This is a genomic window from Streptomyces sp. XD-27 (genome assembly GCF_030553055.1).
Lineage (GTDB): Bacteria > Actinomycetota > Actinomycetes > Streptomycetales > Streptomycetaceae > Streptomyces.
Genome location: NZ_CP130713.1, coordinates 3,488,981 through 3,544,706, shown reverse-complemented (window position 1 = coordinate 3,544,706; position 55,726 = coordinate 3,488,981). Strand labels below are relative to the sequence as shown.

Sequence of the window (55,726 nt, the reverse complement as noted above, 5' to 3'; positions counted from 1 at the left end):
CGAGCACGGCGGCGCCGTCGGCCGCCTCCTGGGCGAGTGCGTCGGCGAAGGCGGTGTTGTACGTCTCGTACGCCGCCCAGTGGGCCCGGAACCGTTCGTCGAAGACGGGGGTGAACGGGGTCTGGTAGAGGAGGTGGTGGACGAACCACAGCACCGAGTTCGCGACGTCGTTGTACGCGGCCGCGAAGACGTCGGGCGCGATGTCCAGCATCCGCACCCGCCGGCCGCCGGTGTCGGCGGGGTCCAGATGCCCGCCGTGCGCCTGCCGTACGGCCTGCCGGTCGCCGTCGCCGAGGGCCGCGCAGACCCATACGGCATCGGCGTCGGGGCCGATGGCGCTGAGCCCGGAGACCAGCCCACCACCGCCGCGCCGGGCGGCGAGCGAACCGTCCTCGCGAGGAGCGTAGGAGACCGGGCCGCGGTTGGACGCGACGAGGACCTGGGCGCCTGAGCGGTCGGGGGCCATGTCGCGAGCCTAGCCCTACGCTGTCGCGCGCAAACGTGAGCCGGATCTCTTGCCCCCGCCGGCGGTATCCCGACCGAGCGCTCCGGCCGCGGCCGCCCCGGCGAACGGACGACGGGCCGGCGGACAGGACCCCCGGGGGCAGGCGGGAGCCATGCCGGCGAACCCCGCCCCGGCGAGGGGACCGGCTACGCCGCGCGGCGGCTCGCGTACTCCGGGATGTCGCGCATCGGCGGCCGCTCCTCCGTGTCCACCGCCGACGTACGCGGCACGAATCCGCCCTCCCCCCGGTCGAACTGCGTCAGCCGCGCCCGCATCAGGGGCCCGCGCGCCATGTGGCCGCGGGTCAGGCGCAGTTGCGCCGTGCGGTAGATCGCCGCCGCCATCCGGCCCAGGGCCTGGCTGTCCTGGTGGCGGTGCTTGCGGACGCCCACGTCCACCTGGGCCAGCGCGTCCAGCCCCACCGTGTGCAGCGCGTCGACCAGGAGGCCCAGCTCGACCCCGTACCCGACCGGGAAGGGCAGCCGCTCCAGGAGGGAGCGGCGGGCCGCGTACTCCCCGCCGAGCGGCTGGACGAAGCCCGCCAGCTGCGGCCAGTGCAGATTCAGCAGCGGCCGGGCCACGAGCTCGGTGACCCTGCCGCCCTGGCCGGGCGCCGTCCGACCGGATGCGGTCCCGTCGGACGCCGCGCTCCCGTCGGGCGCCACGGTCCCGTCGGGCGCGGCGCTCCCGTCGGACAGCGTCAGGGGGCGCTCGTACATCGCCTTGACGAAGTCCACGTCCGGCTCCGTGAGCAGCGGGCCGACGATCCCCGAGACGAAGTCCGCCGAGAAGTCCTTGAGGTCGGCGTCGATGAAGCAGACGATGTCGCCCTCGGTGGCGAACAGCCCCCGCCACAGCACCTCGCCCTTGCCGGGCAGTGCCGGTATCCGGGGGAGTATCGCGTCCCGGTGGATCACCCGCGCCCCGGCGGCCGCCGCGACCTGCGACGTACGGTCGGTGGAGCCGGAGTCGACCACGACCAGCTCGTCGACCAGCGGCACCGCCTCGGACATCAGCTCGCCGCGGATGGCGCGGACGATCGCGCCGACCGTCGCCTCCTCGTTGAGCGCGGGCAGCACGACGCTGACCGTGCCGCCGCCGGCGCGTTTGGCGGCCAGGAGCTGGTCGAGCGGTCGGTCGGCCGCGGTCCAGGACCGCCGGGCCAGCCAGCGCTCCACCTCTTCCAGCACGTGAACGACTCCCTGTCCTGTCCGGCCCTGCTGCCGCGGGCCCGGCTGCCTCGTTGATCCATCTCGCGCTTCGGACGACCATCTCAAGCGTCCGAGGCTTCGGTTACAGTCTTGAACAACGTGGACGGCCCTCGCATGCCGGGGTCGGTCCGCCGACAAACGCCTGGGTCAACCCAGCGCCATACCGCTCATCCAGAGGGGCAGAGGGATACGGCCCGTTGAAGCCCCGGCAACCCTCCAGCCGGTCTCGCACATCCGTGGCGAGGCTCCCGGCTAGGGAAGGTGCCAATTCCGTCTCGTGGCGAAACTCGCCCCGAGGAAGATGAGGAGAAAGGGCCTCGCCTCCATGGCTGTGCAATCCGTCGAAACCTCCACCGCCTCGACCGCCACCCCTGTCTCGCTCGGCCCCGCCGTCGCCCTGTCCTGCCGCGAGTGCGGAGAGCGCTTCGCGCTCGGGCCGATCTTCGCCTGCGAGGTGTGTTTCGGGCCGCTCGAAGTCGCCTACGACCTGCCGAGCGGCGGGCCCAGTCAAGCGGAAGACCTGCGGAAGCGGATCGAGGCCGGGCCGAACAGCATCTGGCGGTACGCCCCGCTGCTGCCGGTCCCCGCGGACGTCGCGGACAAGCCGAACCTGAACCCCGGCTTCACCAAGCTGGTCAAGGCCGACAACCTCGCCCGCGAGCTCGGCATCACCGGAGCCCTGCACATCAAGGACGACTCCGGCAACCCGACCCACTCCTTCAAGGACCGGGTCGTGGCCATCGCCGTCGAGGCCGCCCGCGCCTTCGGCTTCACCACCCTGTCCTGCTCCTCCACCGGCAACCTGGCCGGCGCCGTCGGCGCCGCCGCCGCCCGCGCCGGGTTCCGCTCCTGCGTGTTCATCCCGCACGACCTGGAGGCGGGCAAGGTCGTCATGGCCGCCGTCTACGGCGGTGACCTGGTCGGCATCGAGGGCACGTACGACGACGTGAACCGCTTCTGCTCGGAGCTGATCGGCGACCCGCTCGGCGAGGGCTGGGGCTTCGTCAACGTCAACCTGCGCCCGTACTACGGCGAGGGCTCCAAGACCCTGGCCTACGAGATCTGCGAGCAGCTCGGCTGGGAGCTGCCCGACCAGATCGTCATCCCGATCGCCTCCGGCTCCCAGCTCACCAAGATCGACAAGGGCCTCAAGGAGCTGATCCAGCTCGGGCTGGTCGCCGACAAGCCGTACAAGATCTTCGGCGCCCAGGCCGAGGGCTGCTCCCCGGTCTCGCGCGCCTTCAAGGACGGCCATGACGTCGTACGGCCGGTCAAGCCCGCCACGATCGCCAAGTCGCTGGCCATCGGCAACCCGGCGGACGGCCCGTACGTGCTGGACATCGCGCGCCGTACCGGCGGCGCGGTGGAGGACGTGACCGACGAGCAGATCGTCGACGCCATCAAGCTGCTGGCCCGCACGGAGGGCATCTTCGCGGAGACCGCGGGCGGGGTGACCGTCGGCGTGACGCGCAAGCTCATCGAGACCGGTCAGCTCGACCCGGCGCTGACCACCGTGGTCCTGAACACCGGCGACGGCCTCAAGACGCTGGACGCCGTGGCCCCGACCACCGGCCCGACGGCGACGATCCGCCCGAGCCTGGACGCGTTCCGCGCCGCCGGCCTGGCCTGACGTCCGCCCGGCCCGAAGTCCGCCGCCAACCCGTTCTCACCGAAGGTGCCCCGCATGAGTGTCAACGTCCGCATCCCCACCATCCTCCGCACGTACACCGGAGGGCAGGCCGAGGTGACCGCCGAGGGCGCGAACCTGGCCGAGGTCATCGCGTCGCTGGAGGAGAGCCACCCGGGCATCGCCGCCCGCGTCCTGGACGACCAGGGCAGGCTGCGCCGCTTCGTCAACGTCTACGTGAACGACGACGACGTGCGCTTCGAGGGCGGCCTGGAGGCGCCCACGCCGGACGGCGCCGGGGTCTCCATCATCCCGGCCGTCGCCGGAGGCTGACGACCGTTCGCCGCGTCTCTTAACAGCACACATACGGAATCACCCCGTCCTGATAAAAGCGGACGGGGTGATTCCGCGTTCTGAACCGCGATACGCTGTGCGCGAATCCTCGTCCGGCACCGTGCCGATCGCATATGAGAACTCGTCAAGTTGTGCGCGAATGGTGAGCGCGAATTGCCGGGTTGGTGCGTCATGTCCGGCCCGACTTGCCCTGGATCTCCCGGAATTCTCCACATATCAACGTTCGCCCGCGTCCTGAATTCTCGTCCGATTGACCTGTTGCGCTGGGCATTGGGACAGATACATTCAGCGGCGGTCGACGCGTTCCGGCGCACACCTCCCACTGACCGTGGGGGTGAGGTCTGACCCGGGTCCGCGGAGTGCGGTCCTGTGCAAGGGCCAGTAATAGGGGAGTTAGGAATGGCTCAGGGCACCGTCAAGTGGTTCAACGCGGAGAAGGGGTACGGCTTCATCGCGGTCGACGGTGGTGCGGATGTGTTCGTCCACTACAGCGCGATCCAGATGGACGGCTACCGCACCCTTGAGGAGGGCCAGCGAGTTGAGTTCGAGATCTCGCAGGGCCAGAAGGGGCCGCAGGCGGACATGGTCCGGTTGTCGGCCTGAACGCCGAGACGCAGACCGCTGACGTCAGCGTACGGAAGGGCCCGCGCTTCCAGGGGAGCGCGGGCCCTTCCGCGTTCCCGGAGCGGGTCGCCCGGGCGGGGCGTCCGCCCCCGATTGGCTTGCACTCTCGGGGGGCGAGTGCTAATCATTGGCGTTAGCACTCTGGCAGTGAGAGTGACAACTATGGACCGGGTCGGTGAGGCCCGCAGGCCCGGCGGGGCAAGGAACCGCAGGGGCAGGCAGGCCGTCCGTCGCGGGCGCCAGCGCGGTCCGGAGCAATCCACCCCAGTCCTGGGAGGACCACTTCTATGGCCAAGATCATCGCGTTCGACGAGGAGGCGCGGCGAGGCCTCGAGCGCGGCATGAACCAGCTCGCGGACGCCGTCAAGGTGACCCTCGGCCCCAAGGGCCGCAACGTCGTCCTCGAGAAGAAGTGGGGCGCCCCCACGATCACCAACGATGGTGTCTCCATCGCCAAGGAGATCGAGCTCGAGGACCCGTACGAGAAGATCGGCGCCGAGCTGGTCAAGGAGGTCGCGAAGAAGACGGACGACGTCGCCGGTGACGGCACGACGACCGCGACCGTCCTCGCCCAGGCGCTGGTCAAGGAGGGCCTCCGCAACGTCGCCGCGGGCGCCAACCCGATGGCCCTCAAGCGCGGTATCGAGAAGGCCGTCGAGGCCGTCTCCGCCGCCCTGCTGGAGCAGGCCAAGGACGTGGAGACCAAGGAGCAGATCGCCTCCACCGCCTCCATCTCCGCCGCCGACACCCAGATCGGCGAGCTCATCGCCGAGGCCATGGACAAGGTCGGCAAGGAAGGCGTCATCACCGTCGAGGAGTCGCAGACCTTCGGTCTCGAGCTGGAGCTCACCGAGGGCATGCGCTTCGACAAGGGCTACATCTCCCCGTACTTCGCGACGGACATGGAGCGTATGGAGGCGTCCCTGGACGACCCGTACATCCTGATCGTCAACTCCAAGATCTCCAGCGTGAAGGACCTCCTGCCGCTGCTGGAGAAGGTCATGCAGTCCGGCAAGCCGCTGCTGATCATCGCCGAGGACATCGAGGGCGAGGCCCTGGCGACCCTGGTCGTCAACAAGATCCGCGGCACCTTCAAGTCCGTCGCCGTCAAGGCCCCGGGCTTCGGCGACCGCCGCAAGGCCATGCTCGGCGACATCGCCATCCTCACCGGTGGCACCGTGATCTCCGAGGAGGTCGGCCTCAAGCTGGAGAGCGCCGGCATCGACCTGCTCGGCCGCGCCCGCAAGGTCACCGTCACCAAGGACGAGACCACCATCGTGGACGGCGCCGGTGACGCCGACCAGGTGCAGGGCCGCGTGAACCAGATCCGCGCCGAGATCGAGAACTCCGACTCGGACTACGACCGCGAGAAGCTCCAGGAGCGCCTCGCGAAGCTGGCCGGCGGCGTGGCCGTCATCAAGGCCGGCGCCGCCACCGAGGTGGAGCTCAAGGAGCGCAAGCACCGCATCGAGGACGCGGTGCGCAACGCCAAGGCCGCCGTCGAGGAGGGCATCGTCGCCGGTGGTGGCGTGGCCCTGCTCCAGGCGTCCCAGGTCTTCGAGAAGCTGGAGCTGGACGGCGACGAGGCCACCGGTGCCAACGCCGTGAAGCTGGCCCTGGAGGCCCCGCTGAAGCAGATCGCCGTCAACGGTGGTCTCGAGGGCGGCGTCGTCGTGGAGAAGGTCCGCAACCTCGCTGTCGGCCACGGCCTGAACGCCGCGACCGGTGAGTACGTGGACATGATCGCCGAGGGCATCATCGACCCGGCCAAGGTGACCCGCTCCGCGCTGCAGAACGCCGCGTCGATCGCCGCGCTGTTCCTCACCACCGAGGCCGTCATCGCCGACAAGCCGGAGAAGGCCGCCGCGGCCGCTCCGGGCGGCATGCCGGGCGGTGACATGGACTTCTGATCGACATCTGTCGGTCTACGTCCTGAGCAAGCCCTGGGGCGGCATCCTCGTGGAGGATGCCGCCCCAGTGGCGTTTCTGCGACCTGGGATGCTTCCGTGGTCCGGGGGTCCAGCGGCCTGGGACGCTTCCGTGGTCCAGTACTCCAGCTGACGTTCGAGATTTGTCATTCGGCGACGGCGAGCAGGTGCGCGATCTCTCGTCCAGGTGCAGGTACGCCCACTGATACCAGCGCGGTCCCTTGGCACCGGCCCCGGCGCTGCGGGTCTGCCAGCAGTACTCGGGCAGGCCGGCCGCGGCGCACCGGGCCGGGTCGTCCGCCCAGGACCGCGGAACGTACAGCTCGCGGTCCACGAACGCCGCCCCGCACGTCGTCCCGGACCCCGTCGTGATCCCACGCGCCGCGCGACAAGAGCCGGCCGGCCACCCGCCCGCTGGACTACCAGGGGCCGGTGAGCCTGTCACCAGGGCACTGTTCCACCGTCGTCGAAGAATCCGCCGGTCGGTCCGTCGTCGGGCAGGGTCGCGAGGTGAATCGCGATCGCCGCGCCCTGGTGGGGAGTGCGGACGCCCTGGAAGCCGTTGAGGTCGGTGGCGGTGAAGCCGGGACAGCCGGAGTTGATCAGGATGTTGGTGTCGCTCAGTTCCTTGGCATATTGGACGGTGACGGCGTTGAGGAAGGTCTTGGACGCCAAGTACGCAGCGGGAATCGGGCCCATGTCGATGGCGGGCGTGGTCTGCAGGATGAGCGAGCCGACGCTGCTGGACATGTTCACGATCCGCGGCGATGCCGAGCCGCGCAGCATGGGCAGCATCGCGTTGGTGACGCGGATGACCCCGATCACGTTGGTTTCCACGACGACTCGTACGGTCGCGGGATCGACCGTGGTGGGCGTCTGCGGCATACCGCCGGTGATCGCGGCGTTGTTGACCAGGACGTCGAGCCCTCCGGCGCGGTCGGCAATCAGCTCGGCCGCGGCGGCCACACTTGCGTCGTCTGTCACGTCGAGCGGAACGCCGAACGCGTCGGTCCCGGCTGCGCGCAGCTTCTCCACCGCGGTGTCGCGGCGCTGTTGATCCCGCGCGCCCACGCCGATTCGCCAGCCGAGGGAGCCCAGGCCCGCCGCGATCTCGTATCCGATTCCCTTGTTCGCACCGGTCACCAGCGCGATCGTCTGTTCACTCACGTCATCAAGCGTGGTGCGGACTCGGGTGGGACGTCCAAGACCGACTGGGTGGGCGGTGATACCGCACGGATATCGGTCGTGGTGAGCGCCGGATACGATGACGCGGTGGAGACGCGGGAGCTACGATACTTCGTCGCCGTCGCGGAGGAGTTGCACTTCGGGCGGGCGGCGCAGCGGCTCGCCATGGCGCAACCACCGCTGTCGCGGGCGATCCAGCAGCTCGAGCGGCGGCTCGGAGTGGTTCTGCTGCACCGCACTGCTCGCGCAGTCGCCTTGACCGAGGCCGGGTCGGTGCTTCTGCGGGAGGCCCGGGCCGCACTCGACGCGGTCGAAGCCGCCGAGCGCCGCACCCGCCGCGCAGCTGCCGAACCGCCCGGTGTGGTGCTGGCCACGAAAGCCGGAGCGTCCAGCGAACTGTTGTCGAAGCTGCTGGACGCCTACGCCGCCGAGCCCGGCGCGGTCGCCGTCGAGGTGATGCTGTGCGGGCCCGGCGAGCAGGAAAGGCTGCTGCGCGACGGGCGTGCCGACGTTGCTCTGCTCCAGCGGCCCTTCGACACGACGGCCGGACTCGACACCGAGGACCTGCACACCGAACAGCAGGTCGTGGTCCTGCCCGCGGGGCACCCCTTGGCCAACCGACCCCATATGTCGATAGCCGAGGTCACCACCCTGACGGACCTGCCCCTGCCACGCTGGCCTCGACGGGGCGGGGGCTATCCGGACGGACCTGGCCCGCAGGTGCGCGACCACACCCAGCTGTTCCAGCTGATCGCGCTCGGACGGGCCTGCGCGGTCGTGCCCGAGTCCCTCCGAGCCCACCTGCGCGACGATCATGCGACGGTGCCGGTGCCGGACGCACCGGCTGTCACGACCGTCATCGCCTGGCCACCACACAGCAGATCCAAAGCCGTCGCCGACCTCGTCCGCACCGCGACACGCCTCTAGCCAACGGCAAGAGCGGGTAGCCGGAGGATCGGTGTCAAACGTGGGTGCCAAAGATCCCCTACCGTGATCGATATGGGGGTAGGGGGGCAGCGGCCTGGGGTGTTCAGCGGTCCGCGGCCGTCCCCGCCGCCCCGGCCGCCGCCAGCGCCGCACGCAGATGGCCCTGGGAGTCGGCCAGCAGGCGGTTCGCCGTCGCGGCGTCCACGTCCGCGAGGATCGTGAGGATGGCCGGTTTGACCTCGCCGTCGGTGGCGGTGAGGGCGCCCTCGATGATCTTGTCGTCCGCGCCCGTGGCGAGGCGGACGATCCGCCGGGAGCGGGCCCGCAGCTTGTCGTTGGAGGCCCGTACGTCGACCATCAGGTTCCCGTAGGTCTTGCCCAGCCGGATCATGGTGATGGTCGAGAGCATGTTGAGGACGAGCTTCTGGGCCGTGCCGGCCTTGAGCCGGGTGGAGCCGGTGAGCAGCTCGGGCCCGACGACGATCTCGATGCCGTGGTCGGCGGCCGCGGCCAGCGCCGAGCCCGCGTTGCAGGACAGCCCGATGGTCAGCGCGCCCCGGCGCCGGGCGTGCTCGACCGCGCCGACGGCGTACGGCGTGCGGCCGGAGGCGGAGACCCCGACGACGGTGTCGCGCGCGGTGACGGCCACGGCGTCGAGGTCGGCGGCGGCCAGCTTCTTGCTGTCCTCCGCGCCCTCGACCGAGGTGACCATGGCCTCGGGGCCGCCCGCGATGAGCCCCTGGACCTGGCCGGGGGTGGTGTTGAAGGTGGGCGGGCACTCGCTCGCGTCGAGGACGCCGAGCCGCCCCGCGGTGCCCGCGCCCGCGTAGAGCAGCCGTCCGCCGTCCGCCATCCGGGCGGCGGTGCCGTCGATGGCGGCGGCGATCCGCGGCAGCTGGGCGGCGACGGCGGCGGGCACGCCCGCGTCCTCGGCGTTCATGATGCGGGCGATCTCGACCGTCTCCAGGCGGTCGATGTCGGCCAGTTCGGGTCGGAACGCCTCGGTGGTCAGGGCGTCGAGCTGGGTGCGCAGGTCGTGGTGGTCGGGGGTGGGGGTGGGGGTGGCAGGCATGACGCGGCGGCTCTCTCCGGTGCTGTTGAAGGTGTCAGCGGCGGTACGGGTCCGGTGCGGTCTGTCGTTCCGGTGCTGTCTGTCGGGGGTCAGCGGCGGGTACGGGGGACGTGCCGGTGGGCCAGCGCCTCGTAGGAGGCGGACAGGGCGGGGGCCGCGGACTCGTACGTCCGTTGCGCGACCCCGATGAACAGGCAGTCCACCACCAGCAGCTGGCTGGTCCGGCTGGACATGGCGGCCGGGCGCAGCTCGCTCTCGCGGGCGGTGGAGGTGGTCAGGACGTGGTCCGCGTAGGCGGCCACCTCGCCGTCCGGGCGCCCGGTGATCGCCACCGTCGTGGCGCCGTGCTCGAAGGCGACGCGCAGCGGTTCGATGACGTCGGTGGTGCGGCCGGAGTGGGTGATGGCGACGGCCACGTCCCCGGCGCGCAGCTGGACGGCGTTGGTGACCGCCAGGTGCGGGTCGCCGGGCGCGTGCGCGATCAACCCGATGCGCAGCAGCTTCTGTACGAGGTCCTGGCCGACGAGGTGGGAGGCGCCGATGCCGTACACGTCGATCCGGCGAGCGGCGGCGAGTGCGGTGACGGCGGCTTCGAGCTGGCCGGTGTCGAGGACGGCGGCGGTGTCGGCGAGGCACTGCCGTTCTTCCTCGGCGAGCTTGGCGACCACGTCGGCGATCGGGTCGTCGACCGCGATGTCGGCGGTGACGGCGGGGGCCCGCCCGGCCGCCTGCTGGGCGGCGAGGGCGGCCAGCGCCAGGCGCAGGTCGCGGTAGCCGGGGTAGCCCAGCAGCCGGGCGGTGCGGACCACCGTGGCCTCGCTGGTGCCGGTGCGCGCGGCCAGGCCGGTGACGGTGAGTGCGGCGCACCCGGCCGGATCGCCGGCCACGGCTTCGGCGACGCGCTGCATGGAGCGGGTCATGGAGGGGGCGAGGGTGCGGACTTTGGCGGCGAGCGCGGCGGGTGGCGTGGGGGGAGCGGCGGCAGCGGGGGTCGCGGCGGCAGTGCGGGTCGCGGCGGAGGCAGCGGGCGGGGCGGCACCCGCCTGAGGGAAAGTTTCCTTCAGAGGACTGGCCATCTATGAAAAGTATTTTCGGACTTCGGGGGGCGTCAACCCGCCGAGCCGCGTGACAATGATCTGTATGGAGCTGGAACAGGCACTGCACGCGGCGCGGGCCCTGGTGCTCGCCGACCTCGCGGCGGGCCAGGTCGCCCAGGCCGACATCGTCTCGCTGGTCGAGGACGCGATAGCGCACCGCCGGTGGTGGGTCGAGCAGTGGCCTGAGGGCGCCGCGTATGTGGCGGGCCTGGTGGCCCAGGACGTTCAGGACGCCCTGCTGGAGCGGTACGGGCGCTGGCCGCTGTGCCCGGTGTGTGTGGAAGGCGGCGACCCGCACGCGCTGGACGTCGAACCGGAGCTGGGGCCCGACCCGCACTGGGTGTGCGGGAAAACGGCGGTCGCGGTGGCCCGGGTCGGCTCGCTGGGCGCCGCACCCGGGATGGTGAACAGCTGATGGTCTGCTACATCGACCCTCCCGTCTGGCCGGGCCACGGCCGGATGTGGTCGCACCTGGTCAGCGACGTCTCGTACGAGGAACTGCACGCCTTCGCCGACCGCATCGGGGCCCCGCGCCGGGGCTTCGAGCGGGACCACTACGACGTACCGAGCGAGCTGTACGGGGAAGCGGTGCGCGCGGGGGCGGTGGAGGTCGAGAGCAGGGAGCTGGTCCGGAAGCTGGTCTCGGCGGGCCTGCGGCGGCCGCGCTACCAGCGGCCGAACGGCGAGTCTCCGGAGGAGCCGGGGCACGGCTGAGCCGCGGCCGCGTAGGTGACCGTAACCGCGTACGTCACGGTGACGGTGTGCCTTACCGCGGCCGCGTACGTCACCGCACGGGGACCGCCGCCGGCGCCGGGGAAGCGGCCGCCGGTGCCTGGGAGGTGGCCGTCGGCGCCTGGGAGGTGGTGGCTGCCTCCGTGCGCCGGTGCAGCCGGGAGGCGAGGGCGGTCGTGCCGATCGCGGCCGCGGCGAGCGCGGCGGACGTCCAGGCCACCGCCGGGTAACCCCAGCCCGCCCCGATGACCAGGCCGCCGAGCCACGGCCCGAGCGTGTTGCCGATGTTGAAGGCGGAGGTGGTGGTCGCACCGGCGAGGGTGGGCGCGGCACCGGCGACGTTGAACATCCGGGCGTTGAGCGCGGGCGCCGTGGTGAACGCGGCGACCCCGAGCAGCAGCGACAGGCCCACCGCCGGCACGGCGTGGCGCGCGGCCAGGGCGAGGAGGGCCAGCACGGCGGCGGTGGCCGCGATGCCCCCGTACATCGTGCCGAAGGGACGGGCGTCGGCGATCCGCCCGCCCAGTGCCGTACCGATCAGCGCGCCGACGCCGAAGAGCGCGAGCACGGTCGGCACCCAGCTCTCGGCCAGCCCGGCGACATCGGTCAGCAGTGGCGCGAGGTAGGAGAAGAGCGAGAAGACGGCCGCGGCGTTGAGCGCGGTGGTGGCCAGCGCGAGCCACACCTGCGGGTCGCGGTAGATCCGCAGCTCGGCCCGGAGCCGCGGCCGGTCCTCGCCGGTGGGTACCTCCGTACGGGGGACGAGCGCCGCCACACCGACGAGGCCGAGCACGGACAGCGCGGCCACCGCCCAGAACGCGGCCCGCCACCCCGCGTGCTGCCCGAGCAGCGCGCCCGCGGGCACCCCCGCGATGTTCGCGATGCTCAGCCCGCCGACCATCACCGCCATGGCCCGCGCCCGCGAGGTCGGCGGCACCAGCGACACGGCGACCGCCGCGCCGACGGCCCAGAACCCGGCACACGCGAGCGCGCTGACGACCCGCGACGCGAACAGCACCGCGTACGTCGGGGCCAGCGCCCCGGCCACCTGCCCGAGCCCGAAGACGCCGAGCAGCGCGATGAGCGTCGTGCGGCGGGGCAGCCGGAGCGTCGCGGCGGCGAGCAGCGGGGCGCCCACCACCATGCCGATGGCGAACGCGGAGACCAGCAGCCCGGCCTGCGGGATGGAGACCCCCATGTCCCGGGCGAGCGGCTGGAGCAGCCCGGAGAGCATGAACTCGGAGGTGCCGAGGGCGAAGACGGACAGACCAAGGACGTACACGGCGACGGGCATGTCAGGTGCCAACGCGGGATGTGGTGCCGGCATTCCGCGTGATGGTGTGAGTCAGGTCTTGAGGGCCGTCGGAGAACGAGAACCGGACGAGAACTGAACGGGAACTGTCAGATCGTCAGCAGCTCCAGCTCGGTGGTGATGTTGTAGCGGGCGGTGCGCTCCCAGTGCTGCCGCCCGTACGGGGTGCGGAAGATCCGGGGCAGGGCGAGGAGCTGTCGCAGCACCGCCGAGCGGCCCTCGCGGAAGGCGTCGTGCGGTACGAAGCCGTACTCCTGGCGGACGGCGGCCGCGTACGTGGCGTACTGCTGCGGGGAGCCGGCCAGTACCGCCAGATCCGCGTCGCACAGGGCCTCGCCGTTGGTGTCGCCCGGGTCCGGGTCGTGGCTGAGGGTGAGGAGGACCAGGCGGCTCACCTCGCGGACGCGCGGCTCGGGGAGCGCGGCCTCGGTGAGGGCGCGCTCGGCGAGGCGGGCGCTGCGCTCCTCGTTGGTGGAGCGTTCGGGGAGGTAGACGGCGTCGTGGAACCAGGCGGCGAGGCGGACGGTGTCGGGTTCGGCGGCGTGCGCGGACAGGATGTCGATGCGGTCGAGGACGGCCAGCAGGTGCGTGGTGGTGTGGTAGTGCCGCTGGGGTTCGGCCCAGCGGGTGAGCAGGTCCTCGCCGTACGGGCGGGGGTCCGGGCCCGGCTCGCCGTCGCGGGCGCTGTTCAGCAGGTCGGTCCAGCGGGCGAGGAGCGCCTCGTGGGCGGGGTGGCGGGGGTGGGGCGTGGCCATGAAGTCATTGTTCCGCTGCCGGGGGCCCGCCGGTGCGGCTTTGCGGGCTCGTTGTGCGGTGCGGGCTTGTTGTGCGGCCTCGGCCGTTCGGGTGTTCGCCGAGGTGGGGCTGTTGTTCGCCGAGGTGGGGCTGTGTTCCCGTGCGCGTGCGAGTATGGCAGGCTGTGGTACATGTCTAGACCAATTCTCGAGGTGATCGCGCTCGACGCGGAGGACGCCGTCGCGGCGCAGGCCGGTGGGGCGGACCGCCTCGAACTGGTCACCGACATGGCCGCCGACGGCCTCACCCCGCGCCGCGAGACCTTCGCGGCGATCCGTGCCGCCGTGGACCTCCCGCTGCGCGTCATGCTGCGCGCCACCGACGGCTTCGCGGCGGGTGGCGCCGCGGCCCTCGACGCGCTGTGCGGGGCGGCGCGGGAGCTGCGCGAGGAGGGGGCGGACGAGTTCGTCCTCGGCTTCCTGACCCTCGACGGGCAGCCGGATCTGGCGGCGCTCACGGCGCTGACCGAGGCCATCGGAGCCGGCGCGCACGGCGGCGACAGCCGGTGGACGTTCCACCGCGCCATCGACCGCGCCGCGGCCCGCGACGCGCTGCGCAAGCAGGTCGCGGACCTGCCGGGCCTGGACACGTACCTCACGGCGGGCTCGGCGGCCGGTGTGGACGACGGGATGCCGACCCTCCTGGCGGAGGCGGCGCGGGGCGCGGAGCGGCCGGAGCCGGAGCCCGGCTACGCGCCCCGGATCATGGCGGGCGGCGGCCTCCGCCTGGACCACCTGCCCGCGCTGCGCGCGGCCGGGGTCGACGCCTTCCACATCGGCGGAGCGAGCCGCCCGGCGGGCTGGTCGGGCCCGGTCGACGCGGCGGCGGTACGGGAGTGGCGCGAGGCGTTGGACGCACCCGTCCCGGCCGAGGGGTGGGGCTAGCTCCACCCCGGATCGGCGGGCTGGCCGGATGGGCACGGCCCGCGGGGCGGAGGATCGTTGGGGCCATGACCGAGATGACACCGCCGCTCATGGCGCCGCGCGCCTACGAGCCGACCGCACACGGGGCCGGTGACGTCGGCCGCGTCGGCCGTTTCGGCCGCCAACTGGGCTATCTGCTGGCCGGGTTGCCGGTGGGCATAGCCGCGTTCGTGATCGCGGTGACCGGCTTCACGGCCGGAGCGGCGAGCTTCGCCGTCGTGCTCGGGCTGCCGATCCTGGTCGCGGCCCTGGCCGCCGCGCGCGCCTTCGCCCGAGTGGAGCGCAGACAGGTCGAGGCGGCCACGGGCCGCGCGCTGCCGGCGCACTCCTACCGGCCGCGGGACGGCGGCGCGGGGCCCGCGGCGTGGCTGCGCGCGCTGCGCGATCCGCAGTCCTGGCGCGATCTGGCCCACATGCTGGTGGCCTTCCCGCTTCGGGTCGCGTCCTTCTGCATAGCGCTCACGTGGACGGTCGGCGGCCTCGGTGAGCTGCTCTACGGCGCGTGGTCGTGGTCGATACCGCGCGACGATGACGAGGCGGGGCTGCTGGACCTGATGTTCGGCGTCGATTCCCGGCTGGCCGACATCGCGTTCAACACCGGCATAGGCGTGGTGCTGCTGGCGACGGCGGTTCCGGTCGTGCGCGGCCTCGTGGCGATTCAGGCGGCGCTGGCGCGCGGCCTGCTGACGAACCCGACTGCGGCGCGGACGCGTTGACCATCGCCGCGGCCCTTGCCGCGCCTCCCACCTGGCCCGCTGCATGGCATTCGTCATGACCGCCGCCACCGGGCGGAAATCCGGTACCGGTGGCCGGTTCGCCCGGCTTAGCATCCCGGCCATGCCCCGACCCCATGGATTCACCTACACGCAGCGCGCCGACGGCACCGTTGCCATCACCCATCACAGCCGTGCCGCCGGGACGCTGCGCGGCGCTCGCGCGGAGCAGTTCCTCGCGGAGGCGGCAGCAGGCGATCCGCAGCTGGTGATGGCCCGCTGGACCGGCGCGTACAAGCACGGCAACGAGCGCACGGCGCGGAACCATCCGCGCAATCGCCGCTGACGGCTCTCACGCCGGTACGCGGGGCGGCTGGGGGCGGTCGTGAATTCCGGACGCCTCCGCGCCGGGGGCCGATGCCCCGGCGCGGCGCGTGCGCGTCGTCACCGCGGCCATCCCCGCCGCCGCCAGCGCCAGGACTCCCGCCGCCAGTGGGAACCAGCGGTCGCCGAGCAGGGCGATGGAGGCGCTGCCCGCGGCGCCGCCCGCGGCCATGCCGAGGTACAGGGCGCTGCTGTTGAGGGAGAGGAGGAGTGGGGCGTTGGCCGGGGCCAGGGAGGCCAGGCGGTGGGGGAGGGCGATGGAGACCGACCAGCCCGCGATGGGGGCCAGTACCGCGTACACCAGCGCGCCCGGCATCGACTGCGCGGCCCACGGCAGGGAGGTGAAGGCCGCCGCCGCTACGGCGCTTCCGGTCAGTAGGACGGTCCGTACGCCGAGGCGGTCCACCGCACGCCCGCCGATCCACGTGCCCGCCACCGACGCGATGCCCGACGCCAGCAGGATCAGGCTCAGTCGGCCCGAGTCTCCGCCGGTCGCCGGACGCATGGCCGTGGCCAGGTAGATGTAGACGGAGTTGAAGGCGAGGAAGTACACGAACGTCGTGGCGGCGGCGCCCAGGACGCGGCGGTCGCGCAGCGGGGTCAGCCTCTCGCGCAGGCTGGGCGCGGCAGCGGGCGCGGGCAGCTCGCGCAGGAGCAGGGCGAGGCCGGCGAAGGCAACCGCGCCGAGCACGACCACCAGCCACATGGTCAGCCGCCAGTCGCCGCGCCCGAGCCAGGTGCCCAGCGGGACGCCGAGCGCGGTGGCCACCGTCATGCCGCCGAGGATGGTCGCGAGTGCCCGGCCGCGGCGTTCGGGCGGGACGATCGCCGTGGCGACGGCGCTGGCGGTCGGGGTGTAGAGCGCCGCCCCGGCCGCGGCCAGGACCCGTGTCGCCAGGAGGAGTTCATACGTGGGCGCGAGCGCGCTCAGCGCGTTGCCCGCCGTGAAGACCGTGAGCGCGGTGAGCAGCAGGCGGCGGCGCGGCCAGCGGGAGGTCAGGGCCGCGAGTACGGGCGCCAGAAGCGCGTAGGACAGGGCGAAGACCGTCACCATCTGGCCGGCGGCCGGGACGGAGACGTCCAGGTCGCGGGCGACCAGGCCGAGGATCCCGGCCGTGACCATCGTGTCGGTGCCGACGGCGAACGTGCCGAGGGCGAGCAGGAGCAGGCGGAGACGCACGGGTTCCCTTCCCGAGGCAGCGCAAATCTGTTGGACGCTCGTCAAACAATAGAGATTGGTGGATGATTGTCAAACAGTTCGTCAAACAGTTCCCCGGCAGGGCAGTGGCGCGGACACGGGCAGGGACAGAGGAGGACGCCGTGGTGGATGAGCGGTTGCCGCAGCCGGACACCGGCGACATCGAGCTGGTCAAGGTGCTGCACGCCCTCGGCGACCCCGTACGCCTCCAGCTCCTCGCCGTCTACGCCGACGGCGCGGAACACAGCTGCGACACCTGCGAACTCGGCCTCGAACGGCTCCACAAGTCGACCGTCTCGCACCACATGCGTGTCATGCGCGAGGCCGGGATCACCTCGACGCGGGTCGCCGGCCGCAACCGCTACGTGCGGCTGCGCCGCGCCGACCTCGACGCCCGGTTCCCCGGCCTCCTCGACGCCCTGCTGACGCCCCTCGGCGGCGCCGCCTCCTAGGCGAGCCGCTCCGGCAGCGGTGCCGCGTGCACCACCGCCAGCCCCGACACCGCCCGCGTCAGCGCCACGTACAGCCGCCGCAGCCCGGTCCGTTCGTCCGGTTCGCCGTCGACCACGGCCGCGGGCTCGTCCAGCACCACGTAGTCGTACTCAAGCCCCTTCGCCAGCGTCGCCGGGACCAGCGTCAGCCGCGAGTCGGCCGTCGTCTCCTCGCCCGGGGCCAGATACGGCAGCCCCGCCTCCGCCAGCGCCTCCGCCAGGGCCGGAATCCGCGCGTCCGCCGCGATCAGACCGATCGAGCCCTCGTGCGCCAGAGCCCGGCGGCACGCCGCCACCACCTCCGCGTCCAGCGCCGCCACGGCCACCGCCCGGACCGAGAAGTCGCCCGCCGCCTCGCGGATCGACGTCGCCTCCCGCAGGCCCGGCGCGATGGCGGGCAGCAGCCGCGACGCGTACGCGATCACCTCGCGCGGCACCCGGAAGCCCTGGGTCAGCTCCTCGACCAGGCCCTCCGGCTTGCCCAGATGGGACAGCGCCTGCTCCCAACTGTCCGTGGCCCACGGCGTGGTGCCCTGCGCCAGGTCGCCGAGGATCGTCGCCGAACCCGTCGTACAGCGGCGGCCCACCGCCCGGTACTGCATCGGCGACAGATCCTGCGCCTCGTCCAGCACCACATGGCCCAGCGACGGCGTGCGCTGGACCAGGTCGGCGGCCTCGTCGATCAGAACCGCGTCGGCCGCCGACCACTTCGCCGACTTCACGCTCCGGGCGGGCTTGGCCCAGACGATCGCCTTCTGCTCGTCGGCGGACAGCAGGCCCTCCGCGTGCTCCGCCAGGAAGTCCGCGTCCGACAGCAGCCGTAGCACCAGCTTGGCCGGATCGACCTGCGGCCAGATCTCCTTGACCGCGGCCTTCACCGCCGCGTTGCGCGCCACGGCGTCCTGCACCCGGTCGTCGGGTGCCTCGCCCGCCTGCTCCATCCGCGACAGCACGGCGTGCGCGATCCGCTGCGGCAGCGCCTCACGGGCCGCTCCGTACCGGATGTCGCGGGCGAGCAGCTCGCCGACCATCTCCTCCAACTCGTACGCCGGAACCCGCCAGCGGCGTGAGCCGCGCACCACGACCACCGGTTCCACCGGCATCGCCACATGCGACCGCACCGCCCGCCGCAGCACCTCCGCCATCCGCGCGTCGCCCTTGATCCGGGCCGCCTCGGCGTCGTCCGCGCCGCGCACCGTGACGCCCTCGCGCGCCACCAGGTCGTCGACCGTGGCCTGCTTGACCTGCAACTCGCCCAGGGCGGGCAGCACCTGCTCGATGTACTGGAGGAAGGACCGGTTCGGCCCGATCACCAGCGTGCCGGTGCGGGCCAGCCGCTCCCGGTGCGCGTACAGCAGATACGCGATCCGGTGCAGGCCCACCGCGGTCTTCCCGGTACCCGGCGCCCCCTGGACACACACCGTGCCGCCGACCCCGGCCCGCACGATCTCGTCCTGCTCCGGCTGGATCGTCGCCACGATGTCCCGCATCGGGCCGACGCGCGGGCGCTCGATCTCCGACTGGAGCAGCCTGCTGGTCCGCTCGCCCTCGCCCGGGTCGGTGAGGTGCTCGTCCTCGTACGCCGTCAACTCCCCGCCCGTGTAGCCGAACCGGCGGCGCAGCGCGATGTCCATCGGCTGCTTCTTGGACGCCTGGTAGAAGGGCTGGGAGACCGGCGCGCGCCAGTCGATCACCATCGGGTCGCCGCCGGCGTCGTGCACGTGCCGCCGCCCGATATAGAACTGCTCCCCCTCCGCCCCCTCCGCCTGATCCGCGCCCGGGGCGTGCAGATAGTCCAGGCGCCCGAAGAACAACGGGGTGTGCGCGAGATCGGCGAGCGCCTTGATCCGCTCGTCGATCTGGCGCTGGAGGACCTCCGCGTTGACCCAGTTCGCGGTGACATCGGTGATGTCGAGTGCCTCGACGTCCGCGCGCATGGCGCGCAGCGCGGCGCGGGAGGCGGCGAGGTGGGCGCGCTCGCGCGCCAGGGCGTCGGACGCCGCGCGCTGGTCGGACTGATCGTGCTGATCTTGCTGGTCAGGGGCGTGCGAGGGCACGGCGGGGCCTCCGGCGGGTCCACGGGACGAAGGTGCTGAGACGAGCCGACCGGTTTCCGTCCGGTCGGTGGCTCTCCCCGGGCAGGACTGACCGAGCCAGGTGGGAGGCGGGCAAGAGCGGCGATTCTAGCCAGCGGGTGGCGGGCGGGCGAACGAATTTCGGCGGGGGATCCGGCGGGGGATCCGGCGGGGATCCGACGGGGGATCCGGGGGCGCGCACCGGACCCCGGCCCGTCTCGGGGTCCCCGTCAGCCTCCCGTAGGGGATGGCATGACTCTTTAGTCGTACGGACGCTTACCCGCGATTACACCGGCAGGCCGATGTGCTCCGAACGGGTGAGATCCATCCTTGAAGACATGAGCGCAGCAACCATTTCCCCCACCCCGGCCCACGGCGCCACGGCCTTCCGTTCCGACGCCGAGGCCCATCCCCGCCATTTCCTCGGCAACGCCATACGCGCGGTGAAGGTGTTCGCGTCGACGGCGGTCAGCGTGGTCCTGCTCGGCGAGTACGGCGACGAGGTCCGGCGCGCGAAGTGAGTAGCCGTACGGGTACGGACTGAGTACGGAGCCCGTTTCGTACCGGGTCCGCGCCGGGCTTGACTGCGGTCATGAATGGTCCGCAGCCCCCACCTCGGCACCAGCACCCCTCCTGGCACTCCGGCTATCCGAGCGGGTGGCCGCACCACGGGGCGTGGCAGCCGCCTCCGCCGCAGGGCCCGAAGCGGCTGGACTCCTCCGCCTGGGTGGCCCCGCTGCTCGGGACGATCATGGCGGGGTCACTGGGCCTGCTCGCCCTCTTCTTCATCGGGCTCTACTGGCTGAAAGCCCATGGGTGCCCTCAGGACGGCTGCATGGCGAAGCCGATGGAGCAGTTCCACAGCCTGCGGAACATGCTTGGTGTCTGCGCGCTGCTCTCCTTCGCCCCGCTGGTCGTGAGCTGGGCGCTGCCGTGGAAGGTGAAGTACCGCGCGGCGCGCATCGTCGTCAGTCAGCTCATCTGGCTGCCGATGCTTGTGCCGCTCTACAACGCCATGGGGTAGGGCCGAGGGTCAGACGTCCTCATCCGCCGCGAGCAGCGCGCTCGCGTCCACGATCCGGTACGCGTACCCCTGCTCGGCCAGGAACCGCTGCCGATGCGCCGCGAAGTCCTGGTCGATCGTGTCCCGCGCGACCACCGAATAGAAGATCGCCGGGTGTCCGTCCGCCTTCGGGCGCAGCACGCGGCCCAGCCGCTGTGCCTCCTCCTGGCGGGAGCCGAACGTCCCCGAGACCTGGATGGCCACGGTGGCCTCGGGCAGGTCGATGGAGAAGTTGGCGACCTTCGACACCACCAGGACCGAGATCTCGCCCTGCCGGAACGCGTCGAACAGCTTCTCGCGCTGCGCGTTCGTCGTCTCGCCCTTGATGACAGGAGCGTCCAGATGCTCACCCAGCTCGTCCAGCTGGTCGATGTACTGACCGATGACCAGCGTCTGCTGCCCCCGGTGCTTGGCCACCAGCGCCTCGGTGACCTCGCGCTTGGAGGCCGTCGTGGCGCAGAAGCGGTACTTCTCCTCCGTCTCCGCCGTCGCGTACGCCAGCCGCTCGGAGCCGGTCAGGTTGACGCGGACCTCCACGCAGTCGGCGGGCGCGATATAGCCCTGCGCCTCGATCTCCTTCCACGGCGCGTCGAACCGCTTCGGCCCGATCAGCGAGAACACGTCCGACTCGCGCCCGTCCTCCCGGACCAGGGTCGCGGTCAGGCCCAGGCGGCGCCGCGCCTGGAGGTCGGCGGTGAACTTGAAGACCGGCGCGGGCAGCAGGTGCACCTCGTCGTAGACGATCAGGCCCCAGTCGCGGGAGTCGAACAGCTCCAGGTGCGGGTAGACGCCCTTCCGCTTCGTCGTGAGCACCTGGTACGTGGCGATGGTGACCGGGCGGATCTCCTTGCGCGTACCGCTGTACTCACCGATCTCGTCCTCGGTCAGCGAGGTCCGCCTGACCAGCTCGTGCTTCCACTGCCGGGCGGAGACGGTGTTGGTGACCAGGATCAGCGTGGTCGACTTGGCGGTCGCCATCGCGCCCGCGCCGACCAGCGTCTTGCCCGCGCCACAGGGCAGCACGACGACACCGGAGCCGCCGTGCCAGAAACCCTCGACGGCGTGCTTCTGGTACGGGCGCAGCGCCCAGCCGTCCTCGCGCAGCTCGATGGGGTGCGCCTCCCCGTCCACGTAACCGGCCAGGTCCTCCGCGGGCCAGCCCAGCTTCAGCAGCACCTGCTTGATCTGCCCGCGCTCGGACGGGTGGACGACGACGGTGTCCGGATCGATCCGGGCCCCGACCAGCGGCTGTATCCGCTTGGACCGCAGGATCTCCTCCAGCACAGGCCGGTCGGTGGTCTCCAGCACCAGCCCGTGGGTGGGGTGCTTGAGCAGCCGCAGCCGCCCGTACCGGTCCATCGTCTCGGCGATGTCGACGAGCAGCGCGTGCGGCACGGGATACCGGGAGTGGGAGACCAGCGCGTCCACGACCTGCTCGGCGTCATGCCCGGCGGCCCGCGCGTTCCACAGCCCCAGAGGGGTCACCCGGTAGGTGTGGATGTGCTCGGGCGCCCGCTCCAGCTCCGCGAACGGCGCGATGGCGCGGCGGCATGCGTCGGCCTGCTCGTGGTCGACTTCCAGGAGCAGCGTCTTGTCGCTCTGGACGATGAGGGGGCCATTCACACGTGGCTGCCTTTCTGGATGCTCGGCACACGGCCTGGCACGGCCGGCCAAATATCCAGTGTGCCCTATGCGCCGGGGGTGGGGGCGGAGTGTGTGCCACATCCCCGTGGCACCCCGTTCGACTCGAAGGTCATGGTCCGGGCGTTCTCCGTCACGTCACGTATCCAGGTGGTCGACGAAGATTCCGACGAGAATGCACCCGCCCAGCCGCTGCTCAGGCAGTGTGAAGTGCACGCGGTTCCGTGCCGGGTGCTGCTTTGCGTGCCACTCGCAGCGGTAAGTCTCTCCGTCGTGCTCCACATCTCGCTGCCGCATCACCTTTTCCTTGGCCCGGGTGTTTGGGCTCTCGGGCGACAGGTCGATTCCGAAGCGGCCCAGTTCGGCCTGGACATGACCAGGCAGTCCGGCGTGCCGCTCCAATGCGTCCGCGAAGTGATCGTTCAGCACGGCCAGGACCTTGGCCACCCAGCCACGCAACTCCCGGTAGGTGCCGTCGAACTTCCGGAAAGACAGTGTGTCCGCGAGGACAAGACCTGGGAAGGCATCCGCCGCCAGCACGGGGAAGAGGTGCTCTGGAACATCCTCGCGTTCGTACAAGCCACGCCAGAAGGCGGTGAGCTCGTAGGCTGTATGCAGGAAGTACAGCTCGGCCTCGATATCGCCTGTCGGAAGGCTGACCGGTTGCCATCCGCTCATGACGGGATTGTCGGCCGGAAAGACGAGGCAGGCCATCGTACGGCCGTCCAGCGTGCGTCGTAGTGCATAGCCCAGCGTCCAGGCGAGCTCTCGTACCTGTCCGGCCAAGTGCACCGTATCCGGGACATCCGCGGTCTCGTCCGTGTCCCACGTGCGGCAGCGGTCCATGAGGAGGGCGGTTCGGCGGCGCACGTCCGGAGAGACCGTGTCGCCTGGGCCTCCCCGCACGTAGAGGAACTCGGACAGCTCGCAGCCGTCCAAGCATGCGTGTTCGTGCCACCACTCCGCTGCGGCCACTGGCCGTTCGCGGAGGATCTCCCCGAGCGTGTCGTTGAAGATGTCCAGTAAACGGGTCAGCTGGTCCGGCTCTAGCTCGCGGAAGTCGAAGCTGGTCTCGTCGACAACCAACCGGTACGACGGGGCCCGGTATGGTTCACCTTCGACGTCGGGCACGTGCCAGCCTCCCAAGGTCGTCCTCGATCTGGTCGAAGAAGCCGCTTGGCCAGGTGGTCAGTTCGCCGCGCGCGGTCAGCTCGATGGGGACGGTCTCCTCCTGGCCGAAGTAGTGCACGATCGCCTCTTGCGATGACAGCGGCCCCTTTTCGGCGACGCCGAGTCGGGCGCCGTTGAGAACGTGGTCGCTGTGGGTTTCCACGATCACCTGGGCCCCGCTGCCAGCGACCTGCGCCAGAAAGCGGCCCAGACGGGACTGCCCGGCGGGATGGAGATGTGCCTCGGGGTTCTCCACGATCAGGATGTCGCCGGGTTCGGTCATCAGCCCCGCGACGATGACGGGCAGGGCGTAGGAGACGCCGAAGCCGGTGTTGGCCGGGCGGATCACCTCGCCGTACGGACCCGCCTCCCTGAAACGGATGGTGCTCGCGGCGATCCCTGGTGCCCACTGTGCCGTGATCTGGATGGGGCGGATGATGTGCGAGGCCCATGCTTCGGACTGGCTGCGCAGAAGCGGCACTTCGGAGTCCGGATGCCGCAGCGGCTCGCGTACCGTCAGCCGTCGCGTGGTCAGCCTTTCCTGGCGCAGCGCCAGTACCTGTGCCGTGTGCTCCCCCCGTACGCCGACCCCGAGCTCGTCGGGTGGCTCGGCAGACACGGACAGCAGGTCGCGGGGGCCGAGGCGTTCCGCGCAGAGATAGGTGAAGCCACTTCCCGGCTGGTCCAAGGCGGGCGGGGGCTGGCTGGGTGACGCTTCGACCGTGAGGTGCAGGGAGCGCTCGCTGGGGATGCCGAAGCGGTAGCTCCAGTCGGCGTCCGTTCCGTCAGTTCGCAGCCGTACGCCGAACTCGGGCTGCCGTGCTGCTGGGTGCAGCAGTTCCTGCGCCTCGCCCAGAGCCAGCCCGTACGGACCGTTGAGCTGAATCATTCTGCTGCTGGGCGAATGGGCCGCTTGACGGGCGAGCAGCAGAGCTTGGACAACGGTGCTCTTGCCCGACCCGTTGAGCCCGGTCAGCACGGTCAGCGGGCGCAGATCGAACTTGGCGTCCGAGAAGCACTTGAAGTTGCGGATGCCCAGTGCGGTGATCACGCGCCTGCCTTCGCGTCCTCGGCCGCTGCCCAGAAACGGTACTCGACACGGCGTCGGTCGCTGGTGGACGAGGTGATGGCGTCGAGATAGGGGATGTCGTTGGTCATCCTGTCCCGGGCAGCCGACACGATGGCCGTCCGTCGGTGTTCCAGGTCCGTCGGATCGTATGGGGCGAGCGCGATCGACCAGGTCTCGAAGAGCGCCCGGTTGATGGGGTTGCGCCACATCACGCCTTCCGGCCATTTGCGGAAGGTGTATTCCTCAAACACCAAATGGGCGTTGGACATGGCCGCACGGAATGCCTCATACAGATCGATCACGCGCGCATCGGGCAACGCCTTCGGGTTGTCCAGCAACTCCGTCGCACGCTCCAGGAACAGATCCATCGCAGGCCGTTCCATGTACGCATCCATCCCGAGCAGCCAGAAGGCGGCGAAGCGGAGTGCCATCTCACGGTCGTTCATACGGATATGGCCGCCCATGCCGTTCGTCGCCGTGTTGAACTCATCCATGGACGTCATGGTCTTGAGGATGTCGCGGCTCCGTGCCCGGCTCATGCAGTGCCGGATCTCCTGCGCATTGAGCGGGGTGCCGCCGGTGTTGATGCGCTTGAAAATGTCGTACATGACGTCCGACGGTGTCGTCGGATCGATGACGTTCACCACGAGCTGGGTGTTGTAGATGCGGCGCTGCCATTGCACGGGGAGATCCGTGAAGCTCTTGTCGTTCTCGCCGAGATACTCAAGCCCCTTGAGCCGGAAGGCCTGCCCGTTTCCCCGCACAAAAGCGTGCAGGGTTGACAGTCGTTGCAGTCCGTCGACGACCCGGAACGCGCCGTCACGGTCCTCGGCGAAATAAAACGCGGGTAGCGGGATCTGTAGCAGCACCGACTCGACGAGACGTGACTTCTGCTCGATCTTCCATACCTGGCCGCGCTGGAAGTCGGGGGCCAGTTCCAGCGAGCCCTCGTCGATCATGTCCAGGATGTTGCGGAGCGAGAACTGGTTGGTGGACACCCGGATCAGCGCGGGATCCCATGGCTTGACGATCGCCACGTCAGCCCCGCCGTCCCTCTCGACCTCGACCCCTGTTGCCAGGCCATCGAAGACGTCTTCGATCACCTCAGGTTCTTCCTGCGCATGCGCCGTCGTCATGCTCGTGATCCTATCGGCGGGGCACCCTGGCCGGTTCCGTCGCTGAAGAGGCAGTGGGGCTGGTCGGAGCCCCGACCAGCCCGCCCCCCAGACCAGGGCTGGCATGCATATCAGACCTGATCGCTTGGACGATGAGGGGTCCGTTCACGCGCGTGTGCCCTTTCCGTTCCGTCGTCGGGAGGCCGGGAGGCCGGGAGGCCGGGGTGCGGGGAGGCCGGGTGTCGGGGTGGCCAAATCACCAGTGTCCACCATCGGCGCGGCGAACGGGGGCGCGGCGGGGATGGGTCAGGTCGCCTCGTCGGCGAGTTCGGCGGCGCCGGTGACGCGGTGCAGTGGGTAGGTGCGGACCTCGTCGGCCGTGTGGTCGTACGCCGTCACGAAGCCGCCCTCGACCCGGATCGGGGCGATCACGCGCTGGCTGGCCGCGCCGTCCGCGTTGACGTAGCCGATCCATACGGCGGTGCCGGTGAGGGCCGCGGCCTGCATGGTGGCGAGGGTGTCGGCGGCGCTGGTGCGCGGCAGGTCGCCGGAGGTCGGGGCGGGCCCGGTGCGGGCCGGGGCGGTGGCGGGCGACGGGGTGGGGACCGGTTTGTGCGGGGCCGTCGCGGCCAGGTCGCCGGCGCGGATGGCGCGCACCGCCGCTCCCAGGAGCGTGTCGTCGGGCACCGGCGGCCCGTCGGGGACGGGGATGGGTGCCGTACGCGGCGGGGTGCGGTGGGCGTCGGCGCGCGCGATCAGCACGTCGCCCTCGGCGGACTCGGCCGCGGGCGCGTATCCCATCGCCCGCAGCATCTCCAGCAGGGCGTCGGGGGCCGCTTGGGCGGCCAGGACGGTCGGCGCGAGGCGGCGCAGCCGCAGGGGTGCGGAGCGGCGGTCGGCGAGGATCTCGGCCAGCAGCGCGTCGTCGTCGCAGCGGAGGTAGGCGGAGGCGGCGCCGATCCGCAGGTGGCCGTGGCGCCTGGCCACGTCGTCGATGAGGTAGCTGAGGGGCTGCGGGACCGGCGTACGGGAGTGCTCGGCGAGGAAGGCGTGCAGGTCGGCGGCCGACCGGCCGGCGTCGAGCGCGCGGCGTACGGAGCCGGGCGTGAAGCGGTAGACCGTCGCGCCGCCCTTGGACTCGACCTCGGCCAGCACGCCGAGGGCTTCGGCCAGCGGCCGCTGGAGCGGGCCGGGGGCGACGGCGGTCAGGTCGGCCTGGAGGAGGACGTGATCGAGCGGCTCGGGGAGGAGCGGCGCCAGCAGCCGCGCGGCGTGCGCCGCCGCCGTGGCGGCCTCGGCGGGGGACATGCCGGTCGCCGCCGCCATCGCGTGGACGGCTGCCTCGGCGGCCGCCGTTATGGCTTGGGCCTCGGAGCCCGCGTCGGCTCGGGCATCGGCGCGCCGCGCGAGGCTGGGGCGCGCGCCTCGGCCGGTGGTGGCGGGGGCCGGTTCGTGCGGGTACGCGTACGGGGCGTCCCGCAGCGGGCCCAGCAGGGCGCGACCGTGGGACGACAGGGCTCCCCGGCCCGTGACGCCCAGCAGTTCCGCCTCGGTCAGCGCCCAGCGGGCGAGGCGGGAGCGCAGATCCTCGGGCTCGGGGGATCCGGCCCGCTCGACGGTGGCCGTGGCCGTGGCGGCGGCGGTGGCGGTGGCCGTGGCGGTGGCGGTGGCGGTGGCGGTGGCGGCGGTCGTGGTGGGTCCCGCGGCGCTGGGTCCGGTGCGGTCGGTACGGCTGCCCGTCGCCGTACGCGCGCCGACCGGCCCGCGCAGCGGCCGTTCCCAGCGCAGCCGGGCCAGCAGCGCGTCCGGGGTGGCTGCGGCGCCCGGCGGCAGGGCGGCCAGGAGCTCCAGGGCGCGGCGCCGGACCTCGGGGGCCGGGGAACGATCGAGGTCGGGGCCGAGCGCGGACAGCGTGCGGCCCTTCGCGTCGCGGTGGCCGACCAGCCCCGCCGTGCGGGTCGCCGCCAGCCAGGCCGTGGCCAGCGCCGTCCAGCGCTCCTGGACGGGCAGGCGCAGCCAGTCGTCGTACTCGGGGGTGGGCGCGAAGCGCTCGTCCGCGTCGCCGTCGGACGCCAGCAGCCCGGCCGCGTAGGCCAGTTCGGTCCAGAACGCGGCCTCCGGCTCCGTCACGTCCAGGGCGGTGGCGGTCCGCTTCAGGTCGCGGACGCTCAGCCCGCCCGCGCGCAGTACCAGCGGCCCGCCGCTCTCCCAGCGCTTCAGCAGTTCCTCGACCGTGGCCAGCGCCGTGTGCGCCTGACCGGCCGCCGCCGCGTCCACAGCCTGTGGACGGTGTTCGGTCGACGGCGTGATCGACGGCGGGAGCGGCTCCGGCGCACGGTGCGCGCGCCCGGCGCGCAGATGCAGCGCCGCCTCGCGCGGCAGCACCACATGGCGGGGGCCGGACGGCAGCAGCAGGCCGCGCGCCATGAGCCACTCCACGGGCGGGGTGGGGGAGCTGACGGACACCTCCCCGTACGGCGGCCCCCAGGTCAGGCGGGCCAGCACGGCCAACGCCCCAGGGGGCGCCTCGGCGAGCAACGCCGCCATCCGCGTCCGGTTCTCGAAGAGCGAGGTGAGCGCCGCGACCGCGGTCACCGGATCATGGGTCGCCGGGAGCCCGGCGGCGGCCAGTGTCTCCTGGAGCCGCCCGGGCGACATGCCCGCCGTCGCTTCGGCCAGGGTCGGACCGAGGCCGGTCGGGGACGGCGATCCGGCGCTCGGGGCGAGCAGTTCGCGTGCCGTACGGATCAGCCGCAGCCGGTCGTCACCGCCCCAGACCAGGGCCTGGGCGCGCAGGATCGCGACCGCGCGCGGCAACTCGGCGGCGATCGCGGAGACGGTGGCGGCGGGCAGCGGGGCGGTCGCCGCCTCCCCCACGTCGTCCGCGTTCCTCACGTCGTCCGCGTCCCCCGTCATCAGCGCGAGGAGCGTCGCGTACGGACACGGATCGGGGGAGACCGCCAGCGCCTCTGCCGCCTGCAGAGTGAAACGGTCGAGGCGTTCGACGGCCCGGATGACGGAGGCGCGGGTACCGGCCCGGGTGGCCAGCTGCGTCAGATCGTTCGGGACGGGCGAGAGCAGGTCGGGCCGGGCGCGCAGGAGGGCCGCCAGGGCGCCGTCCGGGCGGGTGCGCAGTTCCTCGGCGAGCGTGCGCGGCGCGCTGCCGCCGGCGCGCTCGGGGCTTCGGCCGCCGCCCCGGCCGTTTCCGTTCCCCGGCGTCCGTGGCGTTCCCGAGGTCCGCGAGGTGGTCATTCGACCCACAGTAGCGGGTGGCCGGGTCGCGCGGCCGGGGTCGCGTACACGCGCGGCCGGGGCCGCGTGCGGCCGTGGGAAGCGGCGGGCGCGGTACGGTCGGAGCGGTTCCGGAACGGCGGGACACCAATGGCGCGCGTCCGCAGGGGTATTGGTGGGGATCGAGAGCGATCGGCTCGTATACGACTATCTGAGCAGGGTCGGCGACCTGGCCCAGCAGCAGGGGTTGCCGTCCCGCGACCGCATGCGGCTCGTCGCCACGCTGCGCGCCGAGATCGACCAGCGGCGGGCCGGGGCCGGTGCGGGCGGGCAGAGCGAGGCGGGGGTCAAGCGGATCCTCGGAAAGCTGGGCACCCCGACGGAGGTCGTGGCGAAGGCGGGCGACGCCGTGCGGGCCGACCCGGCGCCGGACGACGCCCGGGGCGGCGGCGTGCCCGATAGCGGTGGATACGGTGACGACGCGCTGGGTGGCGGTGCGTACGTCACGGATCGACCCAAACGCGCGTTCTCCGCAGGCGGCTCCGGCGGTACGTCCGCCGTGAGCGGCCCGGGACGGGGCCACGGCGACCGCGATGGCCAGGGCGGCGCGTCGTCCGCCGACCGTACGGCTCCGTCGCCCGGGTTCGCGGCCACCACCCCCGGCGTCCCCGCCCAGCCGGAATCGGTTCAGCCGGAGTCGGTTCGGCCGGAGTCGGTCTGGCCCGGATCGGCCCGGCCGGAGTCGGTTCGGCCCGGATCGGCCCAGCCGGAATCGACCTGGCCGGAGCCCGGCCCGTCCGTCAAGCCTCGCCGCAAACCCGCCCGTACCGCGCGCGAGCGCCTCGCCGGGTTCGCCGAGCGCAGCGGTCTGACCGGCAAGGCGGTGCCGGGCCCGCGGGCGGGCGATGCCACGCCGTCCGTACCGGAGGCCGACCGCTCGCGCGCCGCCTCGTCGCCGCACCTCGCGGGGGAGGACGAGCTGAGCTCCCGCGAGTCGGACCCCGACTGGTGGCGGACGGACCCGGGACCGTTCGCGGCGCGGCGCGAGGCGCCGTTCGGGGCCGTCGAGGGGTTCACCGGCGGCATCGAGATCCCGGAACTGCTCGCTCCGCCACCCGGTGAGGACGACGGCACCGACCGCCGCGACCACGACGCCGACGAGGACGAGGAGATCGCCGGAGCCGCCGGAGCCGTCGGGGCCGCCGACAGCGCTGATGGCGTCGAACAGGAGTCGGACGGGGCGTACGGCGACGCTGCGGCCGACGCCGGTGCCCGCAGGCCGGGGCCCGGACTGCTGCGCCGCGCCCTGCGCCGCCGCCGCGGGGGCGGGCAGCAGGCCGCGGAAGGGACGGCGGAGCCCGCGGGCGCGGCGCTTGGGGGACCTCCCAGCGGCCGCGCTGGGGGAGGGGTAGGGCCGCTGCTGCTGGTGGCGATCGCTCTGCTCCTCGCCGGCGCCGTCATCGGCAACGTGATCGTCCTGGCCTGCGGCTGGCTCATCGCCTACACCGGCGGTCGGCTGAGCCGCCAGGAGGCGAAGCTGGCGGTCATGGGCATCCCCGGGTTCGTCGCGTCGTGCGGCGTCGTCTGGCTGTGGGGGCGGATGGACGGACGGTGGGGTGATCCGATTCCGGAGGACGGGCTCGGGGACGCGATGCGCGACGTGTGGCCGGTGGTCGTCCGTACGGCGGCCATCGCCTCGGCGCTGTTCCTGGTGTGGCGGTCCCGGCGGCGCCCGCGCGGCTGACGAACCGTTCCGCCCCCACAGCCGGACGACGCCGCACGACGGGCGGACCGTATCGAAGGGTGGACGCTGCCGAAGAATGGCTGATCTTCGCTCCCGCACCAGGCGAGAGGAGGCCGACGGGCGCCGTGCGGCTCCACGGCCCCACGGCAGAATGGCCCGCATGGCTGCGCTTCCCCTGACGGTCGGCTTCGACCTCGACATGACCCTTATCGACTCACGTCCCGGCATCAAGGCGGCGTACGAGGAGCTCTCGGCGCGGACGGGCACGTTCATCGACGCGGATCTGGCCGTCACCCGGCTCGGCCCGCCGTTGGAGCAGGAGCTCGCGTACTGGTTCCCGGAGGAGCGGATCGAGGAGACGGGCGAGCTGTACCGGTCGCTGTACCCGCGCTACGCCATCGACCCCACCCCCGCCATGCCCGGCGCCCGCGAAGCCGTTGCCGCGGTCCAGGCGATAGGCGGGCGGGCGATCGTCGTCACGGCCAAGCACGAGCCGAACGCCAAGCTGCACCTGGCGCACCTGGGCATGGAGCCGGACGCCGTCATCGGGTGGCTGTGGGCGGAGGCCAAGGCGGAGGCGCTGCGGGAGCACGAGGCGGCGGTGTACGTCGGCGATCACACCGGGGACGTGCGCGGGGCGCGCACGGCGGGCGCGCTGTCGGTGGCGCTGCCGACCGGGCCGTGCGGTGCCGAGGAACTTCGGGCGGCCGGGGCCGACGTGGTGCTGCCCGATCTGACGGCGTTCCCGGGATGGCTGGAACAGTACGTCGCCCAGCGGACATGCTGACGGCATATCGCGGAACGAACGCGCTGACGGCATATCGCGGAACGGACGCGCTGACGGCACGTCGCGGGGCGGATGCGCGGACGACCGCTACGCGGGGTGCTCCTGCGACGCCCGTGCCTGGCGGCGCTGCGCGGCCACGGACCGCAGCACCCCCGCGCCCGCCAGCGCGAACCCGACGCCCATGAGCATGCTGACGAGGTAGGCCGCCGTGGGCAGCGGATCCGCGCCGAGCAGCAGCGGTGCGACGGTGGCCAGGGTGGCCACGGCGCCGACGATGAACACGATGGCGCCGGTGCGCACGAGCCCGTCGCCCGGCGCGCGCTCCTGGGATCGATGTGTGTCACTCACCGGACCAGGGTAGTTCGGCTTTGAAAGCGCGCAGGAACCACCCGGGTACGTCTTGTCACCAGGCTCGGGACCATTAGCCTTGGTGGTGGCGGGTCCTGGACCCGCTCTAGTGCTATCCAGAGCTGTTTTTCCGTGATTCCGACGAGTGACGAGGACGAGGACAAGACGTGCCTACCGGCAAGGTCAAGTGGTTCAACAGCGAGAAGGGCTTCGGCTTTCTCTCCCGCGACGACGGCGGCGACGTTTTCGTGCACTCGTCGGTGCTTCCGGACGGCGTCGACTCGCTGAAGCCGGGGCAGCGCGTCGAGTTCGGTGTCGTCGCCGGCCAACGCGGTGACCAGGCGCTTTCTGTCAACCTTCTCGACCCGGCCCCGTCGGTGGCGGCGGCCCAGCGGCGCAAGCCGGACGAGCTGGCGTCGATCGTGCAGGACCTCACCACGCTGCTGGAGAACGTGACGCAGCAACTGGAGCGCGGCCGGTACCCGGACAAGGCGCACGGCCACAAGATCGCGGGCATGCTGCGGGCGGTGGCGGACCAGCTGGACGTCTGAGGGCCCGACGAAGACGCCTCTGAACGCCGGACGAAGACATCTCCGAGGCCGGACGCCGGACGAAGACGTCTCCGACGACGTCTCCGAAGGCTGGACGGAGACGTCCGGGGGCTAGGCGAAGTCGAGCGCGTGCGGGCCGAGGGGCGGCACCAGCCCCTCGGCCGCGGCACGGGTCAGCAGCCCGCGCACCGCGGCGTAGCCGTCCTCGCCGAGACCGGCAGTGAACTCGTTGACGTACAGCCCGATGTGCTGGTCGGCGACGGCCGGGTCCATCTCCTGCGCGTGCGCCAGCACGTAGGCACGTGACGCCTGCGGGTCGTCCCACGCCATGCGCACCGACGTACGGGCCGCCTCCGCCAGGGCGCGCAGCCGCTGCTCGCCCAGCGCGCGCTTGGCGATGATCGCGCCGAGCGGGATCGGCAGCCCGGTGGTGTTCTCCCAGTGCTCGCCCATGTCGGCGAGGCAGTGCAGGCCGTACTCCTGATAGGTGAACCGCGCCTCGTGGATGACGAGCCCGGCGTCCACCTTCCCGTCCCGCACGGCGGGCATGATCTCGTGGAACGGCAGGACGACGACCTCGCCGACACCTCCCCCGGCGCGGCCGCTGGGAGATGCCCCCGGCACCTGGTCCGCCGCCCACAGCCGGAACAGCAGGTAAGCGGTCGAGCGCTCGCTGGGGACGGCGACGGTCTTCCCGGCGAGCCCGGCCGCGTCCCCCGGCTCGCGGGTGAGGACCAGCGGCCCGCAGCCCCGCCCGAGGGCGCCGCCGCAGGGCAGCAGCGCGTACTCGTCGAGCACCCAGGGCAGCACGGCGTAGGAAACCTTGAGGACGTCGAACTCACCGCGTTCGGCCATGCCGTTGGTGACGTCGATGTCGGCGAAGGTGACGTCCAGCGCCGGGGCGCCGGGGACCTGGCCGTGCGCCCAGGCGTGGAAGACGAAGGTGTCGTTGGGGCACGGCGAATACGCGATCTTGAGCGGCGGCTCACCCATGGCTTCCGGCCTCCTGGGTCTGGGCTGGTGACGTCGCGGGCTGCGGTGGGGTCCCATCCTCCGGAGCGGGTCGCGGAGGGGGCTGCGGAGCGGTCCCCGGCGGGGCGGCCCCGTCCTCCGGGGCGGTCCGCGGAGGGGGCTGTGGACCGGTCCGCGGTGAGGCCTCGTCCTCCAGGGCGGACTCCAGGGTGGACGCGGGCGGCAGGGACGCCAGCCGCTCGAAGGCCAGGCGCAGGGCGTCCAGCGCCTCGCCGATCCGCCAGGCGGCGCGGTCGCGCGGGCCGACGGGGTTGGAGACGGCGCGGATCTCCAGTACGGGCACGCCGTGCGCGGCGGCGGCCTCGGCCACGCCGAAGCCCTCCATGGCCTCGGCGGCGGCGCCGGGGTGGCGGTCCCGCAGCGCGGCCGCCCGCGCGGCGCTGCCGGTCACCGTGGAGACGGTCAGTACCGCGCCGCGTACGGCGCCGGTGGTCCTGGCGACGGCCCGTACCAGCGCGGCGGGCGGCTGGTGGGCCACGGTCCCGAAGCCCAGCTCGGTCACGGGGGCGAACCCGTCGGGCGTCTCGGCGCCCAGGTCGGCGGCGACGATGGCGTCGGCGACGACGAGCCCTCCGACCCGCGCCCCGGTCCCGTCACCCTCGGGGCGGAACCCGCCGCCGATCCCGGCCGACACGACGACGTCGTACGGCTCCTCCCGAACGGCGGCGACGGCCAACGCGGCCCCGGCCGCGGCCCCGGCGGCCGCGGGCCCGACCCCGGCAACCAGCACGTCGACCCGCACGCCGCGGAAACGTGCGGCAGCGGGGTCGGCGGGTGCCGGTGCGGCAGCGGGGTCAGCAGGTGCCGGTGCGGCAGCGGGATCGGCGGGTGCCAGCAGGCCGGCGACCGGTGCGGCGGGTGCCGGCGGGGCGGGTGCCAGCAGGTCGGTGGCCGGCGCGGCGGGTGCCGGTGCCAGCAGGGCCGGGGCCGGTGCAGCAGGGACCGGTGCAGCGGGTGCCGGTGCGGCAGCGGGATCAGTGGGCGCCGGTGCGGCGGCGCGGCTCGTGGCGGAAGTGAACGCGACCCGGACCAGCCCGTCCGGCCCGTACCCGGGCAGCGGGACGCCGCCCGTCGAGGTGGCTTCGGGCGGCCGCGCGCCGACCAGACCACGGACGACCGCGTCGCGCTCCGCGGCGACGGCGGTGACGACGAGTACCCGCGTGACGGCCCGCATCACCAACCCCTGCCGCTCCATGCGCTGTCGGCACCGTTCCCGCGGGTGCCGCGTACCCCGCAGGGACGACGCGGTCGCCGACCGCGCTGCCCCGGACGACCGTCCGTCAGGACTCCCGCTTGAGCGTGAAGTGCCACATGTTCTTCACGCCCTGGTTCCTGCCCTTGCCCTTGCCGAGTTCCACGATCGCGATCGTGACCTCGTCCTTCGGCGGCATGGGCTGGCCCATCTCGTTCTTCTGCGCGAAGAGCTCTTCGCCGTCGAACGTGCGGTACGTGCTCTTCGCCGGCTCGTTCATCACCGGGCCCGCCGCGATGACCACCCAGCCCGAGTCGGCGACCTCCGGGTCCACGCCGATGCGGACCTTCTGGCCCGGCTCCACCGAGATCTTCTCGCCGGACTCCTTGTTCAGGCAGGTCTGGATGTCCTTCTGGGACAGTTCCTTGCTGTCTCCGCGGCAGCCCTTCGTCGCCTCGGAGCTCTCGGAGTGAGAGCCGACCGTTACCGTCGTGATCGGGGTCGGCTTGTCACAGGCGGTGAGGCCGAGGAGCCCCAGGGTCACGGCACCGGCGGCGATAGCGGCACGGCGGCCCTTGCCCCGGGAAATCAACGCAGCGGTCATGCGGGCAGGCTATCGGGCCTGTCCCGTCACGCCACGCGGGGGTGCGGCGAGCCGCGCCGCGCGGCCGAGAGCAGCCCCCGTACGGTGGCCACGGTGCCCAGCGCGATCAGCCCGGCGGCGACGGCCATGCCCACGACGCCGTTGAGCGGCAGCATGATGCCGATCGCGCCACCGGCCACCCACGCCAGCTGGAGGGTGGTCTCGGAGCGGGAGAACGCCGACGTACGGACCACCTCGGGCATGTCCCGCTGGATCAGCGCGTCCAGCGACAGCTTGCCCAGCGCCTGCGAGATGCCGGCCGTCGCGGCGACCGCGGCCACCAGCACCGTGGAGTACAGGACGGCGGCCGACACCAGCACGGCCAGCGCCGCGGTCAGCACGACGACGATGATGCGCTCCGGGCCGCGCGCCTTGAGCCCCGCTCCGATGGCCGTACCCAGCGCGTTGCCGACGCCGGCCGCCACCACGACCACGCCCAGGGACACCTCGGGACTCAGCCCCGCCAGCGGATGCTCGCGGAGCAGGAAGGCGAGGAAGAGGGTGAGGAAGCCGGACAGCGCTTTCAGGGACGCGCACGCCTGGAGCGCGTGCAGCACGGACGGGCCGACCGTCCGCAGCCCGGGGCGCTTGGGCTTGGGCGGGGCCGTCTCGCTGCTGGTCTCCTTGCCCGTACCGGACGCGGACCGGTGCACCGGGTGCGGCAGGTGCAGATGGTGCTCGCCGGAGGTCAGCTGGACCCGCGCCTCGCCCTTCGCGGAGTCGACCTTGTGGGGGAGCGTGAAGGACAGGAACGTTCCGGCGGCGAACACCGCGCACGCCCCGTACAGCGGCCACTCCGGCCCGATCTGGTGCAGCCCCGCGCCCACCGGCGCGGCGATGCCGGTGGCCAGCAGACCGGCCAGCGTCACCCGCGAGTTGGCCCTGACCAGGGAGAAGCGGGGCGGCAGCAGCCGGGGGACGACCGCCGACCGCACGACCCCGTACGCCTTGGAGGCCACCAGGACGCCGAGCGCCGCCGGATACAGCTCAAGGCCGCCGCCCGCCACGGCCGTCGACATGCCGAGCGCCAGCACCGCCCGGCTGAGCATCGCGGTGGCCATCGCCGCGCGGCGGCCGTGCGGCAGCCGGTCCAGGAGCGGGCCGACGACCGGCGCCAGCAGCGCGAACGGCGCCATGGTGATGGCGAGGTAGAGCGCGACCCGGCCGCGCGCCTCGTCGGTCGGCACGGAGAAGAAGACCGTCGAGGCGAGCGCGATGGTGACCATCATGTCGCCCGCCGAGTTCACCGCGTGCAACTCGATGAGCTTGCCCAGGCCGGACTCGCCCGCGCCGTGCGCGTGCGTGGCGCGGCGGATGCCGCGGCCGGTCGCGGCGAACGGGTGCCGCAGGGCGCGGCCGGTCCGGCGGATCCAGCCGGTGCGGCCCCGGTCCGTGGACGCCGTGCGGCCCCGGTCCGAGGACGCCGTGCGGCTCCGCTCCGGGGACGGCGTGCGGCCGCCGTCCGGGGACGGCGCGGCGCCACCGGAGCCGGCGCCCTCGCTCCGGCCCGCGGCCTGGCCCGTCGTCCGGCCGGTCCCCTGGCCCATCTTCTGGCTTGCCCTCCGGCCCATCGGCCGTCCTATCGTTCGGCTGGTCCAGCCCTGTGTCCGGTCCTTCGTCCGATCCTCTGCCCGAATCCGACTCACCCGACTCATCTGACCATGGTGCCGCTTGGGCGGCACCGACGTGAGCCGGTCCGCGGCAGTCCGGGGGAGTTTCGTGATCCGGATTCGTGAACCCGGGTTTGTGATCCCGGTTCGCTGATCCGGGTTCGTGACGCGAATTCGTGATCCGAGGCGGATTCGTGATCGTGGTGGGTAGGGACGGGGGTAGGGGCACCTGGGCTGACAAGGTAGCGTGCCTAACGCGCCACTGGCGGTCGTTCTTGGCCACGCGCCGAGTCACTGTCCCGCAGAATGGGAAGTACAAGGTGCGCGCCCGAGGCCGATCAGGCGCGGACGTCGACGCGGTCCTGTGGTCCGCTCCGTCCGCCCTCCCGCCGCTCGGTTGGCGCACTCGTGAGACGGCGTAGGAGAGAATCGATTCTTGTGAGTGCTGCGATGCGAAGCCGTACCCCGGACCGCCTGTGCGCCGAGGCCGTCGATCTCGCCCGCGAGGCGGCCGAGGAAGCCGCACTCCCCGGGACGGTCGGCGAGCACGTCGCCGCCGTCGCCGACGCCGACCGTGTCGTCACACACCTGTTCGAGTGCGAGGAGCCCGGCTACCGCGGCTGGCGCTGGGCCGTGACCGTCGCCCGCGCCTCCCGCGCCAAGGTCGTCACCCTCGACGAGACCGTGCTGCTGCCCGGCCCGGACGCGCTGCTCGCGCCGGAGTGGGTGCCCTGGAGCGAGCGGCTGCGCCCCGGCGACCTGGGCCCGGGTGACCTGCTGCCCACCGAGGCCGAGGACCTGCGCCTGGAGCCGGGCTACACGGGAGCGGAGGTCGCGCCGCCCAACGCCGTGGTCTCCGAGGAGATGGCGCAGATCGCGGACGTCGCGGACGTCGAGGACGCGGAGATGACGGCCGGTCCGCCGTCCGCCCAGCCGACCGCGCCCGCGCGCGGCAGCATCGCGGCCATCGCCGAGGAGCTGGGCATGCGGCGCGCGCGGGTGCTGTCCCGCTACGGGCTGCACACGGCCGCCGACCGCTGGGACGACGCGTACGGCGCCAAGACCCCGATGGCACAGGCCGCCCCCGCCTCCTGCGTGTCCTGCGGCTTCCTGATGCCGCTCAGCGGCTCGCTGAAGCAGGCGTTCGGCGTGTGCGCGAACGAGTTCAGCCCGGCGGACGGCCGGGTGGTGTCGTTGACGTACGGCTGCGGGGCGCACTCGGAGGCGGCGGTCATGCCGAAGCCGCCGCGGCCGGCGCCGCCGGTGATCGACGAGACGGTCGTGGAGCCGATGGCGCTGCATCCGGACCGGACGGGGGGTTCGGTCGAGCCGGACGCCCCGGCGGAGGAACTCGGCCACTCCTAGCGTCTGGGCCGCACCAGGCTTCTGGCCCGCACCAGGCTTCTGGGCAGCTCCTTAGGCCCCTCGGCCCCTTCCGGTCTCGCCGGTCGTCCCTTCCCCGCGGCCGGTCGACGACGCCTCCCGCCGGCCGGGTGGAGACCCGGGGCCGGGCAGGGGCACGATCGGGTTGACGGTACGTTCGCAACAAGCAGTGTGCGCGGACGGTCCGCGCGGGGAACCCGGAGGCGAACGTGAGCAGCACGGCGATGGTGCGAGGCGCGACCGAGGGCGCGGACCCGTTCGGCACCGCCCGGCTTCGGCGCGGCGTACTGGACGCCTGGGCCGCGTCGCCCGCCCGCTTCCGGGAGGACGCCAACGCCGAGGAGGACCTGGCGCTCGGCGGCTACCGCGACCGGCTCGTGGTCGAGCTGGCCCAGAACGCCTCCGACGCCGCCGCCCGCGCCGGGGTCCCCGGCCGGCTGCGGCTCACCCTGCACCCCGCCGACGGCACCGCCCCCGCCGTGCTCGCCGCCGCCAACACCGGTGCCCCGCTGGACGCCCACGGCGTCGAGTCGCTGTCCACCCTCCGCGCCTCCGCCAAGCGCGACGAGGAGCAGGCGGGCGGCCACGCCGTCGGCCGCTTCGGCGTCGGCTTCGCGGCCGTACTGGCCGTCAGCGACGAGCCCGCCGTCGTCGGCCGTACCGGAGGCGTGCGCTGGTCCCTCGCCGAGGCGCGCGAGTTGGCCGGTACCGCCGCCGCGGCCGCCGGCCCCGGCCTCGCCGACGAGCTGCGCCGCCGGGACGGTCACGTGCCGCTGCTGCGACTGCCGCTGCCCGCCGAGGGCGCCGCTCCCGAGGGGTACGACACCGTCGTCGTCCTGCCGCTGCGGGACGGCGCGGCCGAGGACGTCGCCGTGCGGCTGCTGGCCGGGATCGACGACGCGCTGCTGCTGACCCTCCCCGGCCTGACGGAGGTCGTGGTCGACACGCCCGACGGCGTACGGACCCTGCGGCGGCGCGAGGACGGCCCGTACGTCGTCGTCGAGGACACCGCGGACGCGCGCGGCGCCACCCGCTGGCGCACCGAGCAGGCGGGCGGCCGACTGGACGCCGAACTGCTCAGGGACCGCCCGGTGGAGGAGCGGCTGCGTCCGGCGTGGTCGGTGACCTGGGCGGTGCCGGTGGACGACGCGGGTGCGCCGGTACGCCCCGGCACGGCGCCCGTGGTCCACGCGCCGACCCCCACCGACGAGCCGCTGGGCTTGCCCGCCCTGCTCATCGCGTCCTTCCCGCTGGAGCCGACCCGCCGCCACGCGGCGCCCGGCCCGCTCACGGACTTCCTGCTGGAGCGCGCGGCCGAGGCGTACGCGGCGCTGCTGCGCGGCTGGCACCCCGTCGGCGCCGGGACGATCGACCTCGTACCCGGCCCGCTGGGCCGGGGCGAACTGGACGCGCGGCTGCGCGGCCGCGTCCTGGAGCTGCTGCCGCGGGTGCCCTTCCTGCCGAGCGCGGCGGCGCCCGACAAGGCAGCGGAGGAGGCGTCGGAGGAGACCTCCGCGGAGGAGACGTCCGCGGAGGCGCCCGCCCGGGCGTGGGACGCCTCCCGCCTTGACGTCGTGGACCTCGACTCCGTGGACCTGGACTCCGTCGCGTTCGGTGGCGGCGGCCCCGGCGGCGAGCCGTACGCGCTGCGGCCGATGGACGCGGAGATCGTGGAGGGCGCGGGGGCCGAGACCGTGCGGGTGCTGGCCGAGCTGTTCCCGGGACTGCTGCCCGCCGGGCTCGAACGCCGCGCGGAGCTGCGGGCGCTGGACGTGGCGCGGGTGCCGCTCGGCGAGCTGATCGACCGGCTCGCGGGGGTGGACCGCTCGCCCGCGTGGTGGTGGCGGCTGTACGACTCGCTGGCGGGCACGGACCCGGACCGGCTCAGCGGCCTGCCGGTGCCGCTCGCCGACGGGCGTACGACGATCGGGCCGCGGCAGGTGCTGCTGCCGCTGCCCGGCGAGAGCGGCGAGCTGATGAGTGCCGGTCAGGTGGCCCCGTACGGAAGGGACGCCGCGTACGAGGACACCCCGTACGAAGGCACCCCGTACGCGAAGCCCGCGGACGGCGCGCCCGCCCACGGAGCCCCCGGCAGCGCCACCACCGCCGACGACACGCCCCCCGGCGGCGACATCGCGGCCCGCCATCGCACCCTCGCCCGCCTCGGCCTCAAAGTCGCGCACCCCGATGCCGCGCACCCGCTGCTGGAGAAGCTCGGCGCCACCCCGGCGACCCCGCGCGCGGTGTTGACCACCCCCCAGGTCCGGGCGGCGGTCGCGGCCTCCCTCGACGAGGACGAGCACTGGTACGACGGCGCCGACGGGGACGACGACACGGCGGGCCTGGACACCTACGAACTGGCCGAGACGGTCCTCGGCCTGGCGCGGGACGCGCGCCTGGCCCCCGGCGACGAGCCGTGGCTGGCGGCACTGGCGCTCCCCGACGAGGACGGCGAGCCGACCCCGGCGGGCGAGCTCGTCTTCCCCGGCAGCGACTTCGAGGCCGTGATCCACGAGGGCGAACTCCCCTCCTGCGACCCGGAGCTGGCCGAGCGGTGGGGCGAGCAGCCGCTGACGGCGGTGGGCGTGCTGGCCGACTTCACTCTCGTCCGGGCCACGGACGTCGTCCTCGACCCGGACGAACTGGAGCCCCGCGAGAGCGACTTCGCCGAGCCCGACGACGCGGGCCTGCTGGACGCGGTGGACGTGTGGTGCGAGGACGTCCTCGACCGGCTGCCGGAGAGCCCCGTACCCCCCGTGGCCACGGAGATCGTCGCCGTCCGCGACCTGGAGCTGGTCGCGGACGACGCCTGGCCGCGGGCCCTGGCGATGCTCGCCAAGCCCCCGCTGCGCGACGCCCTGACCACGCCGGTGCGGATCCTGCTGCCGGACGGCACGGCGGAGACGGTGCGGCCGTACACCGCGTGGTGGCTGCGCGGCCATCCGGTGCTGGACGGCCGCCGCCCGGCGGGCCTGCGCGCGGCGGGCGGCGACCCGCTGCTGGAGGGGCTGTACGAGGAGGCGGACGCCGGCGGCTTTGAGGACGAGCAGGTGCTGCGCGCGCTCGGCGTCCGGACCTCGGCCGCGGCGCTGCTGGCCGAACCGGGCGGCGCGGCCGAACTCCTGGCCCGGCTGGCCGACCCGGACCGCGAGGTCACGGCCGCCCAACTGCACGCCCTCTACGGCCTGCTGGCGGACCTCGACCCGGAGCAGGTCACGCTGCCGGACGAGCTCCGAGCGGTTGTCGACGGCGAGGTGCGGGTCGTCGACGCGACCGAGGCCGTCGTCGCGGACACCCCGGACCTGATCCCGCTGGCGGCGGGCCGCGCCCTGCTGCCCGTACGGCCCACGCGCGCGGCGGACCTGGCGGACCTGTTCCAGGTGCGGCGCCTGAGCGAGCTGTACGCGGCCTCCGAGGTGCCGGCCGACGGCGAACCGCGCCAGGTCCCGGACGCGGTGCGGATCCTGCTGCCGGGCGCCCCCGAGACGTACGTGGAGCACGACGAGCTGGTCGTCGAGGGCGTGGAACTGGACTGGCGCCGCACCCCGGACGGGGCCCTGCACGCGGCCACCCTGGAGGGCGTCGCGGCGGGCCTGGCCTGGGCGGCGGGCCAGTGGCACCGCCGCTTCGAGGCGGCGGCACTGCTGGAGGACCTGACCCGCACGGAGGAACTGGCGCAGGCCCGCTGGTTCGACTGACGCGTATCCACGGCCCGGCGCCGGGAGGCCCGGAGCCCGGGAGGCGTTACGGCTTGCGGGCCACGCCCACGTACAGCGACACCTTCGTGCGGGCCAGCTCGGCCGGGTCGGTGTCCGGGGCCGGGCGCCAGCGGTGGGCCATCTCCACGCCCGGCTCGATCAGTTCGAGGCCGTCGAAAAAGCGGGCCACCTGGTTCTTCGTGCGGCCCACGACCGTCATGCCGCTCCTGCGGTACAGCTCGGTGACGGTGTCCCGGACCTGCGAGTCGGGGTCCGGGACGCCGTGGCTGAGGGCGAGGTAGCTGCCGGGGGCGAGGGCGTCGAGGAGGTGCTGGACGATGCCGTACGGGTTGGCCTCGTCGGGGAAGAAGTGCATCAGCGCGTTGAGGGAGAGCCCGACCGGCTCGGTCAGGTCGAGGGTGTCCCGGAGTACCGCGGAGTCGAGGATGGACTCCGGCTGCGCGACGTCGGCGCGGAGGAACACCGTGCGGCCCTCGGGGGTGCTGTTCAGCAGCGCGTCCGCGTAGGTGAGCACGATCGGGTCGTGGTCGACATAGACGATCCGCGCGTCAGGGACCACGCCCTGCGCGATCTGGTGCAGGTTCGGCTCGGTGGGGATGCCGGTGCCGAGGTCGAGGAACTGGCGGATCCCGGCCTCGGCGGCGAGCCACCGCGTGGCGCGGTGCATGAACGCCCGGTTGGTGCGGGCCCATTGCTGCACACCCGGCCACGCGGCCATCACGCTCTCGGCGGCCTGCGCGTCGATCTCGTAGTGGGTCTTGCCCCCGAGGTAGTAGTCGTACATCCGGGCCGAGTGCGGCCTGCTGGTGTCGATCTCGTCCGCGCGGAAGCTGTAACCGGTCATGCGTTCAGGTTACTTGGCGGTTCGGCGGCCGCGAGAGGAGGTCAACTCCCTTGGGCACAAGGCGCAGGCGACTGCGGCCCTCAGGGCGCTGGGTCGTCCCACGCGGCGATCCAGCGCCACACCACCTCCAGCAGCGCCGCCGCGGCCGCCGCGACGCCCACCGCGGTCCAGGGCATCTCGGTCCCCACCAGCCGCAGCGCGAAGACGTCCCGGAGCCACGGCGTGGCGAGGACGGCCGCGAAGCCCAGCGCCATGCTCAGCACCAGGCCCACCCGCCACCAGGTGTACGGCCGCGCGATGATCGCCAGCACCCACATCGAGATCAGGAACAGGGTCAGCGTCGCGGCGCTGGTCTCCGCGTCCAGAGCGCCCTCGCCCCGGTAGTGGCCCCGTGCCGTCAGGTACACGGCGTACGTGGCCAGCCCGGCGATCAGCCCGGCCGGGACCGAGTACCGCGTCACCCGCCGCACGAACCGCGGCCGGGCGCGCTCCTTGTTGGGCGCCAGCGCCAGGAAGAACGCCGGGACGCCGATGGTCAGCGTGGACAGCAGCGTCAGATGCCGGGGCAGGAACGGGTACGGCACCTGCGAGCACACCACCAGCAGCGCCAGCAGCACCGAATAGACCGTCTTGACCAGGAAGAGGTTGGCCACCCGCTCGATGTTGCCGATGACGCGGCGGCCCTCCGCGACCACCGACGGCAGCGTCGCGAAGCTGTTGTTCAGCAGCACGATCTGCGCCACCGCGCGGGTCGCCTCGCTGCCCGTCCCCATCGCGACCCCGATGTCCGCGTCCTTGAGCGCCAGTACGTCGTTGACCCCGTCGCCGGTCATCGCGACGTGATGCCCGTGCGACTGGAGCGCGCCGACCATGTCCCGCTTCTGCTGCGGGGTGACCCGGCCGAAGACCGCCGCGCCCTCCAGCGCCGTGGCCATGGCGTCCCGCTCGGCGGGCAGCCGGCGCGCGTCGACCGGGCGGTCCGCGCCGGGCAGGCCCAGCTTCCCGGCCACCGCGCCCACCGACACCGCGTTGTCACCGGAGATCACCTTCGCGGCGACGTCCTGGTCGGCGAAGTACCGCAGCGTGTCGGAGGCGTCCGGGCGCAGCCGCTGCTCCAGCACCACCAGCGCGACCGCCCGCGCGTCGTCGGCGACCCGGGGATCGTCCAGCGACCGCTCCGTACGTGCCAGCAGCAGCACCCGCAGCCCCTGGGCGTTCAGCTCCTCGATCCCGGCCAGCACCGGGTCGCCCTCGGGCAGCAGCACGTCCGGCGCGCCCAGCAGCCAGGTGGCGGACCGGGGGTCCGGCTGCCGGCCGCCCGGCGCGCGCAGCGTGGCGCCGCTGTACTTCCGGGCCGATGAGAACGGCAGCGTGCCGGTGCTGCGCCAGCCTTCGTGCCCGCCGAGGTGCGCGTCGTCGCGCCTGCCGTCATCACGCTCATCATCGCGCCCGCCGGCATCGTGTCCGTCGTCGTGCGCGCCGTCGTTCCCGTCCGGATAGGCGTCGATGATGGCCTGGAGGCTGGCGTTGGGCCGCGGATCGGACGAGCCCAGGGCGCCCAGCACCTGCCCCAACTGCTCGTCCCGCAGCTCGTCGTCGAGCGGCCGTAGCTCGGTCACGTCCATGCCGCCCTCGGTGAGCGTGCCCGTCTTGTCCAGGCAGACGACGTCGACCCGTGCGAGCCCCTCGATGGCGGGCAGCTCCTGCACCAGGCACCGCTTGCGGCCCAGCCGGATGACCCCGATCGCGAACGCCATGGAGGTGAGCAGCACCAGCCCCTCGGGGACCATCGGCACGATCCCGCCGACCATCCGCCGCACCGCCTCGCGCCAGTCGTCCTCCTCGACGATGAGCTGGCTGATGACCAGGCCGGTCGCGGCCGGGACCATCAGCCACGTCACGTACTTGAGGATCCGGTTGATGCCGCTGCGCAGCTCGGAGTGGACCAGGGTGAACCGGGACGCCTCCTCGGCCAGCTGCGCCGCATACGCCTCACGGCCGACCTTGGTGGCGGTGAACGCGCCGCCGCCCGCGACCACGAAGCTGCCGGACATCACCGGGTCGCCGGGCTGCTTGAGGACGGGGTCGGCCTCGCCGGTCAGCAGCGACTCGTCGATCTCCAGCCCGTCCGCCTCGACCACCCGGCCGTCGACCACGGCCTTGTCCCCGGGGCCGAGCTCGACCAGGTCGCCCAGGACGATGGCGGCCGTGGGGACCTCGGTCGCGACGCCGTCGCGGCGGACGGTCGGCCTGGCCTCGCCGATGACGGCCAGGCTGTCGAGGGTCTTCTTGGCGCGCAGCTCCTGCACGATGCCGATCGCGGTGTTGGCGACGATGACGAACCCGAAGAGCCCGTCCTGGATCGGTCCGACGACGAGGATGATCAGGAAGAGGGCGCCGATGATCGCGTTGAAGCGGGTGAGGACGTTGGCGCGGATGATCTCGGCGAGGGAGCGGGAGGAGCGGACGGGTACGTCGTTGACCTCGCCGCGGGCGACGCGGGCCGCCACCTCGGCGGCGGTGAGGCCGGGGTGCGTACCGGGTGCGGCCTCGCGGGCCGTTGCGGCCATGTCTTCGACGGTACGGGGAGACGGCCGTCCCTACCCCCGGAACCGGCGCCCCTGCCCCGGAGCGGGCCGTGCCTACCCTCGGGGCCGGCCGTCCCTGTCCCGGAAACGGCCGTGCCTACCCGGAAACCGGCCGTCCCTACCCGTCGGCGGCCTGCGCGCGGCGGATGGCCGCGTCCCGCTTGCGTACGTACCAGATGCCGATCAGCCCCAGCCCGCCGCCGGCCAGGCAGGTCCACAGCCACCACAGGTGGTCGTGGTCGTCGAACCAGCCGTAGAAGGGGAGCTGGACGAGGAAGAGGACGAACCACACGATCGTGCCGCCGGTGATGGTGGCGACGACATTGCCCTCCAGGGGCTCCGGCGCCTCGTGCCGGGGAGTCCACTTCGTCATGGGCACAGCTTAAGGGGCACGGGCTTCTACGCGCGGAGATAGCGATCTTTGCCTTATGCATTCATACTGAACCGGCCCGGGTCCGACTGGATGGTTTCGTATGAACATCCACAAGGGCCCTTTTATTTGTGTACGCGCACCACTGAGGTCATCCCATGCCCCCCTCGGCCCCGGCTCCGGTCGACGCCCAGCAGCCGCCACCGGCACCGTCCACCAACGGTCTGGACCGGTTCTTCCAGATCTCCGCGCGGGGGTCCTCGGTGGCCCGGGAGATCCGCGGCGGCCTGGCCACGTTCTTCGCGATGGCCTACATCATCGTGCTCAACCCGATCATCCTGGGCGCCGGTGAGGACAAGTACGGTCACCAGCTGGACAACGGCCAACTCGTCACCGCCACCGCCCTGATGGCGGGCCTGACGACGATCCTCATGGGCGTCATCGGCAACGTTCCGATCGCGCTCGCCGCCGGGCTCGGCATCAACGCCGTCGTCGCCCTCCAGCTCGCCCCCAAGATGAGCTGGCCGGACGCGATGGGCATGGTGGTCCTCGCGGGCCTGGTGCTGATGATCCTGGTCGCCTCCGGCCTGCGGCAGCGCGTGATGGACGCGATCCCCGGCGGGCTGCGGCGCGCCATCGCGATCGGCATCGGCCTGTTCATCGCCCTCATCGGCCTGGTCGACTCCGGCTTCGTGACCCGCAATCCGGACAAGGCGCACACCACCGTGCCCATGGGCATGGGGATCGAGGGCCGGCTCCAGGGCTGGCCGGTGCTGATCTTCGTACTCGGACTGGCGCTCACGTTCATCCTGGTGGTCCGCAAGACGCGCGGCGCGATCCTCATCGGCATCACCGTGACCGCCTTCACCGCGATCATCGTCAACACGATCGCCACGATCCCGGACGCGGACTGGGGGCTGAGCGTGCCGCGGGTGCCGGACAAGGTCGTGGACACCCCGGACTTCGGGCTGATCGGCGACATCAGCCTGTTCGGCGGCTTCGACGAGGTCGGCGTCCTCACCGGCTGCCTGTTCGTGTTCACCGTGCTGCTGTCCGGCTTCTTCGACGCGATGGGCACCATCATCGGCGTCGGCGAGGAGGCCGGACTGATGGACGACGAGAAGGGTCAGATGCCCGGCATGGGGCGGATCCTGATGGTCGACGGCATCGCGGTCGCGGGCGGCGGGCTCGGCTCGGCGTCCGCCAACACCTGCTTCGTGGAGTCCACGGCGGGCGTCGGCGAAGGCGCCCGCACGGGGCTCGCGAACCTGGTGACCGGTGGGCTCTTCCTGCTCGCGCTGGTCTTCACGCCGCTGGCCAGGGTGGTCCCGTCGCAGGCCGCGACCCCGGCGCTGATCGTCGTGGGCTTCCTGATCATGGCGGCGAACGTCACCGAGATCGACTGGCGCGACTCCACGATCGCGGTCCCGGCGTTCCTGACGCTGGTCTCCATGCCGTTCACCTACAGCATCACCAACGGCATCGGCATCGGCGTGCTGTCGTTCATCATGCTGCGCGTCGCGACCAGGCGGACGCGGGAGATCCCGTGGCTGCTGGGCGCCGTGGGGCTGTGCTTCCTCGTCTACTTCCTCCTCGACCCGATCGAGCAGGTGCTCGGCGTCAGCTGAGGGACTGAGGGGTCGAGGGGCCGAAGGGCTGAGGGGCTACCTGTCCTCGCCGTAGAACCGCTCGGTCTCGTCGACGGACGTCTGGAAGCGCTCGTCGAAGTCATCGCGGATGAGCGTCCGGACCACGTAGTCCTGGACGCTCATTCCGCGTTTCGCGGCGTGTCGCCGGATCCGGTCCAGCAGCTCGGTGTCTATCCGCAGGCTGAGCACCGTCGATTCCGTACCGGCCTTCGATCCCATACGTCCAGGGTCGCGGGGCTTCCTGGGCCATCGCGTTACTTTCCGGAGGGTCCTCACTCGTATGGGTGATTCTGGGTACGGGTGATCCCGCGTACGGGTGGTTCCGGCGCGCGGGCGGCGCGGCATCGCGCTCCTATGCGGCATCGCGCTCTTATAGGGACGCGCTTTCATTAGACCGGGTAATGAGTTACTCTAAAGACTATGCCGGAACTGTCCCGCCCCCTGCCCCCGGCCGGGGAACTGAGCGACACCACCCCCACCGTGGCCGCCGACGACACGGCCGCCGTGGACCTGCTGCGCTCCGCCGTGATGCGGCTGGGGCGGCGGCTCAAGCACCAGCGCGTCGACGAGTCGCTGAGCCCCACCGAGATGTCCGTCCTGGGCACCCTCGCCCGCTGCGGCTCGGCCACCCCCGGTGAGCTGGCCCGCAAGGAGCACGTGCAGCCGCCCTCGATGACCCGCATCGTCGCGCTGCTGGAGGCCAAGGAGCTGGTCCGGCTGGAGCCGCACCCGCAGGACCGCCGCCAGAAGGTCGTCTCGCAGACCGAACGGGCCGAGGCCATGCTGGAAGAGAGCCGCCGCAAGCGGAACGCGTGGCTGGCCGAGCAGGCCGCGAAACTCACCGACGACGAACGAGCGGTGCTCCGCGCCGCCGCGCCCGTGCTGGAGAAGCTGGCACACCTGTAACCGACCACGCCGCGAGGAGGCGAACCCCTTTGAGTCCGGGACCCGGAGCAGACTCCGCACCCGCACCGAATCCACTCCACCGCAACCACGCCGACGAAGCGGTCGACGCGGCCGACTCCCGCGAATCCCGCGAAGCCGCCGACACCACTGACAGCACCGACGCCACTGGCAGCACCGACGCCACTGGCAGCGCCGACGCCTCTGACATAGCCGACGCCTCTGACATAGGCGACTCGGCCGCCGACTCCTCCGACATACGGGGCTCGGCCGCCGACTCCACCGGGTCCTCGGACACCGCCCGGCGCGGAATGTTCAGTTCACTCAGGATCCGCAACTACCGGCTCTTCGCGACCGGCGCCGTCGTGTCCAACACCGGCACCTGGATGTCCCGGATCACCCAGGACTGGCTGGTCCTCAGCCTCACGGGCTCCTCCACCGCCGTCGGCATCACCACAGCCCTGCAGTTCCTGCCGATGCTGCTGTTCGGCCTGTACGGCGGAGTCATCGCCGACCGCTACCCCAAGCGCCGCCTCCTGCTGATCACCCAGACCGCGCTGGGCGCCTGCGGACTGGCGCTGGCCGCCCTCACCCTCAGCGGGCAGATCCAGGTCTGGCACGTCTACCTCATCGCCTTCCTCCTCGGCATGGTCACGGTCGTGGACAACCCGGCCCGCCAGGCGTTCGTCGTCGAGATGGTCGGACCGCGCGACCTGCGCAACGCCGTCAGTCTCAACTCGGCGAACTTCCAGTCCGCCAAGCTCGTCGGCCCCGCCGTCGCCGGTGTCCTCATCACCGCCGTCGGCAGCGGTTGGGCCTTCCTGCTCAACGGGCTGTCCTTCGCCGCCCCGCTGGCCGGTCTGCTGCTGATGCGCACCGGCGAACTGCACAAGGTCGAGCGCGCGCCGCGCGCCAAGGGCCAGCTGCGCGAGGGCCTGGCTTACGTCGCCGGGCGCCCCGATCTGCTCTGGCCGATCGTCCTCGTCGGGTTCATCGGCACCTTCGGGTTCAACTTCCCGATCTGGCTGAGCGCCTTCGCCGACGACGTCTTCCACGCCGGGCCCGGCACGTACGGCCTGCTCAACACGCTGATGGCGGTCGGCTCCGTCACCGGCGCGCTGCTCGCCGCCCGGCGCACCAACTCGCCGCTGCGGCTGCTGATCGGCGCGGCGGTGCTGTTCGGGGTGCTGGAGACGGCGGCGGCCTTCGCCCCGACGTTCTGGATCTTCGCGGCGCTGATGGTGCCGATCGGCGTCTTCGCGATGACGTTCAACGTCACGGCGAACTCCAGCGTGCAGCTGGCCACGGACCCGGCGATGCGCGGCCGGGTGATGAGCCTGTACATGATGGTCTTCTTCGGCGGCACCCCGCTCGGCGGCCCGCTGGTCGGCTGGCTCACCGACGCCTACGGCGCCCGCGTCGGCTTCGCGGCGGGCGGCCTCGTCGCGGCGCTCGCGGCCGGCACGGTCGGGCTGGTCCTGGCCCGGATCGGGGGCCTGCGGCTGCGGGTGGATCTGCGGCGGGGGCGGCGGGTGATCGCGTTCGTGCCGAGGCAGACGCCCGAGCCCACGGAGGCGCGCGAGCGGGTCCTGACGGGGGCGTGACACGGCGTGACGCACGGCGCGGCGGCGCGGGGGGAGAGGGCGGCGGCACGGGGGAGAGGGAGACTCGTCGTATGAGACTGTTCGCCGCCGTGCTGCCTCCGGACGACGTCCTCGCCGAGCTCGGCACCGCCGTCGACCCGCTGCACCGGATGCCGGGAGCGGAGCAGCTGCGGTGGGCCGACCGGACGGGCTGGCACTTCACGCTGGCGTTCTACGGCGAGGTCGCCGAGGAGCTGCTCCCCGAACTGCACGAGCGGCTCGCCCGCGCCGCGCAGCGCCACGCCCCCTACGAGCTGTGCCTGGCGCGCGGCGGACGGTTCGGCCACCGCGTGATGTGGGTCGGCGCCGACGGCGACCGCACCGCGATGCGGCGGCTCGCCGACGCGGCGGCGGCCGGGGCGCGGCGGGCCGGGGTGGAGATGAAGGACGACCGCCCGTACGACACCCCGCACCTGACCATCGCCCGCAGCCGTGGCCGCAGGCCCGAGGTGGATATGAGGCCGTTCGTCGCCGCCCTCGCCGAGTTCGCCAGTGTCCCGTGGACGGCGGGTGAGCTGACCCTGATGCGCAGCCATCCGCCGGTGGCGGGTGTGGCCGGGGCGCAGCCGCGCTACGAGGCGGTCGGGCGCTGGCCGCTCGGCCGCTGACCGCTGGGTCGGCGAGTCGCTGGGCGCCGGTGACCGCCGGGCTGCCGAGCCGGTGGGCGCTGGGCGGTGACCGCCGGGCCGCTGGGCTCGTCGCCGAGGCCCCCGGTTAACCTTCGAGGGTGGACCCGAGGACCCGAACACTGATCTTGCGCGGCGCGTTCGCCGTCATCATCGTCGTCGTCGCGGTGGCGGCCGCCCTCCGCTGAGCTTGTGCCGGAGCGCGGCCGCCGTACGCGAACGCCGATGTCGACGCGGACGTCACCTGCCGACGCGGAGACGTCACCGTCACCGTTGCCGCGAACGCCGTCGTTGTCGCTGTCGCTGTGGCGAACGAACGGTCACCAGGCGAACGCCTCCGGCGACGGCCCCGGCCCCGGGAAGACCTCGTCCAGCCCCGCCAGCAGCTCCTCGCTCAGCTCCAGCTCCACCGCCCGCAGCGCCGACTCCAGCTGCCCCGCCGTGCGCGGCCCCACGATGGGCCCTGTCACCCCCGGCCGGGTCAGCAGCCACGCCAGCGCCACCTCGCCGGGCTCCAGTCCGTGCTTGTCGAGCAGGTCCTCGTAACGCTGCACCTTGTCCCTGATCGCGGAGTCCCGCAGCGCGTCGCCGCTCCGCCCGGACGTGGTGCGGGCCGCCCCGCCCTGCTGCTCCTTGCGGATCGCGCCGCCGAGCAGCCCGCCGTGCAGCGGGGACCAGGGGATGACACCGAGGCCGTAGGCCTGGGCGGCCGGGATGACCTCCATCTCCGCGCGCCGCTCCGCCAGGTTGTACAGGCACTGCTCGCTGACCAGCCCGTACGAACCGCGCCGCCGGGCCGTCTCGTTGGCCTGCGCGATGTGCCAGCCCGCGTGGTTGGACGACCCGGCGTAGAGGATCTTGCCCTGGGTCACGAGGACGTCGATCGCCTGCCAGATCTCGTCCCACGGCGTGGACCGGTCCACGTGGTGGAACTGGTAGAGGTCGATGTAGTCCGTACCGAGCCGCTTGAGGCTGGCCTCGACGGCGCGGCGGATGTTGAGCGCGGAGAGCTTGTCATCGTTGGGCCAGGGCGCATAGTCCTCGGCGCCCATGTGGCCGTAGACCTTGGTGGCCAGCACGGTCTTGTCGCGGCGCCCGCCGCCCTTGGCGAACCACGAGCCGAGGATCTCCTCGGTGCGGCCCTTGTCCTCGCCCCAGCCGTACACGTTGGCGGTGTCGAAGAAGTTGACGCCCGCGTCCAGCGCGGCGTCCATGATCGTGTGACTGTCGGCCTCATTCGTCTGCGGGCCGAAGTTCATGGTGCCGAGGACCAGTCGGCTGACCTTGAGTCCGGTGCGTCCGAGCTGCGTGTACTTCATGGTCGTCCAGCCAACGCCTTGGAGTGTGCTCTAAGCAAGCGCCCGGGGCAGGGTGACCGCGCGGCGGACACACGCTTCACGATTCAGGGCGCGTACGGCCCGCCCACGCCCCACGCCTGGTGCATCGCCTCGGCGAAGGCGCCCGCTATCCGCCGTTCGCCGCTCGCGTTGGGGTGCGTGCCGTCGTAGGTGTCGCGGTGGATGTCGTACGCGGCCGGGCGCGAGGCCAGCAGCAGCGGGGAGGCCGGGGAGTCGAGATCGGCGACCGCCTTGGCGAGGAGTTCGTTGAAGCGGTCGCAGTCGGCGGCGAAGGGAGCGTCGGACTCGGCGCGGATGTTGTGGATGACCGGGAGCAGTACGGCGTGGATGCCGGGGTTGGCGGTGCGCGCCTCGGCGATGAAGCGGCGCGCGTTGGCGGCTGTCTGCTCCGCGTCGGTGTAGAAGCCCAGGTCGATCAGGCCGAGGGAGATCAGGAGCGTGTCGGCGCGGTGGTCGCGTATCGCGTCCCCTATGAGGGGTGCCATGTGGAGCCAGCCCTCGCCCCATCCGGCGAGGTGGCGACGGGCGCGGGCGGGAAAGGCCGGGTCGCCGTAGTCGTGCGAGACGGGGGCGTCGGCGTGCTTGTCGTACACCTCAGTGCGCGGACCGACGATCGCGTACGGGCCGCCGTAGGTGGCGTTGAGGTGCTTCCACATGCGGTAGCGCCAGGTGAAGTCGCCGGCACTGCCGATGGTCATCGAGTCACCGACGAACATGATGCGCATCGGTGAAGTATGCACGCGGGCGGCCGGCGGCATGGACGCGGGGCTTGACGCGGGCTTTCGGTCGGCCGGGGCATGTTTCGGGACTGCCTTGCTCGGGCCGGATCCCGCTCTGCGCCCAACGCGGCCAAGGACGTGCCGCAGGGGCGTGCGTGGGCGCGCACACCCCTGCGGGTCACGGCTGGCGGCGGTTGATCGCGGTCAGGTCGATCTTGATGGGGAAGGGGACGGGGACCTTGAGCTGCTCGTGGTAAATGCCGCTGACGACGTACGTCTTCGTCGCAGGCTCCAGCTCGAAGACGTAGACGACGGGCAGCCCTTTGTCCTCCTCTACGCGCCAGAAGTGCCGGATCCCGGCTTCCGCGTACTTGCGGGGCTTGACATTCCGGTCCCGTGCTTCGGATTCGGCTGATACGACCTCGATCGCGAGGATCACGTCCTCTGGCTGGAAGGTGGTCTGCCGGGGCTCCGCCTCGCCCTTCACTACGAGCACGTCCGGTTCCGGCCGGTCGCGTGGGCCGAGGGTGACCGTCATCTCCCGGGCGACGTCCAGCTCGGGCGGAGCCGCCTCCAAGAGGCGGTTCTCCAGCAGGCGCATGGCACGCATGTGGAACGCGGTCTGCGGACTCACGAGGATGAGGCTCCCGTCGATCAGCTCCGTGTGGGGAGGCAGGTTCGGGAGCCGGTCCAGGTCGTCGGCGGTGTACCCCCCCACAGGTGGGCGATGCCACTCGGGCTCAGGCCAGCCGGGCTCAGGTGCGACGCTCATCAGTGCTCCCATGTGACGGGATACTTGCCGACCAGGCCAGCCTACCGGGCGGGTTTGCTCTGCCATCCCTCCGAAGGGCGAAGCTCGCCGGACCGTTGACGTCATGTGAACGGGATGGGTGGGCGCGGTGAAGAATGGAGAAATCCGGTGGCCCGTATTCTTCGCCCGCGTAATGGGCTAAGAATGCGAGCCACCGGATTCCGGGGAAACGGGCAGATGCCGCCCGAATGTGGAATTAGCGGCCGGCGTTGGCCTTCTTGAACGCGAGGAAGCCGCAGACCAGGCTCAGCAGCGCGCCGACCAGGACCATGTAGACGCCCGGGCCCGCGGAGAACTCGAGCTGCTCGGCGACCTTCTCGGCTGCCTTCTCGTTGGGCGCACCCTCGTCCATGAAGTAGGACACGACCACGCGGTCGGGGTTGGCCATGGCGATGCCGCCGATGACCAGCGTCACCAGCGACACCACCGCGCCGACGGCGTGGAGTATGTGCTTCTTCGCGACCATGGCGCCGATGAAGAGCGCTGCGGCGGCCAGGGCGGTGATCAGCGAGATCACGCCGTCGCCATCGGTGCCCTTGACGCCGCCGATATCGCCGCTGCCCTTGTCGGTCACCGACCAGTTGATCAGCGAGCCGATCAGCGCGATCGCCGCGCCGACGATCGCGATGATCACCATCTTCTTGTCGTCCGCCCCGGCGGAATGTCCCGCGGGCGCCCCCGGCGCGTAAGGGGTTTGGTTGTAGTCGCTCATGAGCAGAGACCGTAGAGGGGTGCCGTGAATTCCCGCAACGACGCTATCCACTATGCCGCCATTGCCCGATTAATTTCCCGCAAATATTCCCGGGATCAGGTCAACTAATCCCGGGAATATTCCGCTGTGCGGATATGGCAGGCTTGCCCCCATGCGTTCGCTTCCCCGCGCGTCCCGCGCGTCTCGTGCGCTCCGCGCCGCCGCGCTGACCGCCCTGCCCGCCGCCGTGGCCACGGCAGCCGTCGCCGTCGCCGGTGTCTTGGTCACCGCTGCCCCGGCCGCCGCCGACGACCACGAGCCGTCCTCGTTCACGATCGAGGACGAGCGGATCACCGAGTCCAGCGGGCTCGCGGCCAGCCGTGCCCACCCCGGCGTCTACTGGACGCACAACGACAGCAAGGACGGTCCCTACGTCTACGCGGTGGACGGCAGGACCGGGCGCACGGTCGCGACCGTCACCCTGCGCGGCATCGGCAGTCCGCGGGACGTGGAGGGGGTCTCCATCGGTCCGGACGGCAACATCTACGTCGGCGACATCGGCGACAACGAGGGCGGCACCTGGCCCAAGGTGTGGATCTATCGCTTCCCGGAGCCGAAGAAGCTGCGGGACACGGCGGTCGACGCGACCCAGTTCACCGTCCAGTACCAAGGCGGCCCGCGCAACGCCGAGGCGTTGATGGTCCATCCGAAGACCGGCCGGGTCTACATCGCGAGCAAGAGCCAGGAGGACCCCGGGCTGTACGAGGCCCCGACCGCGCTGTCGACGTCGGGCGTGAACGTCTTCAAGCGGGTCGCCGATCTCGACATGGAGGTCACCGACGGGGCGTTCGCGCCGGACGCCAGCCGCCTGGTGCTGCGCGGCTACTTCTCGGTGGCGGAGTACCGGTGGGGCGCGAAGGGCCTGGGCGGGAAGCTGGACGACGAGCCGGGCATGCCGCTGCAACGGCAGGGCGAGTCGGTCACCTTCACCCCGGACGGCGGCACCTTGATGTACGGAACGGAAGGCGGCGGCAGCCGCGTCACGGCGATCCGGCTGGACGGCGACCTGCTCCCGGACGCCGCGGCGAAGGGGCGGCAGAACGGCGACGACGGCAAGGGCGACGGAGGCGGTGGCGCGTCGGTCGCGGACGGGAGCGACGACGGGGGCGAGGACGCGGATCGGAGCCGGGACATCCTGGTGGGCGCGGCGGCGGTGGGCCTGGTGGCGATGCTGCTCCTGGGGGCGCGGGGCAGCCGGGGCGGTCGCGGCAGGCGACGCGGCTGACGCGCACCGCGCGGCTAACGCCCGCCCCCGTCCTCGCCGGGCGCGCTGCCACGGCCCTCCCCTGACCCGCCCCCCTCGCCCAGGGTCTCGTCGCCCAGGATCTCGCCCTCCGCGCTCATGACATGGCCGCCGGCCGCCATCTCGTCCTCGGTGACCAGCCGCACCTCGTAGTGCAGCGTCCGGTCGCGTTGGAGCTTGTGCGCGAGCGGCACGAGCGCGCCGTGTACGAGGGGGTGCTTGCGGGTCAGCAGCCTGGCCGCGTGCCTGTCCTCGCCGCCGCCCTGGTCGAGAAGGTGCGTGTGGGCCTTCACCGCGGGCCCGGTCGGCTTGCCGCGTGCGGTGCACGGCGCGATCTCCACGTCGGGGTCGCGGCGCAGCCGCTTTGCCTTGCCCGACTTGCCGTAGGTGCGGAAATAGCCGTGGTCGCCCTCGACCGCGATGTTGACGGGGGTGCCGACCGGGGTGCCGTCCCGCTTGTACGTGGTGAGCAGGACGGCCCACTGCTTGGTGAACCGGGAGATGCTGAGCTCGGACGGGACCGGGCCGGGGGCGGCGTGCTGTCCGTGGCCGTGCTCGGCGCCCGCTCCGGACTCGGAGTGTGCCGGAGTCGTCATACCTCCATGGAGTCACACAATGCCCGATTAGTCACTCCGGAGACTCGGAGCCGCAGCGCCCCGGAGCCCCGGAGACCCGGGGCTCTGGAGGTAGTCACTCCGGCGCCCCGGAGGGCTGGTCAGTCACTCCTCCGGGGGCTCCGGAGCCCGCGGCCGCTCGTGGGCCTCGATGAA

Annotated in this window: 52 protein-coding genes and 1 riboswitch (2 of these 53 cut by a window edge); of the genes, 23 read left to right on the top strand and 29 right to left on the bottom strand. The window is 72.5% G+C overall.

Annotated elements, in window-relative coordinates; all coding sequences use genetic code 11:
- Positions 1-466, bottom strand: the start of a protein-coding gene (locus tag Q3Y56_RS15045) for a trehalose-6-phosphate synthase (protein WP_304462440.1). Its footprint begins 995 nt before the window's first position; the window shows 466 of its 1,461 coding nt (coding positions 1-466); the start codon lies at positions 464-466; its stop codon lies off the left edge, out of view.
- A gap of 185 nt (positions 467-651) precedes the next feature.
- Complete coding sequence (locus Q3Y56_RS15040) at positions 652-1,695, bottom strand: glucosyl-3-phosphoglycerate synthase (protein ID WP_304462439.1); 1,044 nt, start codon at positions 1,693-1,695, stop codon at positions 652-654.
- 185 nt (positions 1,696-1,880) lie between these two features.
- Positions 1,881-2,024: riboswitch (SAM riboswitch) on the top strand.
- Positions 2,025-2,041: 17 nt separating this feature from the next.
- Here Q3Y56_RS15040 and thrC point away from each other — a divergent pair.
- The 4 genes from thrC to groL all read left to right on the top strand — a co-directional run bounded on the left by thrC (position 2,042) and on the right by groL (position 6,231).
- A complete protein-coding gene (thrC, locus tag Q3Y56_RS15035; RefSeq protein ID WP_304462438.1) occupies positions 2,042-3,346 on the top strand; it encodes a threonine synthase in 1,305 nt (434 codons plus the stop codon).
- Between the two features lie 54 nt (positions 3,347-3,400).
- Positions 3,401-3,676, top strand: a complete 276-nt coding sequence (locus Q3Y56_RS15030) for a MoaD/ThiS family protein (RefSeq protein WP_304462437.1) — start codon at positions 3,401-3,403, stop codon at positions 3,674-3,676.
- A 420-nt stretch (positions 3,677-4,096) separates the two neighbouring features.
- Complete coding sequence (locus Q3Y56_RS15025; protein ID WP_004929928.1) at positions 4,097-4,300, top strand: cold-shock protein; 204 nt, start codon at positions 4,097-4,099, stop codon at positions 4,298-4,300.
- A gap of 308 nt (positions 4,301-4,608) precedes the next feature.
- Positions 4,609-6,231 (top strand): chaperonin GroEL, encoded by a 1,623-nt coding sequence (gene groL, locus Q3Y56_RS15020; RefSeq protein WP_304462436.1) that lies wholly within the window; start codon positions 4,609-4,611, stop codon positions 6,229-6,231.
- 459 nt (positions 6,232-6,690) lie between these two features.
- Here the strand turns inward: groL and Q3Y56_RS15015 are convergent, their stop codons facing one another.
- Positions 6,691-7,416: an SDR family oxidoreductase gene (locus Q3Y56_RS15015; RefSeq protein WP_304462435.1), complete on the bottom strand. Its 726-nt coding sequence runs from the start codon at positions 7,414-7,416 to the stop codon at positions 6,691-6,693.
- Positions 7,417-7,521: 105 nt separating this feature from the next.
- On the opposite strand from Q3Y56_RS15015, the gene Q3Y56_RS15010 reads away from it, so the two are divergent.
- Positions 7,522-8,361, top strand: coding sequence for a LysR family transcriptional regulator (locus tag Q3Y56_RS15010; RefSeq protein ID WP_304465618.1), 840 nt, complete (start codon positions 7,522-7,524; stop codon positions 8,359-8,361).
- Between the two features lie 103 nt (positions 8,362-8,464).
- On the opposite strand, the gene murQ is transcribed toward Q3Y56_RS15010, so the two are convergent.
- Complete coding sequence (murQ, locus tag Q3Y56_RS15005; protein WP_304462434.1) at positions 8,465-9,433, bottom strand: N-acetylmuramic acid 6-phosphate etherase; 969 nt, start codon at positions 9,431-9,433, stop codon at positions 8,465-8,467.
- A gap of 89 nt (positions 9,434-9,522) precedes the next feature.
- Positions 9,523-10,509, bottom strand: coding sequence for a MurR/RpiR family transcriptional regulator (locus Q3Y56_RS15000; RefSeq protein WP_304462433.1), 987 nt, complete (start codon positions 10,507-10,509; stop codon positions 9,523-9,525).
- Positions 10,510-10,573: 64 nt separating this feature from the next.
- Between Q3Y56_RS15000 and Q3Y56_RS14995 the strand changes: the two genes are divergently transcribed.
- Together Q3Y56_RS14995 and Q3Y56_RS14990 are read left to right on the top strand one after the other, a co-directional pair.
- Positions 10,574-10,945: a hypothetical protein gene (locus Q3Y56_RS14995; RefSeq protein WP_304462432.1), complete on the top strand. Its 372-nt coding sequence runs from the start codon at positions 10,574-10,576 to the stop codon at positions 10,943-10,945.
- A complete protein-coding gene (locus Q3Y56_RS14990; RefSeq protein ID WP_304462431.1) occupies positions 10,945-11,244 on the top strand; it encodes a DUF4031 domain-containing protein in 300 nt (99 codons plus the stop codon). The genes Q3Y56_RS14995 and Q3Y56_RS14990 overlap by 1 nt, the downstream gene beginning before the upstream one ends.
- Before the next feature lie 70 nt (positions 11,245-11,314).
- On the opposite strand, the gene Q3Y56_RS14985 is transcribed toward Q3Y56_RS14990, so the two are convergent.
- Both Q3Y56_RS14985 and Q3Y56_RS14980 read right to left on the bottom strand, forming a co-directional pair.
- Positions 11,315-12,556 carry a Cmx/CmrA family chloramphenicol efflux MFS transporter gene (locus Q3Y56_RS14985; RefSeq protein ID WP_304462430.1) on the bottom strand — a complete coding sequence of 414 codons (1,242 nt, stop codon included), beginning with the start codon at positions 12,554-12,556 and terminating at the stop codon, positions 11,315-11,317.
- Between the two features lie 107 nt (positions 12,557-12,663).
- Entirely contained in the window at positions 12,664-13,329 is a 666-nt protein-coding gene (locus Q3Y56_RS14980; protein WP_304462429.1) for a hypothetical protein, read from the bottom strand.
- A 171-nt stretch (positions 13,330-13,500) separates the two neighbouring features.
- Here Q3Y56_RS14980 and Q3Y56_RS14975 point away from each other — a divergent pair, with 171 nt between their 5' ends.
- The 3 genes from Q3Y56_RS14975 (at position 13,501) to Q3Y56_RS14965 (ending at position 15,351) form a co-directional block, all read left to right on the top strand.
- Entirely contained in the window at positions 13,501-14,253 is a 753-nt protein-coding gene (locus tag Q3Y56_RS14975) for a copper homeostasis protein CutC (RefSeq protein ID WP_304462428.1), read from the top strand.
- Between the two features lie 65 nt (positions 14,254-14,318).
- Entirely contained in the window at positions 14,319-15,008 is a 690-nt protein-coding gene (locus tag Q3Y56_RS14970; protein WP_304462427.1) for a sensor domain-containing protein, read from the top strand.
- Between the two features lie 121 nt (positions 15,009-15,129).
- A complete protein-coding gene (locus Q3Y56_RS14965; protein WP_304462426.1) occupies positions 15,130-15,351 on the top strand; it encodes a hypothetical protein in 222 nt (73 codons plus the stop codon).
- A 6-nt stretch (positions 15,352-15,357) separates the two neighbouring features.
- Here the strand turns inward: Q3Y56_RS14965 and Q3Y56_RS14960 are convergent, their stop codons facing one another.
- On the bottom strand, positions 15,358-16,569 hold the full coding sequence (locus Q3Y56_RS14960) for an MFS transporter (RefSeq protein WP_304462425.1): 1,212 nt from the start codon (positions 16,567-16,569) through the stop codon (positions 15,358-15,360).
- 140 nt (positions 16,570-16,709) lie between these two features.
- Between Q3Y56_RS14960 and Q3Y56_RS14955 the strand changes: the two genes are divergently transcribed.
- Complete coding sequence (locus Q3Y56_RS14955; protein WP_304462424.1) at positions 16,710-17,039, top strand: helix-turn-helix transcriptional regulator; 330 nt, start codon at positions 16,710-16,712, stop codon at positions 17,037-17,039.
- On the opposite strand, the gene Q3Y56_RS14950 is transcribed toward Q3Y56_RS14955, so the two are convergent.
- Positions 17,036-19,135, bottom strand: a complete 2,100-nt coding sequence (locus tag Q3Y56_RS14950) for an ATP-binding domain-containing protein (RefSeq protein WP_304462423.1) — start codon at positions 19,133-19,135, stop codon at positions 17,036-17,038. The two genes, Q3Y56_RS14955 and Q3Y56_RS14950, sit on opposite strands and share 4 nt — an antisense overlap.
- Positions 19,136-19,491: 356 nt before the next feature.
- On the opposite strand from Q3Y56_RS14950, the gene Q3Y56_RS14945 reads away from it, so the two are divergent.
- Both Q3Y56_RS14945 and Q3Y56_RS14940 read left to right on the top strand, forming a co-directional pair.
- Positions 19,492-19,674 carry a hypothetical protein gene (locus tag Q3Y56_RS14945; RefSeq protein WP_304462422.1) on the top strand — a complete coding sequence of 61 codons (183 nt, stop codon included), beginning with the start codon at positions 19,492-19,494 and terminating at the stop codon, positions 19,672-19,674.
- Between the two features lie 71 nt (positions 19,675-19,745).
- Complete coding sequence (locus tag Q3Y56_RS14940; RefSeq protein WP_304462421.1) at positions 19,746-20,177, top strand: hypothetical protein; 432 nt, start codon at positions 19,746-19,748, stop codon at positions 20,175-20,177.
- Between the two features lie 9 nt (positions 20,178-20,186).
- On the opposite strand, the gene Q3Y56_RS14935 is transcribed toward Q3Y56_RS14940, so the two are convergent.
- From Q3Y56_RS14935 to Q3Y56_RS14915, 5 genes are all read right to left on the bottom strand, one after another.
- Entirely contained in the window at positions 20,187-21,839 is a 1,653-nt protein-coding gene (locus Q3Y56_RS14935; RefSeq protein ID WP_304462420.1) for a DNA repair helicase XPB, read from the bottom strand.
- 156 nt (positions 21,840-21,995) lie between these two features.
- The gene (locus tag Q3Y56_RS14930) at positions 21,996-22,988 is read right to left on the bottom strand and encodes a hypothetical protein (RefSeq protein ID WP_304462419.1); all 993 of its coding nucleotides are present in this window, start codon (positions 22,986-22,988) and stop codon (positions 21,996-21,998) included.
- Positions 22,969-24,078, bottom strand: a complete 1,110-nt coding sequence (locus Q3Y56_RS14925) for a DUF3696 domain-containing protein (RefSeq protein WP_304462418.1) — start codon at positions 24,076-24,078, stop codon at positions 22,969-22,971. Before Q3Y56_RS14925 ends, Q3Y56_RS14930 begins: the two co-directional genes overlap by 20 nt.
- Positions 24,075-25,232, bottom strand: a complete 1,158-nt coding sequence (locus Q3Y56_RS14920; RefSeq protein WP_304462417.1) for a DUF262 domain-containing protein — start codon at positions 25,230-25,232, stop codon at positions 24,075-24,077. The genes Q3Y56_RS14925 and Q3Y56_RS14920 overlap by 4 nt, the downstream gene beginning before the upstream one ends.
- 285 nt (positions 25,233-25,517) lie before the next feature.
- On the bottom strand, positions 25,518-28,463 hold the full coding sequence (locus tag Q3Y56_RS14915) for a helicase-associated domain-containing protein (RefSeq protein WP_304462416.1): 2,946 nt from the start codon (positions 28,461-28,463) through the stop codon (positions 25,518-25,520).
- 154 nt (positions 28,464-28,617) lie between these two features.
- Here Q3Y56_RS14915 and Q3Y56_RS14910 point away from each other — a divergent pair, with 154 nt between their 5' ends.
- Together Q3Y56_RS14910 and Q3Y56_RS14905 are read left to right on the top strand one after the other, a co-directional pair.
- Positions 28,618-30,186, top strand: coding sequence for a hypothetical protein (locus Q3Y56_RS14910; protein ID WP_304462415.1), 1,569 nt, complete (start codon positions 28,618-28,620; stop codon positions 30,184-30,186).
- Positions 30,187-30,337: 151 nt separating this feature from the next.
- Complete coding sequence (locus tag Q3Y56_RS14905) at positions 30,338-30,973, top strand: HAD family hydrolase (RefSeq protein ID WP_304462414.1); 636 nt, start codon at positions 30,338-30,340, stop codon at positions 30,971-30,973.
- A gap of 87 nt (positions 30,974-31,060) precedes the next feature.
- Here the strand turns inward: Q3Y56_RS14905 and Q3Y56_RS14900 are convergent, their stop codons facing one another.
- Positions 31,061-31,321, bottom strand: a complete 261-nt coding sequence (locus Q3Y56_RS14900; protein WP_304462413.1) for a hypothetical protein — start codon at positions 31,319-31,321, stop codon at positions 31,061-31,063.
- 167 nt (positions 31,322-31,488) lie between these two features.
- Here Q3Y56_RS14900 and Q3Y56_RS14895 point away from each other — a divergent pair, with 167 nt between their 5' ends.
- Positions 31,489-31,872, top strand: a complete 384-nt coding sequence (locus Q3Y56_RS14895; RefSeq protein ID WP_304462412.1) for a cold-shock protein — start codon at positions 31,489-31,491, stop codon at positions 31,870-31,872.
- Positions 31,873-31,983: 111 nt separating this feature from the next.
- On the opposite strand, the gene Q3Y56_RS14890 is transcribed toward Q3Y56_RS14895, so the two are convergent.
- The 4 genes from Q3Y56_RS14890 to Q3Y56_RS14875 all read right to left on the bottom strand — a co-directional run bounded on the left by Q3Y56_RS14890 (position 31,984) and on the right by Q3Y56_RS14875 (position 36,310).
- A complete protein-coding gene (locus tag Q3Y56_RS14890) occupies positions 31,984-32,865 on the bottom strand; it encodes a 1,4-dihydroxy-6-naphthoate synthase (RefSeq protein ID WP_304462411.1) in 882 nt (293 codons plus the stop codon).
- Positions 32,858-34,078, bottom strand: a complete 1,221-nt coding sequence (locus Q3Y56_RS14885; RefSeq protein WP_304465617.1) for a futalosine hydrolase — start codon at positions 34,076-34,078, stop codon at positions 32,858-32,860. The genes Q3Y56_RS14890 and Q3Y56_RS14885 overlap by 8 nt, the downstream gene beginning before the upstream one ends.
- 106 nt (positions 34,079-34,184) lie before the next feature.
- Positions 34,185-34,700: a hypothetical protein gene (locus Q3Y56_RS14880; protein ID WP_304462410.1), complete on the bottom strand. Its 516-nt coding sequence runs from the start codon at positions 34,698-34,700 to the stop codon at positions 34,185-34,187.
- Positions 34,701-34,726: 26 nt separating this feature from the next.
- On the bottom strand, positions 34,727-36,310 hold the full coding sequence (locus tag Q3Y56_RS14875; RefSeq protein WP_304462409.1) for an MFS transporter: 1,584 nt from the start codon (positions 36,308-36,310) through the stop codon (positions 34,727-34,729).
- 489 nt (positions 36,311-36,799) lie between these two features.
- On the opposite strand from Q3Y56_RS14875, the gene Q3Y56_RS14870 reads away from it, so the two are divergent.
- Positions 36,800-37,714: a DUF3027 domain-containing protein gene (locus tag Q3Y56_RS14870; RefSeq protein ID WP_304462408.1), complete on the top strand. Its 915-nt coding sequence runs from the start codon at positions 36,800-36,802 to the stop codon at positions 37,712-37,714.
- Positions 37,715-37,956: 242 nt separating this feature from the next.
- Positions 37,957-41,430, top strand: a complete 3,474-nt coding sequence (locus tag Q3Y56_RS14865; RefSeq protein WP_304465616.1) for a sacsin N-terminal ATP-binding-like domain-containing protein — start codon at positions 37,957-37,959, stop codon at positions 41,428-41,430.
- A 46-nt stretch (positions 41,431-41,476) separates the two neighbouring features.
- On the opposite strand, the gene Q3Y56_RS14860 is transcribed toward Q3Y56_RS14865, so the two are convergent.
- From Q3Y56_RS14860 to Q3Y56_RS14850, 3 genes are all read right to left on the bottom strand, one after another.
- On the bottom strand, positions 41,477-42,295 hold the full coding sequence (locus Q3Y56_RS14860; protein ID WP_304462407.1) for an SAM-dependent methyltransferase: 819 nt from the start codon (positions 42,293-42,295) through the stop codon (positions 41,477-41,479).
- Positions 42,296-42,375: 80 nt separating this feature from the next.
- Positions 42,376-44,865, bottom strand: a complete 2,490-nt coding sequence (locus Q3Y56_RS14855) for an HAD-IC family P-type ATPase (RefSeq protein WP_304462406.1) — start codon at positions 44,863-44,865, stop codon at positions 42,376-42,378.
- A gap of 136 nt (positions 44,866-45,001) precedes the next feature.
- Entirely contained in the window at positions 45,002-45,256 is a 255-nt protein-coding gene (locus Q3Y56_RS14850; protein ID WP_304462405.1) for a DUF2530 domain-containing protein, read from the bottom strand.
- 155 nt (positions 45,257-45,411) lie between these two features.
- Here Q3Y56_RS14850 and Q3Y56_RS14845 point away from each other — a divergent pair, with 155 nt between their 5' ends.
- A complete protein-coding gene (locus Q3Y56_RS14845; RefSeq protein WP_304462404.1) occupies positions 45,412-46,881 on the top strand; it encodes an NCS2 family permease in 1,470 nt (489 codons plus the stop codon).
- 36 nt (positions 46,882-46,917) lie between these two features.
- On the opposite strand, the gene Q3Y56_RS14840 is transcribed toward Q3Y56_RS14845, so the two are convergent.
- Positions 46,918-47,121, bottom strand: coding sequence for a ribbon-helix-helix protein, CopG family (locus Q3Y56_RS14840; RefSeq protein WP_304462403.1), 204 nt, complete (start codon positions 47,119-47,121; stop codon positions 46,918-46,920).
- Between the two features lie 309 nt (positions 47,122-47,430).
- Between Q3Y56_RS14840 and Q3Y56_RS14835 the strand changes: the two genes are divergently transcribed.
- From Q3Y56_RS14835 to thpR, 3 genes are all read left to right on the top strand, one after another.
- The gene (locus tag Q3Y56_RS14835) at positions 47,431-47,808 is read left to right on the top strand and encodes a MarR family winged helix-turn-helix transcriptional regulator (RefSeq protein ID WP_304465615.1); all 378 of its coding nucleotides are present in this window, start codon (positions 47,431-47,433) and stop codon (positions 47,806-47,808) included.
- 308 nt (positions 47,809-48,116) lie between these two features.
- Positions 48,117-49,409: an MFS transporter gene (locus tag Q3Y56_RS14830; protein ID WP_304465614.1), complete on the top strand. Its 1,293-nt coding sequence runs from the start codon at positions 48,117-48,119 to the stop codon at positions 49,407-49,409.
- 71 nt (positions 49,410-49,480) lie between these two features.
- Entirely contained in the window at positions 49,481-50,056 is a 576-nt protein-coding gene (gene thpR, locus Q3Y56_RS14825) for an RNA 2',3'-cyclic phosphodiesterase (RefSeq protein ID WP_304462402.1), read from the top strand.
- Positions 50,057-50,394: 338 nt separating this feature from the next.
- Here thpR and Q3Y56_RS14820 read toward each other — a convergent pair whose 3' ends face one another.
- The 4 genes from Q3Y56_RS14820 to Q3Y56_RS14805 form a co-directional block, all read right to left on the bottom strand.
- Complete coding sequence (locus Q3Y56_RS14820) at positions 50,395-51,393, bottom strand: aldo/keto reductase (protein ID WP_304462401.1); 999 nt, start codon at positions 51,391-51,393, stop codon at positions 50,395-50,397.
- Positions 51,394-51,476: 83 nt separating this feature from the next.
- Positions 51,477-52,157, bottom strand: coding sequence for a GDSL-type esterase/lipase family protein (locus Q3Y56_RS14815; protein ID WP_304462400.1), 681 nt, complete (start codon positions 52,155-52,157; stop codon positions 51,477-51,479).
- A 172-nt stretch (positions 52,158-52,329) separates the two neighbouring features.
- The gene (locus Q3Y56_RS14810; RefSeq protein ID WP_304462399.1) at positions 52,330-52,935 is read right to left on the bottom strand and encodes a Uma2 family endonuclease; all 606 of its coding nucleotides are present in this window, start codon (positions 52,933-52,935) and stop codon (positions 52,330-52,332) included.
- A 223-nt stretch (positions 52,936-53,158) separates the two neighbouring features.
- On the bottom strand, positions 53,159-53,674 hold the full coding sequence (locus Q3Y56_RS14805; RefSeq protein ID WP_304462398.1) for a hypothetical protein: 516 nt from the start codon (positions 53,672-53,674) through the stop codon (positions 53,159-53,161).
- A gap of 151 nt (positions 53,675-53,825) precedes the next feature.
- Here Q3Y56_RS14805 and Q3Y56_RS14800 point away from each other — a divergent pair, with 151 nt between their 5' ends.
- Positions 53,826-54,938: a hypothetical protein gene (locus tag Q3Y56_RS14800; protein ID WP_304462397.1), complete on the top strand. Its 1,113-nt coding sequence runs from the start codon at positions 53,826-53,828 to the stop codon at positions 54,936-54,938.
- A 14-nt stretch (positions 54,939-54,952) separates the two neighbouring features.
- On the opposite strand, the gene Q3Y56_RS33515 is transcribed toward Q3Y56_RS14800, so the two are convergent.
- The gene (locus Q3Y56_RS33515) at positions 54,953-55,552 is read right to left on the bottom strand and encodes a PPOX class F420-dependent oxidoreductase (RefSeq protein ID WP_369696750.1); all 600 of its coding nucleotides are present in this window, start codon (positions 55,550-55,552) and stop codon (positions 54,953-54,955) included.
- Between the two features lie 123 nt (positions 55,553-55,675).
- On the bottom strand, positions 55,676-55,726 hold the 3' end of the coding sequence (locus Q3Y56_RS14790; RefSeq protein WP_304462396.1) for a TetR/AcrR family transcriptional regulator. The gene runs 753 nt beyond the window's last position; the window shows 51 of its 804 coding nt (coding positions 754-804); its start codon lies off the right edge, out of view; it ends in the stop codon at positions 55,676-55,678.

Coding starts and splice junctions, on each gene's coding strand:
- thrC (WP_304462438.1), top strand. CDS start 2,042: ATGGCTGTGCAATCCGTCGAAACCTCCACCGCCTCGACCGCCACCCCT.
- Q3Y56_RS15030 (WP_304462437.1), top strand. CDS start 3,401: ATGAGTGTCAACGTCCGCATCCCCACCATCCTCCGCACGTACACCGGA.
- Q3Y56_RS15025 (WP_004929928.1), top strand. CDS start 4,097: ATGGCTCAGGGCACCGTCAAGTGGTTCAACGCGGAGAAGGGGTACGGC.
- groL (WP_304462436.1), top strand. CDS start 4,609: ATGGCCAAGATCATCGCGTTCGACGAGGAGGCGCGGCGAGGCCTCGAG.
- murQ (WP_304462434.1), bottom strand. CDS start 9,433: ATGCCTGCCACCCCCACCCCCACCCCCGACCACCACGACCTGCGCACC.
- Q3Y56_RS15000 (WP_304462433.1), bottom strand. CDS start 10,509: ATGGCCAGTCCTCTGAAGGAAACTTTCCCTCAGGCGGGTGCCGCCCCG.
- Q3Y56_RS14995 (WP_304462432.1), top strand. CDS start 10,574: ATGGAGCTGGAACAGGCACTGCACGCGGCGCGGGCCCTGGTGCTCGCC.
- Q3Y56_RS14990 (WP_304462431.1), top strand. CDS start 10,945: ATGGTCTGCTACATCGACCCTCCCGTCTGGCCGGGCCACGGCCGGATG.
- Q3Y56_RS14985 (WP_304462430.1), bottom strand. CDS start 12,556: ATGCCCGTCGCCGTGTACGTCCTTGGTCTGTCCGTCTTCGCCCTCGGC.
- Q3Y56_RS14980 (WP_304462429.1), bottom strand. CDS start 13,329: ATGGCCACGCCCCACCCCCGCCACCCCGCCCACGAGGCGCTCCTCGCC.
- Q3Y56_RS14975 (WP_304462428.1), top strand. CDS start 13,501: ATGTCTAGACCAATTCTCGAGGTGATCGCGCTCGACGCGGAGGACGCC.
- Q3Y56_RS14970 (WP_304462427.1), top strand. CDS start 14,319: ATGACCGAGATGACACCGCCGCTCATGGCGCCGCGCGCCTACGAGCCG.
- Q3Y56_RS14965 (WP_304462426.1), top strand. CDS start 15,130: ATGCCCCGACCCCATGGATTCACCTACACGCAGCGCGCCGACGGCACC.
- Q3Y56_RS14945 (WP_304462422.1), top strand. CDS start 19,492: ATGAGCGCAGCAACCATTTCCCCCACCCCGGCCCACGGCGCCACGGCC.
- Q3Y56_RS14940 (WP_304462421.1), top strand. CDS start 19,746: ATGAATGGTCCGCAGCCCCCACCTCGGCACCAGCACCCCTCCTGGCAC.
- Q3Y56_RS14920 (WP_304462417.1), bottom strand. CDS start 25,232: ATGACGACGGCGCATGCGCAGGAAGAACCTGAGGTGATCGAAGACGTC.
- Q3Y56_RS14915 (WP_304462416.1), bottom strand. CDS start 28,463: ATGACCACCTCGCGGACCTCGGGAACGCCACGGACGCCGGGGAACGGA.
- Q3Y56_RS14905 (WP_304462414.1), top strand. CDS start 30,338: ATGGCCCGCATGGCTGCGCTTCCCCTGACGGTCGGCTTCGACCTCGAC.
- Q3Y56_RS14890 (WP_304462411.1), bottom strand. CDS start 32,865: ATGGGTGAGCCGCCGCTCAAGATCGCGTATTCGCCGTGCCCCAACGAC.
- Q3Y56_RS14885 (WP_304465617.1), bottom strand. CDS start 34,078: ATGCGGGCCGTCACGCGGGTACTCGTCGTCACCGCCGTCGCCGCGGAG.
- Q3Y56_RS14880 (WP_304462410.1), bottom strand. CDS start 34,700: ATGACCGCTGCGTTGATTTCCCGGGGCAAGGGCCGCCGTGCCGCTATC.
- Q3Y56_RS14875 (WP_304462409.1), bottom strand. CDS start 36,310: ATGGGCCGGAGGGCAAGCCAGAAGATGGGCCAGGGGACCGGCCGGACG.
- Q3Y56_RS14870 (WP_304462408.1), top strand. CDS start 36,800: ATGCGAAGCCGTACCCCGGACCGCCTGTGCGCCGAGGCCGTCGATCTC.
- Q3Y56_RS14865 (WP_304465616.1), top strand. CDS start 37,957: ATGGTGCGAGGCGCGACCGAGGGCGCGGACCCGTTCGGCACCGCCCGG.
- Q3Y56_RS14860 (WP_304462407.1), bottom strand. CDS start 42,295: ATGACCGGTTACAGCTTCCGCGCGGACGAGATCGACACCAGCAGGCCG.
- Q3Y56_RS14855 (WP_304462406.1), bottom strand. CDS start 44,865: ATGGCCGCAACGGCCCGCGAGGCCGCACCCGGTACGCACCCCGGCCTC.
- Q3Y56_RS14850 (WP_304462405.1), bottom strand. CDS start 45,256: ATGACGAAGTGGACTCCCCGGCACGAGGCGCCGGAGCCCCTGGAGGGC.
- Q3Y56_RS14845 (WP_304462404.1), top strand. CDS start 45,412: ATGCCCCCCTCGGCCCCGGCTCCGGTCGACGCCCAGCAGCCGCCACCG.
- Q3Y56_RS14840 (WP_304462403.1), bottom strand. CDS start 47,121: ATGGGATCGAAGGCCGGTACGGAATCGACGGTGCTCAGCCTGCGGATA.
- Q3Y56_RS14835 (WP_304465615.1), top strand. CDS start 47,431: ATGCGGCTGGGGCGGCGGCTCAAGCACCAGCGCGTCGACGAGTCGCTG.
- Q3Y56_RS14830 (WP_304465614.1), top strand. CDS start 48,117: ATGTTCAGTTCACTCAGGATCCGCAACTACCGGCTCTTCGCGACCGGC.
- thpR (WP_304462402.1), top strand. CDS start 49,481: ATGAGACTGTTCGCCGCCGTGCTGCCTCCGGACGACGTCCTCGCCGAG.
- Q3Y56_RS14820 (WP_304462401.1), bottom strand. CDS start 51,393: ATGAAGTACACGCAGCTCGGACGCACCGGACTCAAGGTCAGCCGACTG.
- Q3Y56_RS14815 (WP_304462400.1), bottom strand. CDS start 52,157: ATGCGCATCATGTTCGTCGGTGACTCGATGACCATCGGCAGTGCCGGC.
- Q3Y56_RS14810 (WP_304462399.1), bottom strand. CDS start 52,935: ATGGGAGCACTGATGAGCGTCGCACCTGAGCCCGGCTGGCCTGAGCCC.
- Q3Y56_RS14805 (WP_304462398.1), bottom strand. CDS start 53,674: ATGAGCGACTACAACCAAACCCCTTACGCGCCGGGGGCGCCCGCGGGA.
- Q3Y56_RS14800 (WP_304462397.1), top strand. CDS start 53,826: ATGCGTTCGCTTCCCCGCGCGTCCCGCGCGTCTCGTGCGCTCCGCGCC.
- Q3Y56_RS33515 (WP_369696750.1), bottom strand. CDS start 55,552: ATGACGACTCCGGCACACTCCGAGTCCGGAGCGGGCGCCGAGCACGGC.